This window comes from Streptomyces sp. NPDC056486, from assembly GCF_042795295.1.
Lineage (GTDB): Bacteria > Actinomycetota > Actinomycetes > Streptomycetales > Streptomycetaceae > Streptomyces.
This window is the reverse complement of the sequence record NZ_JBHTSF010000046.1, coordinates 1-55,403: the sequence shown is the minus strand read 5'-3', so window position 1 is coordinate 55,403 and position 55,403 is coordinate 1. Positions and strand designations below refer to the sequence as shown.

At 70.3% G+C, this 55,403-nt stretch carries 51 protein-coding genes and 1 riboswitch (1 of these 52 running past the window's edge); of the genes, 26 read left to right on the top strand and 25 right to left on the bottom strand.

What is annotated here, in order from left to right:
• The 3 genes from ACFQ7F_RS20085 to ACFQ7F_RS20075 all read left to right on the top strand — a co-directional run.
• A protein-coding gene (locus ACFQ7F_RS20085) for a phosphatase PAP2 family protein (protein ID WP_383272149.1) crosses the window boundary here: on the top strand, positions 1 to 893 show its 3' portion. 424 nt of this gene lie to the left of the window's left edge; the window shows 893 of its 1,317 coding nt (coding positions 425-1,317); its start codon lies beyond the left edge, outside the window; its stop codon occupies positions 891 to 893.
• Positions 894 to 1,292: 399 nt separating this feature from the next.
• On the top strand, positions 1,293 to 2,636 hold the full coding sequence (locus ACFQ7F_RS20080; RefSeq protein ID WP_383272147.1) for a hypothetical protein: 1,344 nt from the start codon (positions 1,293 to 1,295) through the stop codon (positions 2,634 to 2,636).
• A 105-nt stretch (positions 2,637 to 2,741) separates the two neighbouring features.
• Positions 2,742 to 3,563 (top strand): restriction endonuclease, encoded by an 822-nt coding sequence (locus ACFQ7F_RS20075; RefSeq protein WP_383272145.1) that lies wholly within the window; start codon positions 2,742 to 2,744, stop codon positions 3,561 to 3,563.
• Positions 3,564 to 3,581: 18 nt separating this feature from the next.
• Here ACFQ7F_RS20075 and ACFQ7F_RS20070 read toward each other — a convergent pair whose 3' ends face one another.
• From ACFQ7F_RS20070 to ACFQ7F_RS20060, 3 genes are all read right to left on the bottom strand, one after another.
• Positions 3,582 to 3,845 (bottom strand): GlsB/YeaQ/YmgE family stress response membrane protein, encoded by a 264-nt coding sequence (locus ACFQ7F_RS20070; RefSeq protein WP_383272143.1) that lies wholly within the window; start codon positions 3,843 to 3,845, stop codon positions 3,582 to 3,584.
• Positions 3,846 to 3,926: 81 nt separating this feature from the next.
• Positions 3,927 to 5,180, bottom strand: coding sequence for a cation:proton antiporter (locus ACFQ7F_RS20065; protein WP_383272141.1), 1,254 nt, complete (start codon positions 5,178 to 5,180; stop codon positions 3,927 to 3,929).
• 73 nt (positions 5,181 to 5,253) lie between these two features.
• Entirely contained in the window at positions 5,254 to 6,465 is a 1,212-nt protein-coding gene (locus tag ACFQ7F_RS20060; RefSeq protein WP_383272139.1) for an aromatic acid exporter family protein, read from the bottom strand.
• Positions 6,466 to 6,718: 253 nt separating this feature from the next.
• On the opposite strand from ACFQ7F_RS20060, the gene ACFQ7F_RS20055 reads away from it, so the two are divergent.
• Complete coding sequence (locus tag ACFQ7F_RS20055; RefSeq protein ID WP_383272137.1) at positions 6,719 to 7,372, top strand: YceI family protein; 654 nt, start codon at positions 6,719 to 6,721, stop codon at positions 7,370 to 7,372.
• 85 nt (positions 7,373 to 7,457) lie between these two features.
• Here ACFQ7F_RS20055 and cobN read toward each other — a convergent pair whose 3' ends face one another.
• Complete coding sequence (gene cobN / locus ACFQ7F_RS20050; RefSeq protein WP_383272167.1) at positions 7,458 to 11,054, bottom strand: cobaltochelatase subunit CobN; 3,597 nt, start codon at positions 11,052 to 11,054, stop codon at positions 7,458 to 7,460.
• An 88-nt stretch (positions 11,055 to 11,142) separates the two neighbouring features.
• A riboswitch (cobalamin riboswitch) is annotated at positions 11,143 to 11,217 on the bottom strand.
• 106 nt (positions 11,218 to 11,323) lie between these two features.
• On the opposite strand from cobN, the gene ACFQ7F_RS20045 reads away from it, so the two are divergent.
• From ACFQ7F_RS20045 to ACFQ7F_RS20035, 3 genes are all read left to right on the top strand, one after another.
• Entirely contained in the window at positions 11,324 to 12,649 is a 1,326-nt protein-coding gene (locus ACFQ7F_RS20045; RefSeq protein WP_383272134.1) for a precorrin-3B synthase, read from the top strand.
• Between the two features lie 63 nt (positions 12,650 to 12,712).
• The gene (locus tag ACFQ7F_RS20040; protein ID WP_383272165.1) at positions 12,713 to 13,339 is read left to right on the top strand and encodes a precorrin-8X methylmutase; all 627 of its coding nucleotides are present in this window, start codon (positions 12,713 to 12,715) and stop codon (positions 13,337 to 13,339) included.
• Positions 13,336 to 14,847, top strand: a complete 1,512-nt coding sequence (locus ACFQ7F_RS20035) for a precorrin-2 C(20)-methyltransferase (protein WP_383272132.1) — start codon at positions 13,336 to 13,338, stop codon at positions 14,845 to 14,847. The genes ACFQ7F_RS20040 and ACFQ7F_RS20035 overlap by 4 nt, the downstream gene beginning before the upstream one ends.
• 13 nt (positions 14,848 to 14,860) lie before the next feature.
• Here ACFQ7F_RS20035 and ACFQ7F_RS20030 read toward each other — a convergent pair whose 3' ends face one another.
• Positions 14,861 to 15,616 carry a cobalt-precorrin-6A reductase gene (locus ACFQ7F_RS20030; protein WP_383272130.1) on the bottom strand — a complete coding sequence of 252 codons (756 nt, stop codon included), beginning with the start codon at positions 15,614 to 15,616 and terminating at the stop codon, positions 14,861 to 14,863.
• 11 nt (positions 15,617 to 15,627) lie between these two features.
• On the opposite strand from ACFQ7F_RS20030, the gene ACFQ7F_RS20025 reads away from it, so the two are divergent.
• Positions 15,628 to 16,743, top strand: a complete 1,116-nt coding sequence (locus tag ACFQ7F_RS20025; RefSeq protein ID WP_383272128.1) for a cobalt-precorrin-5B (C(1))-methyltransferase — start codon at positions 15,628 to 15,630, stop codon at positions 16,741 to 16,743.
• Between the two features lie 47 nt (positions 16,744 to 16,790).
• Here the strand turns inward: ACFQ7F_RS20025 and ACFQ7F_RS20020 are convergent, their stop codons facing one another.
• Positions 16,791 to 17,699, bottom strand: coding sequence for an SDR family oxidoreductase (locus ACFQ7F_RS20020; protein ID WP_383272126.1), 909 nt, complete (start codon positions 17,697 to 17,699; stop codon positions 16,791 to 16,793).
• Between the two features lie 120 nt (positions 17,700 to 17,819).
• Between ACFQ7F_RS20020 and ACFQ7F_RS20015 the strand changes: the two genes are divergently transcribed.
• A complete protein-coding gene (locus ACFQ7F_RS20015) occupies positions 17,820 to 18,410 on the top strand; it encodes a TetR family transcriptional regulator (protein ID WP_383272124.1) in 591 nt (196 codons plus the stop codon).
• A 114-nt stretch (positions 18,411 to 18,524) separates the two neighbouring features.
• On the opposite strand, the gene ACFQ7F_RS20010 is transcribed toward ACFQ7F_RS20015, so the two are convergent.
• From ACFQ7F_RS20010 to cbiE, 3 genes are all read right to left on the bottom strand, one after another.
• On the bottom strand, positions 18,525 to 19,403 hold the full coding sequence (locus ACFQ7F_RS20010) for a menaquinone biosynthetic enzyme MqnA/MqnD family protein (protein WP_383272122.1): 879 nt from the start codon (positions 19,401 to 19,403) through the stop codon (positions 18,525 to 18,527).
• A gap of 92 nt (positions 19,404 to 19,495) precedes the next feature.
• Positions 19,496 to 20,245, bottom strand: coding sequence for a precorrin-4 C(11)-methyltransferase (cobM, locus tag ACFQ7F_RS20005; protein ID WP_383272120.1), 750 nt, complete (start codon positions 20,243 to 20,245; stop codon positions 19,496 to 19,498).
• The gene (cbiE, locus tag ACFQ7F_RS20000) at positions 20,242 to 21,555 is read right to left on the bottom strand and encodes a precorrin-6y C5,15-methyltransferase (decarboxylating) subunit CbiE (protein ID WP_383272118.1); all 1,314 of its coding nucleotides are present in this window, start codon (positions 21,553 to 21,555) and stop codon (positions 20,242 to 20,244) included. The genes cobM and cbiE overlap by 4 nt, the downstream gene beginning before the upstream one ends.
• A 117-nt stretch (positions 21,556 to 21,672) precedes the next feature.
• Between cbiE and ACFQ7F_RS19995 the strand changes: the two genes are divergently transcribed.
• Both ACFQ7F_RS19995 and ACFQ7F_RS19990 read left to right on the top strand, forming a co-directional pair.
• Complete coding sequence (locus tag ACFQ7F_RS19995) at positions 21,673 to 22,365, top strand: hypothetical protein (RefSeq protein ID WP_383272116.1); 693 nt, start codon at positions 21,673 to 21,675, stop codon at positions 22,363 to 22,365.
• A gap of 56 nt (positions 22,366 to 22,421) precedes the next feature.
• Complete coding sequence (locus ACFQ7F_RS19990; protein WP_383272114.1) at positions 22,422 to 23,087, top strand: maleylpyruvate isomerase N-terminal domain-containing protein; 666 nt, start codon at positions 22,422 to 22,424, stop codon at positions 23,085 to 23,087.
• A gap of 31 nt (positions 23,088 to 23,118) precedes the next feature.
• On the opposite strand, the gene ACFQ7F_RS19985 is transcribed toward ACFQ7F_RS19990, so the two are convergent.
• Positions 23,119 to 24,885: an alpha-L-fucosidase gene (locus ACFQ7F_RS19985; RefSeq protein ID WP_383272112.1), complete on the bottom strand. Its 1,767-nt coding sequence runs from the start codon at positions 24,883 to 24,885 to the stop codon at positions 23,119 to 23,121.
• 308 nt (positions 24,886 to 25,193) lie between these two features.
• Here ACFQ7F_RS19985 and ACFQ7F_RS19980 point away from each other — a divergent pair, with 308 nt between their 5' ends.
• Positions 25,194 to 25,904, top strand: coding sequence for a hypothetical protein (locus ACFQ7F_RS19980; protein ID WP_383272110.1), 711 nt, complete (start codon positions 25,194 to 25,196; stop codon positions 25,902 to 25,904).
• Here ACFQ7F_RS19980 and ACFQ7F_RS19975 read toward each other — a convergent pair.
• The 9 genes from ACFQ7F_RS19975 to ACFQ7F_RS19935 form a co-directional block, all read right to left on the bottom strand.
• A complete protein-coding gene (locus ACFQ7F_RS19975; protein ID WP_383272108.1) occupies positions 25,901 to 27,595 on the bottom strand; it encodes an ABC-F family ATP-binding cassette domain-containing protein in 1,695 nt (564 codons plus the stop codon). The genes ACFQ7F_RS19980 and ACFQ7F_RS19975 overlap by 4 nt on opposite strands.
• A 105-nt stretch (positions 27,596 to 27,700) precedes the next feature.
• Positions 27,701 to 28,195, bottom strand: a complete 495-nt coding sequence (locus ACFQ7F_RS19970; RefSeq protein WP_383272106.1) for a cupin domain-containing protein — start codon at positions 28,193 to 28,195, stop codon at positions 27,701 to 27,703.
• A 286-nt stretch (positions 28,196 to 28,481) separates the two neighbouring features.
• The gene (locus tag ACFQ7F_RS19965; RefSeq protein ID WP_383272104.1) at positions 28,482 to 28,931 is read right to left on the bottom strand and encodes a response regulator; all 450 of its coding nucleotides are present in this window, start codon (positions 28,929 to 28,931) and stop codon (positions 28,482 to 28,484) included.
• Positions 28,928 to 30,517: a CHASE3 domain-containing protein gene (locus ACFQ7F_RS19960; RefSeq protein ID WP_383272163.1), complete on the bottom strand. Its 1,590-nt coding sequence runs from the start codon at positions 30,515 to 30,517 to the stop codon at positions 28,928 to 28,930. The genes ACFQ7F_RS19965 and ACFQ7F_RS19960 overlap by 4 nt, the downstream gene beginning before the upstream one ends.
• Positions 30,518 to 30,587: 70 nt before the next feature.
• Positions 30,588 to 31,892, bottom strand: a complete 1,305-nt coding sequence (locus ACFQ7F_RS19955; RefSeq protein ID WP_383272102.1) for a PP2C family protein-serine/threonine phosphatase — start codon at positions 31,890 to 31,892, stop codon at positions 30,588 to 30,590.
• A 219-nt stretch (positions 31,893 to 32,111) separates the two neighbouring features.
• The gene (locus tag ACFQ7F_RS19950) at positions 32,112 to 32,681 is read right to left on the bottom strand and encodes a DinB family protein (RefSeq protein ID WP_383272100.1); all 570 of its coding nucleotides are present in this window, start codon (positions 32,679 to 32,681) and stop codon (positions 32,112 to 32,114) included.
• A 58-nt stretch (positions 32,682 to 32,739) separates the two neighbouring features.
• Positions 32,740 to 33,135 carry a VOC family protein gene (locus tag ACFQ7F_RS19945; RefSeq protein ID WP_383272098.1) on the bottom strand — a complete coding sequence of 132 codons (396 nt, stop codon included), beginning with the start codon at positions 33,133 to 33,135 and terminating at the stop codon, positions 32,740 to 32,742.
• Positions 33,132 to 33,425, bottom strand: coding sequence for an ArsR/SmtB family transcription factor (locus ACFQ7F_RS19940; RefSeq protein ID WP_383272096.1), 294 nt, complete (start codon positions 33,423 to 33,425; stop codon positions 33,132 to 33,134). Before ACFQ7F_RS19940 ends, ACFQ7F_RS19945 begins: the two co-directional genes overlap by 4 nt.
• 97 nt (positions 33,426 to 33,522) lie before the next feature.
• Entirely contained in the window at positions 33,523 to 34,332 is an 810-nt protein-coding gene (locus ACFQ7F_RS19935; RefSeq protein WP_383272094.1) for an IclR family transcriptional regulator, read from the bottom strand.
• 203 nt (positions 34,333 to 34,535) lie between these two features.
• Here ACFQ7F_RS19935 and ACFQ7F_RS19930 point away from each other — a divergent pair, with 203 nt between their 5' ends.
• From ACFQ7F_RS19930 to ACFQ7F_RS19920, 3 genes are all read left to right on the top strand, one after another.
• Positions 34,536 to 35,453, top strand: coding sequence for a 5-dehydro-4-deoxyglucarate dehydratase (locus ACFQ7F_RS19930; RefSeq protein WP_383272161.1), 918 nt, complete (start codon positions 34,536 to 34,538; stop codon positions 35,451 to 35,453).
• 109 nt (positions 35,454 to 35,562) lie between these two features.
• Positions 35,563 to 36,900, top strand: coding sequence for a gluconate:H+ symporter (locus tag ACFQ7F_RS19925; RefSeq protein WP_383272092.1), 1,338 nt, complete (start codon positions 35,563 to 35,565; stop codon positions 36,898 to 36,900).
• 58 nt (positions 36,901 to 36,958) lie between these two features.
• Positions 36,959 to 38,290 carry an enolase C-terminal domain-like protein gene (locus tag ACFQ7F_RS19920; RefSeq protein WP_383272090.1) on the top strand — a complete coding sequence of 444 codons (1,332 nt, stop codon included), beginning with the start codon at positions 36,959 to 36,961 and terminating at the stop codon, positions 38,288 to 38,290.
• Between the two features lie 35 nt (positions 38,291 to 38,325).
• Here ACFQ7F_RS19920 and ACFQ7F_RS19915 read toward each other — a convergent pair whose 3' ends face one another.
• Positions 38,326 to 39,240, bottom strand: a complete 915-nt coding sequence (locus ACFQ7F_RS19915) for a TetR/AcrR family transcriptional regulator C-terminal domain-containing protein (protein WP_383272088.1) — start codon at positions 39,238 to 39,240, stop codon at positions 38,326 to 38,328.
• A 115-nt stretch (positions 39,241 to 39,355) separates the two neighbouring features.
• On the opposite strand from ACFQ7F_RS19915, the gene ACFQ7F_RS19910 reads away from it, so the two are divergent.
• The 5 genes from ACFQ7F_RS19910 (at position 39,356) to ACFQ7F_RS19890 (ending at position 44,481) form a co-directional block, all read left to right on the top strand.
• Positions 39,356 to 40,933 carry an MFS transporter gene (locus ACFQ7F_RS19910; protein ID WP_383272086.1) on the top strand — a complete coding sequence of 526 codons (1,578 nt, stop codon included), beginning with the start codon at positions 39,356 to 39,358 and terminating at the stop codon, positions 40,931 to 40,933.
• A gap of 267 nt (positions 40,934 to 41,200) precedes the next feature.
• Complete coding sequence (locus tag ACFQ7F_RS19905) at positions 41,201 to 41,773, top strand: HPP family protein (protein WP_383272084.1); 573 nt, start codon at positions 41,201 to 41,203, stop codon at positions 41,771 to 41,773.
• A 63-nt stretch (positions 41,774 to 41,836) separates the two neighbouring features.
• On the top strand, positions 41,837 to 42,670 hold the full coding sequence (locus ACFQ7F_RS19900) for an aldo/keto reductase (protein WP_383272082.1): 834 nt from the start codon (positions 41,837 to 41,839) through the stop codon (positions 42,668 to 42,670).
• A 189-nt stretch (positions 42,671 to 42,859) separates the two neighbouring features.
• Positions 42,860 to 43,048, top strand: a complete 189-nt coding sequence (locus ACFQ7F_RS19895; RefSeq protein WP_383272079.1) for a DUF6479 family protein — start codon at positions 42,860 to 42,862, stop codon at positions 43,046 to 43,048.
• 20 nt (positions 43,049 to 43,068) lie between these two features.
• On the top strand, positions 43,069 to 44,481 hold the full coding sequence (locus ACFQ7F_RS19890) for an NADP-dependent succinic semialdehyde dehydrogenase (RefSeq protein WP_383272077.1): 1,413 nt from the start codon (positions 43,069 to 43,071) through the stop codon (positions 44,479 to 44,481).
• A 61-nt stretch (positions 44,482 to 44,542) separates the two neighbouring features.
• Here the strand turns inward: ACFQ7F_RS19890 and ACFQ7F_RS19885 are convergent, their stop codons facing one another.
• The 3 genes from ACFQ7F_RS19885 to ACFQ7F_RS19875 all read right to left on the bottom strand — a co-directional run bounded on the left by ACFQ7F_RS19885 (position 44,543) and on the right by ACFQ7F_RS19875 (position 47,028).
• On the bottom strand, positions 44,543 to 44,965 hold the full coding sequence (locus tag ACFQ7F_RS19885; RefSeq protein ID WP_383272075.1) for a hypothetical protein: 423 nt from the start codon (positions 44,963 to 44,965) through the stop codon (positions 44,543 to 44,545).
• Between the two features lie 75 nt (positions 44,966 to 45,040).
• Complete coding sequence (locus tag ACFQ7F_RS19880; RefSeq protein WP_383272073.1) at positions 45,041 to 46,006, bottom strand: LLM class F420-dependent oxidoreductase; 966 nt, start codon at positions 46,004 to 46,006, stop codon at positions 45,041 to 45,043.
• A gap of 116 nt (positions 46,007 to 46,122) precedes the next feature.
• On the bottom strand, positions 46,123 to 47,028 hold the full coding sequence (locus tag ACFQ7F_RS19875) for a glycoside hydrolase family 16 protein (protein ID WP_383272071.1): 906 nt from the start codon (positions 47,026 to 47,028) through the stop codon (positions 46,123 to 46,125).
• Positions 47,029 to 47,275: 247 nt separating this feature from the next.
• On the opposite strand from ACFQ7F_RS19875, the gene ACFQ7F_RS19870 reads away from it, so the two are divergent.
• From ACFQ7F_RS19870 to ACFQ7F_RS19855, 4 genes are all read left to right on the top strand, one after another.
• Entirely contained in the window at positions 47,276 to 48,091 is an 816-nt protein-coding gene (locus ACFQ7F_RS19870) for an SAM-dependent methyltransferase (RefSeq protein WP_383272069.1), read from the top strand.
• A gap of 127 nt (positions 48,092 to 48,218) precedes the next feature.
• Positions 48,219 to 48,752 carry a 2Fe-2S iron-sulfur cluster-binding protein gene (locus ACFQ7F_RS19865; protein ID WP_383272067.1) on the top strand — a complete coding sequence of 178 codons (534 nt, stop codon included), beginning with the start codon at positions 48,219 to 48,221 and terminating at the stop codon, positions 48,750 to 48,752.
• Positions 48,749 to 49,744, top strand: coding sequence for an FAD binding domain-containing protein (locus ACFQ7F_RS19860; protein WP_383272065.1), 996 nt, complete (start codon positions 48,749 to 48,751; stop codon positions 49,742 to 49,744). Before ACFQ7F_RS19865 ends, ACFQ7F_RS19860 begins: the two co-directional genes overlap by 4 nt.
• A 32-nt stretch (positions 49,745 to 49,776) precedes the next feature.
• Positions 49,777 to 51,873, top strand: coding sequence for a xanthine dehydrogenase family protein molybdopterin-binding subunit (locus ACFQ7F_RS19855; protein ID WP_383272063.1), 2,097 nt, complete (start codon positions 49,777 to 49,779; stop codon positions 51,871 to 51,873).
• 32 nt (positions 51,874 to 51,905) lie between these two features.
• Here the strand turns inward: ACFQ7F_RS19855 and ACFQ7F_RS19850 are convergent, their stop codons facing one another.
• Positions 51,906 to 52,928 carry a PHP domain-containing protein gene (locus ACFQ7F_RS19850; RefSeq protein WP_383272061.1) on the bottom strand — a complete coding sequence of 341 codons (1,023 nt, stop codon included), beginning with the start codon at positions 52,926 to 52,928 and terminating at the stop codon, positions 51,906 to 51,908.
• 104 nt (positions 52,929 to 53,032) lie between these two features.
• Positions 53,033 to 53,212 carry a hypothetical protein gene (locus ACFQ7F_RS19845; RefSeq protein WP_383272059.1) on the bottom strand — a complete coding sequence of 60 codons (180 nt, stop codon included), beginning with the start codon at positions 53,210 to 53,212 and terminating at the stop codon, positions 53,033 to 53,035.
• A 403-nt stretch (positions 53,213 to 53,615) separates the two neighbouring features.
• Between ACFQ7F_RS19845 and ACFQ7F_RS19840 the strand changes: the two genes are divergently transcribed.
• Both ACFQ7F_RS19840 and ACFQ7F_RS19835 read left to right on the top strand, forming a co-directional pair.
• Positions 53,616 to 54,734: a PP2C family protein-serine/threonine phosphatase gene (locus ACFQ7F_RS19840; RefSeq protein ID WP_383272057.1), complete on the top strand. Its 1,119-nt coding sequence runs from the start codon at positions 53,616 to 53,618 to the stop codon at positions 54,732 to 54,734.
• A gap of 134 nt (positions 54,735 to 54,868) precedes the next feature.
• Positions 54,869 to 55,366 carry a DUF5709 domain-containing protein gene (locus tag ACFQ7F_RS19835; protein ID WP_383272159.1) on the top strand — a complete coding sequence of 166 codons (498 nt, stop codon included), beginning with the start codon at positions 54,869 to 54,871 and terminating at the stop codon, positions 55,364 to 55,366.
• Positions 55,367 to 55,403 lie beyond the last annotated feature (37 nt).

Here is a 55,403-nt window from a genome sequence, read left to right as displayed (position 1 = left end):
AGACCGGTGACACCTGGCTGCTCATCACGTCGAAGACCCGCCCGACCGTGCTCGACCAGTACGTGGCGACCGCCGATCACGCGCTGGGCAACCCGTCATGGCTGGCAGGCCGGGTGGTCTCGTCCACCGGCTCCGTCGGCGCCCACGTCCTGGACTACGTCTACATCCAGCTCGCCGTGGCCGCGGTCATCGTCGCGCTCTACCAGCTGCGCAACGTGGCGAGCGAGCGCCGCTTCCCGGCCCATCATCTGGTGCGCACCTTTCTGGTCATCGGCCTGGTCGGTCCCGCCATCTACATGATCTTCCCGGTGGTCGGACCGATCTTCACCTACGGCACCGGGGCCTTCGGCACCGGCGGCGAGCACTGGGCCCTGGCCAACCTGTGGCCGCACACGCCACCGCCGATCGCGACCCCGCACGCCATACCTTTCGACGAGATCACCCCGCGCAACTGCATGCCCAGCCTGCACACGGCGTGGGCCACCACGATCTTCATCCACTCCCGCAAGGGCCCACGACTTCTGCGGTACGCGGGTGTGTTCTGGCTGATCGCCACGCTCTCCGCGACGCTGGGATTCGGCTATCACTACGGCGTCGACCTCATCGCCGGCGTGGTGTTCGCGTTCACGATCGACGCGGCACTTCGCTCGCTCGCCCGTGGCTGGGACCGGGCAGGAATCCAACTGGTCGCCTATGGCACAACGGTCTTCGCTCTGCTCCTGGTGTCGTATCGCTATCTGCCGATGCAGATGGCCACCTATCCGTGGGTGTTCGGACCACTTCTCATCCTGGCGATGATTTCCGTGATCCACGGCTTCGTGCGGACGACCAAGCTGTGGGAGCCGAAGGCCGCACCGTCACCGAAGCCGGAACCACAACCCGAGATGGTCTGAGGCACGTCGCACCCGCGCCGATGGTTGCCCGTCGTGCGCGAGTACGGCCCAAAAGTCCGCCGTAGCGACCTGCCCCACTGATGCAACCGACGCATCCGCACCGTGGAGGGCACCCGGCACATTGACCCCCGGGGTCTCCCGGTGTTCGCTCGCCTACGGTGCACCTGGTCACGACCGATCGCCGCAGAGGCTGAGGACCGGGGTGTCCGGTGCGAGCCTGCCGCCTTCCCCGGCCGGCCTGCTCGCACCGGCCGGGGCCGAGCCCCCGGGGGACCGCGCACGGGGGACTGCGCACAGCGGGAACTGCGCACGGGGACCGACACGCTCTGCCACGCCCTTCCCCCTTCATGAGCGGGCCCGGACGGCACACGCAGACCGCTGTCGACACAGGAGGAACCGATGACCGTTCATCAGCGCGTGACGGCCGCAAGCGCCGCGCTCGCCGCCCTCTGCGCCGTGACCGTCCTGAGCCCCGCGGGCGCGTCCGCCGATACCGCCGTGCCGAGCACCGAGCGGGTGAGCGTCGGCCCGGGAGGCGTCCAGGGCAACGCCGCCTCCACGAACCCCTCCATCAGTGCCGACGGCCACTACGTCGCGTTCGTGTCGGCGTCCAGAAACCTGGTCGAGAACGACACCAACGGCACGCCCGACGCCTTCGTCCGCGATCTGCGCACCGGGAAGACGGAGCGCGTCAGCGTCAAGAGCAACGGCAGAGCGAGCCACGGTGTCGTACGGAAGGTCTCGCTCAGCCCCGACGGGCGCTATGTGGTCTTCACCTCCACCGCCGACGATCTCGTGAGCGGCGACCCCAACGACCTCGACGACGTCTTCCTGCACGATCGGGACACCGGAAGGACCACACGGATCAGCCCCACGGGCGCGTCCTACGACGGGCTGCGCAGCCACCTGACGTACGACCCCGTGGTCAGCGGCGACGGCCGCTACGTCGCCTACGCGTCGGGCGCCGAGGATCTCGTCGCGGGGGACGCCAACAAGCGGGACGACGTCTTCCTCTACGACCGCAAGAAGAAGACGACGGAGCTGGCGCAGCTCACCAACGAGGGCAAGCAGGGCGAAGGCGACGCGTTCGCCCCCGCGTTCGCCGGGGACTCCGGCGGCCGGTACCTCGCCTTCACCTCCAACACCTTCAACCTGGCCGGGGTGGAAGACCACTCCTCCGCGACGGACATCTTCCTGCGCGACCGGGAGAAGGGCACCACGGAACTCATCAGCATTCCGCACAGCTACAACCGCAAGACCCCGTCCTGGGACGCCGCCCTCAGCGGTGACGCCCGCTATGTGGCGTTCACCTCGGCCTCCAGGGCGCTCAGCCCGGAGGGACCGGCTCCGACCAGCTCACAGAACGTCTTCCTCTACGACCGCGAGTCGAAGCGTATGCGGCTGGTCAGCGCCACCGCTGACGGCACTCCGGCCAATGGGGAGAGCGACGACGTCTCGCTGAGCCGGGACGGGCGCTACGCGGCGTTCACCTCCGCCGCCTCCAACCTCGCCCCCGAGGACGACGGCGACAGCAGCACGGACGTCTTCCTGCGGGACATGGTGACCGGGGACGTACGCCTCATCAGCGGCGAGAGCGAGCCGGTGGGCGAGGACACCGCACCAGGGCCGCGCACCGGCGTCAGTGAAGGAGGCGGCGCGGTGGTGTTCGACTCCCCCGCCGGAAATCTCGTGCCCGACGACACCAACAGCGCGGCCGATGTCTTCCTGCGGCTGCTGCGCTGACGTACTCCTGATCTCGTAGCCATCGCGACGAGAGATCTTGAGCGCGTTGATCTTGGACACACGGAGGCAAGTGATCTTCGTTCTCGACCTCCGTAAGGGAGTGCAATGACCGTACCCTCGCGCCCGGTTCAACGTATGGACCGTGAGCGGCGCTTCGATCTGCGCGCGACTGCCCTGTTCTTCGCTCTGCTCGCGATCATCCTGTGCGTTCTGGTGTTCCTGATCCGCACTGCGGCGAGCGTCGTCGAGAGCCGCCCGCTGTGGGTCGGCTCTCTCCTCGTGGTGGGCCTCGCTGCCGCGCACCTGTGCCGGTCCAAGTGGCGCCGCGTCTCCGCCGCGAGATACGCGCGCCGTGCTGCCGAGGCACTGGAGGAAGCGGCCGAAAGAGCCTCCGACAGCCTCGGCGCCACGACGGCACCGGCGGACCCCGGTTCGGGACCGGCAAGCTCGGGACGGGCAGGCTCGGGACCGGAGGAGGCGACCGGCGTCCTCGGCCCTCCCACCGAGTACACCGAGTACACCGAGCGCCCGGAGTACGCCGAACTCGATCCCGACGGCTTCGAGCACGCCATAGCCGACCTGTGCGTTCGCGACGACTGCCAGGAGGTTGAAGTGGTGGGAGGCGCATGCGACTTGGGTGCGGACGTCATAGCCATCACGTCCGACGGACTCCGCATCGTCATCCAGTGCAAGCGTTACGGTGACGCCAACAAGGTCGGATCTCAGGACCTGCAGCGCTTCGGGGGGACCTGTTTCACCGTCCACGAGGCCGACATCGCGGTGCTCGTCACGACGAGCGACTTCACCGCTCCCGCCCTCGAGTACGCGCAGCAGTGCGGCATCGTGTGTGTGAACGGCGAGGGCCTGGATGCCTGGCTCCACGGCACCGGGCCCAGCCCCTGGGAGGGCGCGGGCGCCGATGCCTGACCGGGGCGAAGCTCTTCATCAGGAGCGCAGTTTCACCCTGCTCAGCGCGGCGACGCCCAGCGCCGCAAGGCCGATCTGGATGAGCCATTCGATCCAGTCGACGCCGTCCGTGTCCGCCACGCCCAGGCCCGCGGCGACGGCCGTGCCGACCAAAGCCGCCGCGATGCCGACGACAAGTGTCCAGAGAATGCCGATGTGCTGCCGCCCCGGAACGACGAGTCGCCCCAGTATCCCGATGACAATTCCGATCACCACAGCACTGATGAGACCCGAAATCTCCACGATTTCCCCTTTGTTGGCGTCCTTGCACCAACCGAGTGCCCGTGGTCCCGGCGGATAGGCACCGTCACCGCCGCCCGCCCGTCAGCGGTAGCCGGATCTGTCCAGGCGCCTGAGCACGGGCGATGCCGCGGCCCCGTGCAGTATCACCGACAACAGGACGATGAACGTCACCACTGCCCACAACTCCTCCTCGAACGCCTGCAGTTCCCCCTCCCCCAGCGCATACGCCAGGTAGAAGACGGACCCGATCCCCCGGACGCCGAAGAAGGAGGTCATCGCGCGTTCCCCCGGAGTGGTCCTCCCTCGCAGCTGGGCGATCCAGCCTGTCAGCGGACGGATCACGAGCAGGACGAGGACGGCTGTCATCGCGCTGCCCAAGGTGAGGGCGGAAAGACCGCCGCAGGCGATGAACCCCCCGATGAGGAACAGCACACCGGCCGTGAGCAGCCGCTCCACCTGCTCCATGAAGGTGTGCATCACCACCTGGTACCCGTGGGCGCGCTCGGCGGACCGGATCGCGCAGGCCGTCGTGAACACGGCGAGGAACCCGTAACCGTGCAGCATTTCCGTGAGGCCGTACGAGATGAAGGTCGCCGCGAGAGCGACGAAACCCTCCCTGTGCTCGGAAAGACGGAGCGCTTCCCAGCCCGCCCGGAAGAACATCCAGCCGAGAAGCCGGCCGACCAGCAGGCCGACCGCCACGCCCACCGTGACACGTACCGCCACGTCGCTCCACAGCCAGTGGCCCACCCACTCGCCGGACCAGCCCGTTTGCGACGCCGCGAACATCGCGAGGGCCGCAAGGACCAACGGGAAGGCGAGGCCGTCGTTGAGGCCCGCTTCCGTGGTGAGGGCGAAGCGCACCTCGTCCTCGTCGTTCTCGGCATCCGTCGGCTCACCGACACGTACCTCCGCGGCGAGCACGGGGTCGGTCGGTGCGAGAACGGCGCCCAGGAGCAGGGCGACGGCCGGCGGCCAGTCCACAAGACCCCAGGCGATGAGGGCGGTGGCCGCGACGGTCAGCGGCATGGTGATGCCAAGCAGGCGCCAGGCGGTGGACCAGGACCTTCTGCCGAACGGTCTGTTGATCGCAAGACCGGCCCCCATCAGGGCCACGATCACGATCACCTCGGTGAGGTGCTCCAGCCACGCCCTGTGCTCGTAGGGGTCCAGATCGGGCAGCCCGGTCGGCAGCAGGTAGACGAGGAACCCCACGGCCAGAAAGACCATCGGCATGGACATCGGCTGCCGCGCCACCAGTCTGGGCAGGACCGCGGCGAGCAGGGCGCCGATCCCCACGCAGGCGTACCCGACGTCTGCGGCTGTCACTTCCATCTGCCGGCACCTGTACCTCTGCTCGTGGTGATCTCCTGCTGGGGGGTGCCCACTTGGATCAGTCCCAACCGAGTCACACGTCCCGATCGACGTGCCGTTGAAGCACATCGCAGACGTGCTGGAACTCCTCCATGAGGCGGCTGGACTCGACGACGAGAACTCCGTACGGGCGATCCGGGTCGGCCAGCGGCAGGCCCGCCCGGCTCGCTCCGTCGGCCACGTCCCGACAGCGCCCCTGGGCCTCCTCGGCCAGGCCGCACATCTGGCGGGCCTGCTCGGTGAGGGAGTCCTCGTCCAGCTCGCCGAGCACCTGGGCGATCTTCGCGAGAGTCTCGAGGAAGTCGGCGTAGCCCCGGAGGAATGCCAGGTCGTCGTGCCGACCGCCCTCCTCCTCGTGCCATTGGTGCAGGCTGCGCGTCAGCGACGACACTTGGTACAGCGAACGTTCGAGGGCTCCGAGCACCGCGCCGTACCCCTCGAAGGAAGTCGGGCCCCGGTACCTGCGCAGCAGTCGGCGCGGGTTGAAGTAGAGACTTTCCTCCGCGGTACGGAAGCCGTCCCTCGCCTGCGTGATCAGCCCTCCGGTCTGCTCGGCCCTCCAGCGCCACTGCCGGCAGTTCTCCTCGTTCAGCTCTCCCTCGCGCAGCACCGGATACATGTCGCTCACCAGCTCGCCCAGAGCGGTGGACAGCGAGCGGATCCCGTACTCGGCGCTGCGGTAGCGCATCGGCGGGGCCACCGTGACGTTGACGACGACGCCGATGGCGCAGCCGATGAGGACCAGCAGGATGATCTGCCCGAGCTGGGTGACCTTTTCGGTCGCGGACGTGGCGGAGGCGTAGGTGGAGAAGGCGAAGAACGCCGCGGTGGCGACCTGCGCCCCCTGCGCGCCGAGCGCGGGCCAGCGCCCGATGGACAGGCCCACCAGTGCGACGAAGACGAACGTCAGCAGGTCGGGGCCGCCCAGGAACCCCAGGGCGGCGACCATGGCCACGCCTGCTGTCACCGCCGCCAGGTAGCGCAGCGACTGCAGCAGGGACTGGTACACCGTCACCTGCATGATCAGCACCGCGGAGAACGGGGCGAACGCCGGGGACGGCGCGTCGAGCATGTAGTAGGAGACCACCCAGGCCAGGGTCGCGGCCAACGTGCTCTTGAGGACCAGGAGCAGCGTGTGGCGCTCGTAGCCCGGAATCCCCCGCGCGCGCTGCCACCATCGCCGCGCACGCTCGAACCGCCCCTGGGCCGCGGCTTCCAGCCCCTGCCCTCCGCCCTCGCCGGCCATGCACCGACTCCATTCCGATCAGCAGGTCATCGAGCCCAGCCTGGTACCCGGCAGGGCCGTCCGCATGCGGACCGGCGCCACTGTGACCCTGAGTGACGTCAGACCATCCACCCGTGCCTCCACATCCGTGCCGATCTTGTGCATCTTTGCAGTCAGTGCCATGGAACCCGGACGAGACCTCTCATCTTGCTGAGCGGCTCCTGCCAACGGCGTGATAACACGTAGTGATCAAATCCAAGGAGACGACGACATCATGGGTATCTTCAGCCGTCGCCAGACCGCGACCCTCGAGCCGACGCCGTCAGTGGGCCCCGGTTCGTCTTTCCCCACGGCAGCCGACGCCGCGCTCGACCCGGCGCTTCGTGCGCTGACCGGGCAGTGGACCATCGACCGCCCGCACAGTCGCATCGGGTTCTCCGTGCGGCACGCGATGGTCACGACGGTGCGAGGTGCCTTCGCCGACTACGACAGCTCGCTCTACTTCGACGGTGCCCGGCCCTCCGAATCGCGGGCCGAGATCGTCATCAAGGTCGCCAGCGTCGACTCCGGTGTGGAACAGCGGGACACCCACCTCATAGGCGCCGACTTCTTCGACGCGCGCCGCCACCCGGAGATGACGTTCCGCAGCACCTCCACGGTCCATGAGGGCGGCGAGACCTTCCGCATGGTCGGGGAACTGACCATCCGGGGCATCACCCGGCCCGTCGAGCTGCAACTCGACTACCTCGGCTCGGTCGTGGACCCCTTCGGCTTCGAGAGGGCCGGTTTCGACGGCACCACCACCATCGACCGCACCGACTGGGGCCTGGTCTACAACCAGCGCCTGGAACAGGGTGGCGCCATGGTGAGCGAGAAGGTCCGGCTGCAGTTCGACATCTCCGCGATCCGGGCCACGCTCCCGGAGTAGTACACGGCAGTGACGACGAGGGGAGGGCCCCATCCCGGTGTCGGGACGGGGGCCCTCCCCTCGTTCGTAGGCCGGAGGCCGGTGCTCAGTCCTCGCCCTCCAGATCGCCTTCCGTCTCCAGGTACGCCTGGCGCAGGGCCTCGATCACGGCAGGATCGGGCTTGGCCCACATACCGCGGGACTCGGCCTCGAGGAGGCGCTCGGCGATGCCGTGCAGAGCCCAGGGGTTGGCCTGCTTGAGGAATTCACGGTTGGTCGGGTCCAGGACGTACGTCTCGGTGAGCTTGTCGTACATCCAGTCGGCGACCACGCCCGTCGTCGCGTCGTACCCGAAGAGGTAGTCGACCGTGGCGGCGAGCTCGAAGGCCCCCTTGTAGCCGTGGCGGCGCATCGCCTCGATCCACTTGGGGTTGACCACGCGGGCGCGGAAGACGCGCGAGGTCTCCTCGACCAGCGTGCGGGTGCGGACCGTCTCGGGGCGGGTGGAGTCGCCGATGTACGCCTCCGGGGCGCTGCCCTTCAGCGCGCGGACCGTGGCCACCATGCCGCCGTGGTACTGGAAGTAGTCGTCCGAGTCGGCGATGTCGTGTTCGCGGGTGTCGGTGTTCTTCGCCGCGACCTCGATGCGCTTGTACGCCGTCTCCATCTCCTCCCGCGCCGGACGCCCGTCGAGTTCACGGCCGTAGGCGTAGCCGCCCCACACCGTGTAGACCTCGGCGAGGTCGGCGTCGGTGCGCCAGTCGCGGGAGTCGATGAGCTGGAGCAGGCCCGCTCCGTAGGTGCCGGGGCGGGAGCCGAAGATGCGGGTGGTGGCGCGGCGCTCGTCGCCGTGGGCCGCCAGGTCGGCCTGCGCGTGGGCGCGGACGAAGTTCGCCTCGTCGGGCTCCTCAAGGGATGCGGCCAGGCGGACGGCGTCGTCCAGGAGACCGATCGTGTGCGGGAAGGCGTCGCGGAAGAAACCGCTGATGCGCAGGGTGACGTCGATGCGCGGGCGGCCGAGCTCGTCCGCGGGGATCGCCTCAAGGCCCGTGACACGGCGCGAGGCGTCGTCCCAGACGGGGCGGATGCCCAGCAGGGCGAGGGCTTCGGCGACGTCGTCACCGGCGGTGCGCATCGCGCTCGTACCCCACAGGGACAGGCCGACCGAGGTCGGCCAGTCGCCGTTGTCGGTGCGGTAGCGCTCCAGGAGCGAGTCGGCCAGGGCCTGGCCGGTCTCCCAGGCGAGGCGCGACGGCACCGCCTTGGGGTCGACGGAGTAGAAGTTGCGGCCGGTCGGCAGGACATTGACCAGGCCGCGCAGCGGGGAGCCCGAGGGTCCTGCGGGGACGAAGCCGCCCTCCAACGCGTGGACGGCGTGGTCCAGTTCGTCGGTCGTGGCGGCGAGGCGCGGTACGACCTCGCTCGCGGCGAAGTCGAGGATGTCGGCGACGGACTGCGGGTGACCCGCCGCGACCGTGGCGACGGCCTCCGGGGCCCAGTCCGCGTCCTCCATCGCCTGGACCAGGGCGCGTGCCTGCTCCTCGACCGCGTCGGCGCTTGTGCGGGTGGCCGCCGACTCATCGAGGCCGAGCGCCTCGCGCAGGCCGGGCAGCGACGCCGTGCCGCCCCAGATCTGGCGGGCGCGCAGGATCGCGAGGACCAGGTTGACGCGGTCGGCGCCGGCCGGGGCGCCGCCCAGGACGTGCAGGCCGTCGCGGATCTGGGCGTCCTTGATCTCACAGAGCCAGCCGTCGAGATGCATGATGAACTCGTCGAAGCCCTCGTCCTCGGGGCGGTTTTCGAGCCCCAGGTCGTGGTCGAGCTTGGCGGCCTGGATCAGGGTCCAGATCTGGGCGCGGATCGCGGGCAGCTTCGCCGGGTCCATCGCGGCGATCTGGGCGTGCTCGTCAAGGAGTTGTTCGAGGCGGGCGATGTCGCCGTAGCTGTCGGCGCGGGCCATCGGCGGTACGAGGTGGTCCACGAGGGTGGCGTGGACGCGCCGCTTGGCCTGCGTGCCCTCCCCCGGGTCGTTGACCAGGAACGGGTAGATCAGGGGGAGATCGCCGAGTGCCGCGTCGGGGCCGCAGGCGGCGGACAGACCCGCGTTCTTGCCGGGCAGCCATTCGAGGTTGCCATGCTTGCCGAGGTGGATCATCGCGTCGGCGCCGAACCCGTTGTCGTCGGCGGAGGCGGCGATCCAGCGGTAGGCGGCCAAGTAGTGGTGCGAGGGCGGCAGATCGGGGTCGTGGTAGATCGCGATCGGGTTCTCGCCGAAGCCGCGCGGCGGCTGGATGAGGATGAGCAGGTTGCCGCGGCGCAGGGCGGCGAGGACGATGTCGCCCTCCGGGTTGCTCGACCGGTCCACGAACATCTCGCCGGGGGCGGGACCCCAGTGCTGCTCCACGGACTCGCGGAGCTCGGCGGGGAGGGTGGCGAACCAGCGCCGGTAGTCGGCCGCCGGGATGCGGACGGGGTTGCGGGCCAGCTGCTCGTCGGTGAGCCACTCCTGGTCGTGGCCGCCCGCCTCGATCAGCGCGTAGATCAGCTCGTCGCCGTCGCCGGAGACAAGTCCTGGCACCTCTTCCGTACCGAAGTCGTATCCCTCGGCCTGGAGTCGGCGCAGCAGGGAGACGGCGCTCGCGGGGGTGTCGAGGCCGACCGCGTTGCCGATCCGGGAGTGCTTGGTCGGGTAGGCGGACAGGACGAGCGCGATGCGCTTGTCGGCGGCCGGGATGTGGCGCAGCCGCGCGTGCCGTACGGCGATGCCTGCGACGCGGGCCGCGCGTTCGGCGTCGGCGACGTACGCGGGGAGTCCGTCCTCGTCGATCTCCTTGAACGAGAAAGGCACCGTGATCAGACGGCCGTCGAACTCGGGGACCGCGATCTGGCTCGCGGCGTCCAGCGGCGATACGCCCTCGTCGTTGTCCTCCCAGTCGCCGCGCGAGCTGGTGAGGCAGAGCGCCTGGAGGATGGGTACGTCGAGGCCGCTGAGGGCTCCGGCGTCCCAGGACTCGTCGTCGCCGCCCGCCGAGGCTTCGGCGGGCCGCGTGCCGCCCGCCGCGAGGACCGTGGTCACGATCGCGTCGGCGGTGCGCAGTTCGTCGATGAGTTCGGGCTCGGGGGTGCGCAGCGAGGCGACGTACAGCGGCAGCGGGCGGGCGCCCGCGTCCTCGACCGCGCGGCACAGGCTGTCGATGAAGGCGGTGTTGCCGCTCATGTGGTGGGCACGGTAGTAGAGCACCGCGACGGTCGGTCCATCGACCTGACGGGCGGTGCGCTCCAGCGGGCCCCACGAGGGTGCCGGGGCGGGCGGTTCGAAGCCGTGGCCGGTCAGCAGGACGGTGTCGGAGAGGAACCGGGCCAGCTGCTCCAGGTTCGCGGGGCCGCCGTGGGCCAGGTAGGCGTGGGCCTCGGCGGCAAGGCCGATGGGGACCGTCGATGCGGCCATCAGCTGGGCGTCGGGGGCCTGTTCGCCGGTGAGGACGACCACGGGGCGTCCGGTGGCGATGACTTGGTCGAGGCCGTCCTGCCAGGCGCGCACACCGCCGAGCAGACGCACGACGACCAGGTCGGCGCCGTCCAGGAGCTGCGGAAGGTCCTCGAGCGGGAGCCGGGAGGGGTTCGCGTAGCGGTAGGCGATCGGTCCGCCTGCGGCGCGGGCGCTGAGCAGGTCGGTGTCGGACGTCGACAGGAGCAGGATCATGCGGCGTCGGGCCTTCCTCGGGGTGTCCACGCCCCGGGTGGTGTCGATGGCGTCTCCCCTGCTCGAGCGGACGAGAGCTCGGGGAAGGGAGTTCCTGACTCGCCCGGCACGGGGGCCGGGCTCACAGTGGCGGGACCGCGCCGGAATCGCACCGGGCTTCCTCCCCTTGTCGCCGTCTGTGGCGACGACGGGCCGGCTGGCCCGTCGCTAGGAATACTAAGGGCCGGGCAACTACCGGGGGGCAGGCGGACCTGCTGCGATAGGTCGGTATGCTCGCCGCCATGCCCCCATCGGTCCCCTCGCCAGCGCTCCCGGGAGACGAGTCTGCCCGCAGCCGCGGTGACTCCTGCCCCGGGACGCTCCGGCTGCACCGGGCGGATGACGGGGCGCTGGCCCGGGTTCGCATCCCGGGCGGCCTGCTGAGCACGGAGCAGGCGGATGTGCTGCGGGATCTGGCGGAGCGTCTTGGAGATGGCGAGTTGCATCTCACATCACGCGGCAATGTGCAGTTGCGCGGGCTGCGTGCGGACCGCGGGAGCGAACTGGCTTGCCTCCTTGGCGAATCGGGGCTTTTGCCCTCCGAACGCCACGAGCGGGTGCGCAACGTGGTGGCCTCCCCGCTCTCGGGAATCGACGGCCTCGGCGAGCGGGACATCCGTCCGTGGCTGTCCGCCCTGGACGGGCTGCTGTGCGCCGGCGACCGGGCCACCGCCCTGTCCGGCCGGTTCCTGTTCGCGCTCGACGACGGCCGCGGCGACGTGGGTGCGCTCGGCGGTGATGTGACCCTGACGGCGCGCGGCGAGGAAGACGCGCTGCTGCGGATCGGCCCGGCGCAGGACGCTGTGCTGATACCTGCCGCGCAGGCACCGCAGGCCGCCCTCATAGCGGCCGAGACCTTCTTGGAGCAGGCACCCGACGCGGGCTCCTGGCGGGTGACGGATCTGCCCGACGGCATCGGCCCTCTCCTCGACGCGGTCGTACGCCGGTTGCGGCAGGCCGGGTTCAGCCTCGCCCGCACCACCGCCCCGCTCCCCCGGGGCCCGGGCGGACCCGCCCTCGGCATCGTGCCCGGCCCACATGACAAGCACGACAAGCACGACAAGGCGGCGTTGTCCCTCGGCCTCCCCCTGGGACGCGTCAGCGCACCCCAGTGGCAGACGCTGACGGAGACCGCCCGCCACCGCGGCAGCGGAGAGCTGCGGCTGACCCCCTGGCGCGGGGTCGTCCTGCCGGGAGTCGAGCGGCAAGAGGCCGCGGAACTCCTGGAGGATCTGCAGGCCGTCGGCCTCATCGTCGGATCCGACTCTCCCTGGACCGGGGTGGGGGCCTGCATCGGGCGGCCCGGCTGCGCCAAGTCTCTGGACGACGTACGCGCGGCGGCGACGGCCGCCTTGGGTCCTGTGGGGGCGCTCCCCGTGTACTGGTCGGGTTGCGAACGACGGTGCGGCCATCCCCACGGGGAGTGGGTCGATGTCGTCGCCACTCCTGACGGCCATGAGATCTCCCGCGTCCACGGCGCGGAACACGAAGCTCCGGCAACCGTCCCCGGCAGCTCCGGCGGGCTCGCCGCCGCCGTGGCCGCGGCCCGCGGCTGACACGACATGAACAACCTCGCGACACCTGACTGTTCCATGCCCTATCAAGAGAGCGAACGCACTGTGCATCAGTACGAGAAGGACGGACCGGCGATCTACCGCCAGTCCTTCGCCACAATCCGCGCGGAGGCGGATCTGACGGGCCTGCCCGCCGACGTGAGCCAGGTCGCGGTCCGCATGATCCACGCCTGCGGCATGGTCGACCTCGTACGCGACCTCGCTTTCACCCCGGACGTGGTGGCCCGTGCCCGCGAGGCCCTGCGCGCCGGCGCCCCCATCCTGTGCGACGTCGCCATGGTCGCAAGCGGCGTCACCCGCAAGCGGCTGCCCGCGGACAACGACGTGGTGTGCACCCTGTCCGACCCCTCGGTGCCCGCTCTGGCCGCCGAGCTCGGCACCACCCGCAGCGCCGCCGCGCTCGAACTGTGGCGCGACCGGATGGAAGGCGCGGTCATAGCCGTCGGCAACGCGCCCACCGCCCTGTTCCGCCTGCTCGAAATGATCGAGGAGGGCGCACCGCGCCCCGCCGCCGTCATCGGTGTGCCCGTCGGCTTCGTCGGCGCCATGGAGTCCAAGGACGCCCTGGCCGCGCACCCGTCCGGCCTGGAACACATGATCGTGCGGGGCCGCCGGGGCGGAAGCGCCATCGCGGCCGCCGCACTCAACGCGATCGCCAGCGAGGAAGAATGAGCGTGAGCGAGCACAAGACAGGCCGCCTCTACGGCGTCGGGCTCGGCCCCGGCGATCCGGCCCTCATGACCCTGCGGGCGGTGGAAGTCATCGCTGAGGCCGATGTCGTCGCCTATCACAGCGCGCGGCACGGACGGTCGATCGCCCGGTCCATCGCGGCCGAGCACCTGCGCGCCGACCACATCGAGGAAGCGCTGGTCTACCCCGTCACGACGGAGACCACCGACCACCCCGGCGGCTACCGGGGCGCGATGGAGGACTTCTACACCGAGGCGGCGGCCCGCCTCGCGGTGCACCTCGACGCGGGACGCACGGTCGCCGTCCTCGCGGAGGGCGACCCGCTCTTCTACGGCTCGTACATGCACATGCACAAGCGGCTCGCCGACCGCTACCCCACCGAGGTGATCCCCGGCGTCACCTCCGTCAGCGCCGCCGCCGCCCGCCTCGGCACTCCGCTCGCCGAGGGCGAGGAGGTGCTCACCATCCTGCCCGGCACCCTGCCGGAGGAGGAGCTGACCGCCCGTCTTGCCGCCACCGACGCCGCGGTGGTGATGAAGCTTGGCCGTACGTTCCCCGCGGTGCGCCGCGCTTTCGAGAACTCCGGGCGGCTGCCCGAGGCCCACTACGTCGAGCGCGCCACGATGGCCGGCGAGCGCACCGACGATCTTGCCGCGGTCGACGCCGACTCGGTGCCGTACTTCGCGGTCGCGGTCCTGCCCAGCAGGATCGACGCGCCCCGACCCGAGCGCGCCCCGGAATCCGGCGAGGTGGCCGTGGTCGGCACCGGTCCCGCCGGGCCGCTGTGGCTCACACCTGAGACCCGTGGAGTGCTTGCCGCCGCCGACGACCTGGTCGGCTACACCACCTATCTGGACCGGGTGCCGGTCCGCCCGGGGCAGGTGCGGCACGGCTCCGACAACAAGGTCGAGTCGGAGCGCGCCGAGTTCGCCCTGGATCTCGCCCGGCGCGGGCGGCGCGTGGCCGTGGTCTCCGGCGGCGATCCGGGCATCTTCGCCATGGCGACGGCTGTCCTTGAGGTGGCCTCGCAGAAGCAGTACGCGGATCTGCCGGTGCGGGTGCTTCCGGGGGTGACCGCGGCCAACGCCGCCGCCGCCCGCGCGGGCGCTCCGCTGGGCCACGACTACGCGACGATATCGCTCTCCGACCGGCTCAAGCCGTGGGAGGTCATCGCCGAGAGGCTGCGGGCGGCGGCCTCCGCCGACCTGGTGCTCGCGCTCTACAACCCCGGCTCCCGCAGCCGGACCTGGCAGGTCGGCAAGGCCCGCGATCTGCTTCTCGAACACCGCTCGCCGGACACTCCCGTGGTCCTCGGCCGCGATGTCGGCGGACCGACGGAGAGCGTACGCACCGTGCGGCTCGCCGATCTCGATCCGGCCGATGTCGACATGCGCACGATCCTGCTCGTCGGGTCATCACAGACCCGCTGGGAGCAGCGGGGCGACGGACAGCAGATTGTGTGGACGCCCCGCCGCTACCCAGAGGACTAGACCTCCGGTTCTGCTAGACCTGGCTGCCGCCGAGTGCGCGCAGCCAGGCCAGGGCCTGCTCCGGGGCGCCGGCCACCGTCACGCCCTCGGGCACCGGCGGCCGGCGCACCACGACCACCGGGATCCCCGCCTCGCGGGCCGCGGCCAGCTTGGGAGCGGTGGCGGCGCCACCGCTGTCCTTCGTGACGACCACGTCGATGCGATGGCGGCGGATCAGCTCGCGCTCCCCCTCCAAGGTGAACGGGCCGCGGTCGAGCAGCACCTCCATCCGCGCGGGGTGCGGTGCGTCCGGGGCGTCCACCGAACGCATCAGGAACCACAGCTGGTCCAGAGCGGCGAAAGCGGCAAGACCCATGCGCCCCGTGGTGAGGAAGACCCGCTTGCCCAGCGCGGGCAGCGCGTCGGCCGCCTCGGCCAGGGAACCGGTCGTGTGCCAGGCGTCGCCGTCGCCCGGCACCCAGCCGGGCCGACGCAGCGCGAGCAGGGGAACATGGGCGGCAGCGGCGGCAGCGGCCGCGTTGAAACTGATCGTCTCGGCGAAAGGATGGGTGGCATCGATGAGCGCGCTCACCTGGTGCGTACGCAGCCATGCGGCCAGTCCTTCGGCTCCGCCGAAGCCGCCCACGCGCACCTCGCCCGGCGGCAGCTTCGGGCTTGCGACGCGTCCGGCCAGTGAGCTGGTGACCCTCGCTCCGGCGGGAAGCGTCTCCACCAGTTTCTCGGCGAGGCGGCGGGCCTCCGTCGTTCCGCCGAGTACCAGTACGTGCATCGGATCCATCCATGAGTGAGGCGAAGGGCGGGCGCAGCGCCCAACTCAAGCACACCGGTCTGCGGCCCGGCTGGACGACCGGTGCCTGCGCGACCGCGGCGGCCACGGCCGCCTACACGGCCCTGCTCAGCGGTGACTTCCCCGACCCGGTCACCATCACCCTGCCCAAGGGGCAGACACCGGCCTTCGCCCTCGCGGTGGAGGAGCTGGCCGAGGGGCGGGCGACAGCGGGAGTGGTGAAGGACGCGGGCGACGACCCCGACGTGACGCACGGAGCGCTTGTGCGGGCCACCGCGCGGCGGCTGCCGCCGGGGTCGGGTGTGGTCTTCAAGGCAGGGCCCGGCGTGGGCACGGTCACCCTGCCGGGCCTGCCGCTCGACGTCGGCGAACCCGCGGTCAATCCCGTGCCGCGCCAGATGATCCGCGACCACATCGCGCGGGTCGCCGCGGAGCACGGGGGTTCTGGCGACGTGGAGATCACGGTCTCCGTGGACCACGGCGAGGAGATCGCCCGCTCCACCTGGAACCCTCGCCTGGGCATCCTGGGCGGCCTGTCGATCCTGGGCACCACCGGCATCGTGGTGCCGTACTCCTGCTCCGCGTGGATCGATTCGATCCGCCGCGGTGTGGACGTGGCACGCGCAGCGGGGCATACGCACGTGGCGGGCTGCACGGGTTCGACCTCGGAGAAGACGGTGGTGGCCGAGTACGGGCTTCCGGAGATCGCCCTGCTCGACATGGGGGACTTCGCGGGCGCGGTGCTCAAGTACGTGCGCCGCCACCCGGTGGACCGCCTCACGGTGTGCGGCGGCTTCGCCAAACTGTCGAAGCTCGCCGCCGGACACCTCGACCTGCACTCGGCCCGCTCCCAGGTCGACAAGCCGTTCCTGGCCGCGCTCGCCCGGCGCGGCGGCGCGGACGAAGCCCTGACGGCCGAGGTGGAAGTCGCCAACACGGGCCTCGCCGCGCTCCAGTTGTGCCAGGCGCGAGGTGTCCCGCTCGGGGACCTGGTGGCCGTGGCGGCACGCGACGAGGCACTGGCGGTCCTTCGGGGAGCGCCGGTCGCCGTGGATGTCATCTGCATCGACCGCGCGGGCACGGTGGTGGGGCGCAGCAGCGTGCGCTGAGAAACTGATTGCTTTCCGAGGCATCCTGGTCGGTGCGGGGGGGGGCGTCAGGAGGCCGGCGTGGCCAAGTAGTCGCCGTGCTCCACGTCTTCGAGCAGTGTCGGGCGGGTGGGCGTCCAGCCGAGCAGCTTCTGGGTGTGAGCGCTGGAGACAGGACCGTCGAAGCCGTACGCGGTGGCCATGAACGGGTTGGCGTAGTGCCCGGCAGCCTCGTGAGGGGTCAGCGACGCCGTGGGCAGATCGAGGCCCCGGGCGATCGTCTCCGCGATGCTCTTGAAGGTGACGTTTTCAGCCGCTCCGTGCAGCACGCTGCCCGCAGGCGCCTTCTCCACCGCAAGACGGAACAGGACCGCCGCGTCGAGGCGGTGCACCGCAGGCCACCGGTTGGCGCCGTCCTTGACGTAGGCCGAGACGCCTGTCTCGCGCGCGGTGGCAATGAGCATGGGGATGAAGCCGTGGTCCCGCGGACCGTGGACGGTGGGGGCGAGGCGGACCACGCTCGCACGCACTCCCCGGTCGGCGAAGTCCAGGCAGGCCCGCTCGCCCGCGATGCGGAACGCGGCGATCCCTGCCGTGTCGGGCTCGTCCTTCTCGGTGGATTCCCGGTCGGCGGGCATGACCAGGGTGCCCGATGTGGTGACGAGCGGCCTGCCCGAGTGCTCCAACGTCCGGCCGAGCGCCTCAATGGCGTTCGTGTCCCGCCGCATCATGTCGTCGAGGTCGGAGAAGTCGCCGCCGTAGGCCATGTGCAGGACACCGTCGGCGGCTTCGGCACCGCTGCGCAGGCCGGCCAGGTCGTCCAGGGAGCCGCGGTGCGGCGTGGCGCCCAGGGACTTGAGCCGGTCGGCGGCGGCGTCCGAGCGCGCCAGACCCGTGACGGTGTGGCCGGCCGCGATGAGTTCGGTGACGACTGCGGGGCCGGTCTGGCCGGAGCCACCGGTGACGAAGACATGCATGAAACTCTCCCGTCCAATGTCAGTGACTGGCACTACGTAGCGCCAGTCGCTGACATTACGTAGCGCCAGTCACTGACGTCAAGAAGCGCCAGTCACTGACACGTGCGGTATCCTCAGGGCGTGCCACGAAGCGGAGCAGAAGCGCGTCGCCGCCTACAGCAGGCGGCCCTGGAGCTGTACGGGGAACGCGGATTCGACCAGACCACCACAGCCGAGATCGCCGCACGGGCGGGCGTCAATGAACGCACGTTCTTCCGGCATTTCCCGGACAAGCGCGAGGTTCTCTTCCATGGCGAGGCCGACCTGCGCGCCGAGCTGGCACAGACAGTGACCGAAGCACCCGATGGCCTCCAGCCGCTCGACATACTGCTGCGCGCTTTTCGCGCCGTCGAACGGATCCTTGAGGACAATCGCGCCTTCGCCGAGCCGCGGCTGCAGGTCATCGCGCAGACACCGGCGCTGCGTGAACGTGAACTGGCCAAGTCCGCGTCGATCATCGACGCGATGGCTCAGGCGCTGCGGCAGCGTGGCGTCGCCGACCGCCTCGCCAAACTTGCCGCTCAGACCGGGTGGGCCACCTTTCACCAGGCGATCCAGGACTGGATCGACGACGGCTCACAGAGCTTGGACGCGCATCTCCTTCAGGCCTTCGAAGACCTTCGCGCCCTCACCGCGACCGCCCTGTCGGCAGAGGCCCGGCCTGCAGGCTGACGCCGTCACATCAGGACGAGTTACCTGCGCGGGCACGCCGCCTGAAACAGTTCCGAACGGTCGCCACTCGCGACCCGGCAGCGCCGTTGACGTGTTGTTCGGCGCCACGAAGGCCTACGGCCGGAGGACCTCGATCTCCAACTCAGGATCGAACCCGGAGTCTGAAGCAACCCTGCGAGCGAACTCGCGAACACCCGCAAGCTGGCGTTCGCCGAAGGAGAAGTCCAGGGCCTCGGTGTAGTAGCGGCGCAACGCCTGCTCGTCGAACGCCTCCCACCGGGCGGCCTGCTCGCACACCTTGTCGACTTCGGCCATCGAGAGGTCCCGGGACTCCAGGAAAGCCCGGTGCACTTCGCGCACGATGCGAGGGTTCTGCTCCAAGTAGTCCTTGCGGACGGCCCAGGCCGCGAAAACGAACGGCAGACCAGTCCAGGCCTTCCACATCTCGCCCAGGTCGTACACCAACAGGCCCAGATCCTCGGCCTGGTGAAGGTAGGCGCGCAGCGCGGCGTCACCGATGACGACCGCGGCCTCTGCGTCCTGCATCATCACCGGCAGGTCCGGCGGACAGGTGAAGTACTCCGGGCGAACCCCTTCCCGCTCCTCCAGCAGAAGCCGGGCCAGGCGCACCGACGAGCGCGAGGTGGAGCCCAAGGCGACCCGGCGCCCGTCCAACTCGCGCAGCGGGACCTGGCTGACGATCAGGCAGGAGGTCACCGCACCATCGCTGCCCACCGCGATGTCCGGGAGCAACACCAGGTCGTCGGCATGCTTGAGGTACTCCATGCACGCGATCGGACCGATATCCAGGGTCCCGTCGACCAGCAGACCACTCAGCCGGTCCGGAGTGTCCCTGGTCAGATCCAGGTCGAGCAAGCTGCCGGTGCGGGCCAGGCCCCAGTAAATCGGCAGACAGTTGAGGAACTGAATGTGCCCGACCCGGGGACGCTTCCCCGGCTCATGCAGGACGCGAGCCACGCGAGAGATCTCCACTCGCACAGGCTAGTACTTCAGAGTCGGCCTCCTGCCCGCACATGAACCAGCGCCGCATGCCCACGTCGCCAGAGTGATCGGCCGGGCAAGGCCTAGCAGGCGTGGCGATCGCGGGCGGGCGAGTAGAGGTGGCTGTCCCGGAACTGTTCGGCGCCCAGCGTGCGGCCCACCATGATGACGGCGGTACGGATCACACCCGCCGCCTTCACCTGCTCCGCGATCTCGTCGAGGGGCCCGCGCAGGATGAGCTCGTCCGGCCGGGAGGCCAGTGCCACGACGGCCGTCGGGCAGTCGGCCCCGTAGTGCGGCAGGAGTTCATCGACCACGCGATCCACGTACTTGGCGGCCAGGTGCAGCACGATCAGGGCCCCGCTGCGGCCCAGCGTGGCCAGGTCCTCACCCTCAGGCATCGCGGTGGCCCGGTTGGCGATCCGGGTGAGGATGACGGTCTGGCCGACGGTCGGCACGGTCAGCTCCCGCTTGAGCGCCGCCGCCGCGGCCGCGAACGCGGGCACACCGGGCACCACTTCATAGGGCACGCCCGCCTCGTCGAGGCGCCGCATCTGCTCGTTGACGGCGCTGAAGACGGAAGGGTCGCCCGAGTGCAGACGGGCCACGTCGTGGCCCTGCTGGTGCGCGGTGACCAGTTCGGCGGTGATCTGGTCGATGTCCAGCTGCGCGGTGTCGATCAGGCGGGCGTCCTGGGGACACTCGGCGAGCAGTTCGCGGGGCACCAGACTGCCCGCGTACAGGCACACCCCGCAGGCGGCGAGCTTGCGGGCGCCGCGCACCGTGATCAGGTCGGCCGCACCGGGCCCCGCGCCGATGAAGTACACGGTCATCTGTTGTCTCCTGAGGGTTCTGCGGGGGCTTCTGCTGAGCGATCCGCGGTGGGGGTCGGGCTCGGGGTCGTCGACGGTTTGCGTACGGACCACTGGGTGACCGGCATCGCCTGGCGCCAGCCGGTGAAGCCGCCGACGGGCACGGCGTGCGCGACGGCGAGGCGGACCAGGTCACCGCCGTGCCTGCGGTACCACTCGGCGAGCAGTGCCTCGGACTCCATCGTGACGGTGTTGGCGACCAGGCGGCCACCTGCGGGCAGCGCCTCCCAGCAGGCGTCGAGAAGGCCGGGTGCGGTAAGGCCGCCGCCGATGAACACGGCGTCGGGCGTGGGCAGTTCGGACAGGCTGTCGGGTGCCCGGCCGGTGACCACGCGCAGGGCGGGCACTCCGAGGTGTGCGGCGTTGCGTTCGATGCGCTGCGCCCGTACCGGATCGCGCTCCACGCTGATCGCCCGGCAGGAGGGGTGCGTGCGCATCCACTCGATCGCCACGGACCCCGATCCGCCGCCGATGTCCCACAGCAGCTCGCCGGGGGCCGGCGCAAGGACACCGAGGGTGGCGGCCCGGATGTGGCGCTTGGTGAGCTGCCCGTCGTTCTCGTACGCCTCGTCCGGCAGTCCGGGGACGGCGCCGAGGCGCAGGGCGTCGGGATCACGTCGGCATTCGATCGCGATGACGTTCAGCGGGTCCCCCGGCGGGTGCGTCCAGGTGTCCGCGGTTCCTTCGACGTACGCCTCGTCCTCGCCGCCCAGCTGCTCAAGGACGCGGACCGGGCTCGGTCCGAAGCCGTGCTCGCGCAGCAGCGCGGCGACCACGGCGGGCGTGGTGGCGTCCGCGCTGAGCACAAGGAGCCGTCGGCCGTCGTGCAGGGCCGCGGCAAGCCGGGCCGCGGGCCGCCCGACCAGGGTGATGACCTCGGTGTCCTCCAGCGGCCAGCCGACGCGGGCGCAGGCATAGGACACGGACGACGGGTGAGGCAGGATGCGCGGCCCGTCGGGGCCAAGAACCTCGGTGAGAGCCCTGCCGATTCCGTAGAACATCGGGTCGCCGCTGGCCAGGACTGCGATCTTGCTCCCCGCGTGTGCGGCGAGCAGGCCTGGTACGGCGGGCCTCAGCGGCGAGGGCCAGGGCACGCGCCGTCCCGTGCACTCCGGAGGGAGCAGGTCCAGTTGGCGCCGACCGCCGATCAGGACCTGAGCCTCGACGAGTTCCGTGCGCGCCGCGTCGGGCAGTCCTGCCCACCCGTCGGCTCCGATGCCCACCACGCTCACTGCAGGCGGGACGGGGTGTGCGGCGGGTGCGGGGGTCACGGACGGTACCTCGGTGTTCGGGGGCTGACGCCCTTGAACTCTACTGTCCGGCCGTGTCCGGACACCGGCCAGGTGGCCCCCTCGGGTCCGGGGACCGTCGGCGTAGGCTCGGCGCGCATGACGGTACTGATCTCGGTGTGCGGGGCATCTCCAGGAGTGGGCAAGTCGACGCTGTGTGGCGGGCTTGCTCAATGGCTGACCGGTACGGGGCTGCGGGTGGACCACTTCCGCGAGGAGGAGATCCTGACCCGGCCGCAATTCGCCGCGGTGGCCGAGAAGTTCACGGCGACCGGCAAGGTCGAGTCGGCGACGCTGCTCACGGCGACCGCGGAGTTCGTCGATGCGGTCGTGACGAGCGGCGACGACGTGGTGATCGCGGACGCACTGGTGCCGTACGTGCCGACGCTGCTTGCCATGGGGCACGGCGAAGAGGCGATCGACGCGTTCCTGACCGACCTCACCGAGGTGCTCGCACCGGTCGGCCCGGTCATGCTCTTCCTCGACGGGAGCGCCGCCTCCGCCCTGCCCCGAGCCGCGCGGCGGGAAGGGGAACAGTGGCTGGACTGGTACGTCGGAAAGCTCTCCGGCTACGAGGTGACTCCTCCCGTGACCGATGTCGCGTCGGCGGTGCGGTACCTGCTGCGTGAGCGTGCGGTGGCACTCGGCGCAGTCCGCCGGAAGGGGTGGGGTCTTGCCGTGATCGATCGGGCCGACGAGCTGTCCCGGGAGGAGGTGCTACGGGTCGCACAGCGCGAGCTGAAGCCGTGGCTGGGCGGGTCCGGCACTGAACTGCTGAGCCCGGCGATGTGAGAGCCACCCCCCTAATACGCTTGTCCGGCTTTGCCGCACCGCACTACCTTTGCGGCGTGGATCTCTTCTCACGCTCATGGACGGCATTGCGCGCGGCCGTCGCCGAACTCCCCGACGAGGACTTCGCGCGGCCCTCCGGCTGCACCGGCTGGCTCGTGCGGGACCTGGCGTGCCATCTCGTCGTCGATGCCGAGGATGTCCTGATCACCCTCGTGACCCCCGCCGACACGGAGCCGACCCGCACCGCGTTGACCTACTGGGATGTCTCCGCGACGCCGCCGACCGGCGAGGACCCGCTCGACGCGCTGACCGTCCGGCTTGCCGCCGCGTACGAGGAGCCCTGGCTGCTCAAGTTCCATCTCGACGACGTCGGCTCCGCCGCGGGCCGCGCCGCCGAACTCGCCGATCCCGGCGCCCGGGTGCGCACCCGCGACGAGGTCCTCACCGCGGGCGACTACCTCATGACGTACGTCATGGAATGGACCCTGCACCACCTCGACCTGATCGCGCACCTCCCCCACGTGGCCGGACCGCCCGCGGAAGGGCTCGCCCGGAGCCGCGAGATGCTGGAAGAGATCGCCGGCGCCGCGTTCCCCGCGTCGTTCTCCGACACGGACGCGCTGCTCATCGGCACCGGACGGCGTGCCCCCACCGACGCGGAGAAGGCCGAACTGGGCAAGCTGGGTGACCTGGCCGCGAAACTCCCGTTCGTCCTCGGATGACCGCCACCCGGCTGAACGGGCAGCACCAGGTCTAGGACACGCGGCTGACGGCAGGTGCGACCAGCAACGAGTCCAGGCGCAGGCCGAGTTCCTCCCCCGCGTGCTCCGGCGTTGCCAGGGTGATGGTCACGGGGATCACCTTCCCTCCTGGTACGGAGAAGGGGCCGACGGCACGTCGGGTCAGGTCGGCGCCCTTCACCAGGCGGGAGTCCTTGCCGACCTGAACCCGGTAGACCGCCTCCGGCCGCGCCTCGCCGCGGACCGCCACCGAAAGCCGCTCGGATCGGGTCGCGCTGATGTGGGCGGTGTGCCGCACCGTGGTCCGGTGGGTGCTGGAGTAGCTGCCGTCGTCGGCGTAGCTGTAGCCGTGCTCGATGTCGGCGGTGTCCAGGACGGCGGCCTTGTCCGGGCCGAGGGCGACCGTGTGCTCCGGGATGATCCGGAGTTTGCCGCCCAGTTCGACCTTCACGACGGGCAGCACCTCGTCGCGCGGGCTCTCGGGCAGCGTCACGACGAGGTCGTCCCCGTCCCGGCGCCAGTCGAGTCCGTCCTTCGAGCCGTCCTCGTGGACGTTGCGTACGGAGGTGGCCAGGCCCGGCAGCCGAAGCTGACCGGACTCGGGCCACTGGGACACGTGCAGGAACAGGTCGCGGCCGTTGACGGTGACCTCACCCCAGGGCCGGCCCCCGAAGCGGGTGGCCGAGGCGCCGAGTACGGCGTCGGGGTGACGATCCAGCCAGTCACCCATGCCGCGCAGGACGTCGGCCTCGAACTCCACGACCGAACCGTCGCCGCGTGGGCCGATGTTGAGCAGGTAGTTGCCGCCGCTGGCGCGCACACCGGTCAGTCCGCCGATGAGATCCTTGATCTTGCCGGGCAGGTCGTCCCGCTTCTGCCAGCTTCGGTAGCCCCAGGTGTCGTGGTAGATCGACGCGGGTGTCTGCCAGGCGCCGTCGAGTGCCACCGCGGGAATCTCGTTGTCGCCGAGTGTGCGGAAGTCGCCCTTGTTGTTCCACACCCGGCTGTTGATCGCCGCCTTCGGCTGGAGTTCACGGACGATCCCGGCGAATTTCCGGCTCTGCGCGGCGGTGGGCGATGACATGTCGAACCACACCTCTGCGATGTCCCCGTACTTCGTCATCAGCTCACGGAGCTGTCCCTCGATGACCGGCTCCATCGATGCGGGGATCGGATTGTTGTTGTTGCCGTCGAACTCGTGGCCTTGGTGCCAGTCGACGAGCGAGAAGTAGAAGCCGAACTTCAGCCCCTGGCTGCGGCATTCGTCCGCGAGCGCCTTCAGTGGGTCCTTGCCGTAGGGGGTCGCGTCGACGACGTCGTAGCCGGTGGTGTCGGTGTCGAACATGGAGAAGCCGTCGTGGTGCTTGCTGGTGATGACCACGTAGCGCATCCCCGCCCGCTTCGCGAGGGAGCAGATCTCCGCGGGGTCGAACCGGTCGGGCCTGAACCGCTCGGCCACTTGGAGGTACTCCTCCTCGGAGATGTCGGCCCACATCTGGATCTGTTCGCTGTAGCCCTTGGTGACCGGTTTGCCCTTCCACACGCCTCCCAGTTCGGAGAACAGGCCCCAGTGGATGAACATCCCGAACTGGAGCTGCTGCCAGGCCGCGAGGTCTTTGTCGTCGCTCGGTTCGATCTCGCCGGGAATGCCTTGCGTACGTGGGCCGCCGGTCCGGTCCGCCTGTGTGGCGACCGCTGTGGCCACCGCTGCGGGAGGGCTTGCCACTGCTGCTCCGACGGCGAGCAGGAGGGCGAGCATGACGCCGAGCATCTTGCGCATCACGAATCTCCTCTACAACTGCCCCAAGGTTGATTCATCGGACGTTAAGAGCTGATCTGAGTGCTCTGTGCGTCACGAGGGAGACATGGGGGCGGGTACATCGGATGTTAGAGGCACGACGGCGCGCCGTCACCACCCCCGACGGACCGGCTTGCGGAAGATACCGGTTTCTATGTTGCGAAGCTCAACTGGCTCATATCTATTGAGTGTTCAGCCACGACCATGCTAGAAACCGTTTACTCTCCACTCGTCGCACGGATGGCACACAGCCACGCGAGCCCCTCCCCCCACTCGCAAGGAGCCCCCACATGCGCAAGCGAAACGGCGCGCTCACCGTCGCCGCCTCTTCCCTGGTCCTGCTCACCGCGGCCCCCGCCGACGCCTCCGTCATCTGGAACGGAGACGCCTCCGGAGGGACCGGGGTGTTCTCCTCCACCCTCTGCGACTCGCCCGGCAGCGTCTCCACGCAGGACAACGGCGACGGCCGCGGCCAGGTCTTCAAGTTCAACAAGCCGCTCGGCCTCGAGCGTTGCGAGGCCCACGGGATCAGCGTCGGCGGTTCGCGGTACACGTTCAAGAACAACTCGACGTACTGGATCGGCTGGGACACCTCCACCAACACCCCGGACGCGGGCACGATCTTCCAGTGGAAGTCGTACGGCACCAACGACCAACACCAGCAGAACTACCCGGTGTTGATGAAGGTCGAGGGCGGCGTCCTCAAGCTGTTCCACATCGAGGTCGGCGAGAAGTGGACCCTCAAGTGGTCGACACCCGTCACGACCAGTACGTACAAGCGCATCGTGCTCGGAATCCACACCTCGTCCGACTCCTCCGACGGGTGGGTGACGGCCTTCTACAACGGCACCAAGGTCGCCGAGTTCTCCGGCCGCACCTGGGACGACCTGGGCAACGACACCCGCTTCGGCTCCTACGGCTCCGAGGTCGAGGACAAGCGCGTCATCAACTGGGTCGACGGGCTCAAGGTCGGCACCGCGTACGGGGACGTGGACAACTAGACCGGCCGGTTCAGCCGTCCGTCGACCAGCTCCAACAGGCTCTCGCAGTGGTGCTCGCGCAGGGCCCGGTCGTGGGTGACCATCACCACCGGACCCGTGAACTGCTGCACGGCTTCCTGCAATTGCTCGACAAGGGCCAGGCTTAGGTGGTTGCTCGGCTCGTCGAGCAGCAGCAGGTCCGGGCGCCGCGAGAACAGCAGCGCGAGTTCGAGCCGTCGCAGCTGGCCCACGGAAAGGCGGTTCACCGGAACGTCGAAGTCCGCGCTTGCGAACAGACCGAACCGGGTCAGCTCTTTCGCGGCGTCGTCGACGTAGGCCGCACGGTGCGCGGCGAAGGTCTCCAGCACGCCGCGCCGCTCCTGGGCGAAGTGGCTCTCCTGCGGCAAGTAGCCGATACGCAGACCTGGTTCGCGTACGACCGTCCCCGCGTCGGGCGCCCTCAGGCCGGCCAGGACGGAGAGAAGTGTGGACTTGCCCGCGCCATTGGGTCCGGTGATCACGTGCAGCGAACCGGGAGCGAGTTCCAGGTCGACGCCACGCACCACATCGCCGACGACCAGGCCTTCGGCCCGGAGCAGCACCCCGTCGGGCCGCTCGGCGCTCTCGCTCTCCGGCGGCTGGAAGGCCAGTGGCTGGGGCGGGCGTTGCACTTCTTCGTCGAGGAGTCGCCCCAGTTGCTGCCGGGCCGCGCGCGTGGCGCGGGCCGCGGCAGCCTGGGCAGCGCCTCCGGCGAGGTTGTAGGACAGCTTGTCGCTGTCCCGCATTCCACCGAAGGTGCGACCGGACCTGCCGGCCCTGTCGAGCCGCCGCCGGGTCTCCGCCAGCTCCTGGCGCCAGTCGCGGTACTGCTGCCACCAGCGCGCTTGCGCCGCTGCGCGTTCGTCGAGGTAGTCGCGGTAGCCGCCGCCGTAGCGCACGGTGGTGCCGCGGGAACCGTCCAGATCGACGATGGCGGTGACGGCGGTGTCGAGGAGTACGCGGTCGTGCGACGCGATCAGGCACGGCCCCTGGTACTGGGCCAGCCACGGGACGAGCCAGTCCACCGCCCGGTCGTCGAGGTGGTTCGTCGGCTCGTCGAGGAGCAGCCCGGCGGGTTCGGCGAGGACCAGCTCGGCGAGCGCCAGGCGGGATCGCTCACCGCCCGACAGTGTCTCGGTGGGCCGTAGCCGGTCCAGGCCTCCGAGACCGAAGACGTCAAGCACCTCGCCGACGCGGGCGTCGAGTTCCCAGCCGCCGCGTCGGGCGAACTCGTCCTGGAGCCGCCCGTACTCACTGAGCACCTCGCTCAGGTCGCCCTTGCCGGACGACATCAACTCCTCGGCTGTGCGCATCCGTTCGGCCATGTCGCCGTACTCGGCGGTCGCCCGCGCGAGCACGGTCTCGATGGTCGCACCGGCCGGGAAACCGGGCTCCTGCGGCAGAAACCCCACCTGGCCCGCGACCGCCCGTACGACCTGGCCGCGCTGCAGGGGCAGTTCACCGGCGATGGCGCGCAGCAACGTCGACTTGCCCCGGCCGTTCTCGCCGATCAGGCCCACCCGCTCGCCCCGGGTCACCTTCAGCGAGACATCGCGCAGCACCGTCCGGTCGCCGAGCACGCAGTGCACGTTCTCGGCGAGGAGGTGCGCGGAGCGGTGGTCACCGGACAGGACGTCCTGCCCGCCGGGGTGACCCGCGTTCGTTTCGGACATCGTGAGGGGCTCCTGTCCTGCGTTGCCGAGATCCGCTTGAGAACCGTGGTGGACGGTTGGAGAGCCACGCCGCTGGTCGGCTTGTCGCCTTCGGCGTGGGCCCTGTCAGTCGGCCAACCGCGTTCCGCAGTGTGCGCAGTAGAGGGCATCGCGTTCGGCGGCGAGACGGCCGCACTCGGGGCAGACCCGGCCGAGCAGACAGACCGGCTCGCCCGCGTCGAATCCACCGCTGGGCCCGGTGGGCCCGGTGCCGAGAGCCGGATGGCGACGGTGGGCGGTCGTGTAGACGAGCCCCTCCTCCCCCGCGTCCACACAGCGGGTGATCCCCGCGGGAAGCCACGCGAGGGCACCGGGCGTGAGCTGCCAGGTCGCGTCCTGGGTGCGGAGTTCACCGGTGCCGGTCAGCACGGTGAACAGGACACCGAAACCCCCCTCCGTCTGCTCGCCGATGCTCGCGCCCGGGGCCAGCCGGACGACGTCGGCGTCCAGATCCCTCGTACGGTCGCCGAGCGACCACAAGACGCTGACCTGCCCCCGCCCGACGGCTGCGGTCTGCTCCGGCCCGACGAACACCGGAGCGGCGGGGGCGGGGGTGCTCATGCGGACTCCAGTCAGCGGAGGCGGGCGGCGGACAGCGGACAGCAGGCTGGAACTTCGGATCGGCTGCGGCGCCGGCGGGATTCGAACCCGCGGACAGGGAAAGGCAAGGCCCGCCCGGCTCCCGTCAGTCGGCATGAGAGGGGCTTCCCCCACGCCGATCGCAATGGGCCGCTCTGCCACGGCTCCGCAACCTACGGGACCGCGCGATCCCGCTCAGATGAGAATAGGTACAGCGCCCGGCGCGGGCGAGTGCATTGTCGCCGCGGACCGAACGCGGTCGGCACCCTCAGCCGTGGCGTCGTGGCAGGCGTACCACCTGGACGAAGAAGTCGTCGATCTGGCGTACCGCGGCGATGAACTGGTCGAGGTCGACCGGCTTGGTGACGTAGGCGTTCGCGTGCAGTTTGTAGCTGCGCAGGATGTCTTCCTCCGCCGCCGACGTGGTGAGTACCACCACCGGGATGTCCTTCAGGTCCGGGTCCGACTTGATCTTCTCCAGAACCTGGCGCCCGTCGTACTTGGGGAGGTTGAGGTCGAGCAGGATGAGATCGGGGCGCGGGACCCCTATGTGCTCGCCGCGCTGGTAGAGAAAGTCGAGCGCTTCCTCTCCGTCCCTGGCCACGTGCAGCTTGTTGCGGATCTTGTTGTCCTCGAACGCCTCGCGCGTCATCAGCTCGTCGCCCGCGTCGTCCTCCACGAGGAGCACGTCGATCGGCGTGGCGGAAGGGGTGGTCATGTCAGGGCCTTTTCCTCGGTGCGGGGTGCGGTGTCACCTGTGGTGTCCTGCGCGGTGTCGGCGTCGGTGTCGGTGTCGGTGTCGGTGTCGGTGTCGGTGTCGGACGGCAGGGTGAAACAGATACGCGTCCCCCCGTCGTAGCCGCCGTCGATCCAGATGTGGCCGCCGTGGTGCTCGACGATCTTCTTGCACAGTGCCAGGCCGATGCCGGTGCCCCCGTAGGCGTCGCGGCCGTGCAGTCGCTGGAAGATCACGAAGACCTTCTCCGCGAACTCCTCCGGGATACCGATGCCGTTGTCGGTGACGCAGAAGTTCCAGGCACCGGAGCTCTCGTCCTCCTCGCAGGTGATCTGGATCCGCGGGGTGCGCTCGGGGTGGTGGAACTTGACGGCGTTGCCGACGAGGTTCTGCCAGAGCATCGTGAGGAGCGTCGGGTCGCCGACGATCTCGGGCAGTTTCCCGGGACGTTCGACGAGCGCGCCGGTGTCCCGGACGGAGGTGTCCAGGTTGGCCAGCGCCTTGGTGAGGGCCTGGTCGAGGTCGACGGGCACCCGGGCGTCGTTGAGGCGCCCGACGCGGGAGAAGGTGAGCAGGTCGTTGATGAGGACCTGCATGCGCTTCGCGCCGTCGACCGCGAAGTCGATGTACTGCTTGGCGCGGTCGTCGAGCGCCTCTCCGTACCGCTTCTCCAGGAGCTGGCAGAAAGAGGCGACCTTGCGCAGGGGCTCCTGCAGGTCGTGGGAGGCGACGTAGGCGAACTGCTCCAGTTCGGCGTTGGAGCGGCGGAGTTCGACGGCCTGGGCGTCCAGCTCGGCCGTCTGCTGTGTCAGCACGTCCCGCTGGCGGCGTGAGGCTTCCAGTTCCTCCACGATCTGCTGCCGCATGCCCTCCACGTCCGCTGCCACCGCCCTGAGGTCCGCAGGACCGTCGACCGTGATGACGTGGTCGAAATCGCCGCGCGCCACCTGACGCGACGAGACACGCAGCGCCTCCAGGGGGCGGGCCACCAGTGTGCGCACCAGGAACGCCAGGGCGACCCCGGCAAGGACGAAGACCGCCACCATGGCTCCGAGGATCACGGTGCGCACCGTGCGGGTGCTGTCCAATTCGTCCTTGCCGTCCTCGACGGCCCGGGACAGGTCGGCGTTCTGCGCGGACCACACCGTGCGGATCCGGTCGAAGACCTCCTTGCCGCGCCCTGCGTTCGTCGCGGCGACCGCGCGTGGCTCACCGGGCGTGACCTCGGACAGCAGCGGTTCGGCGTACGCACGCCGCCAGTCCGCTGCCTGCCGCTGGACCGCCTCGAGGTCCGCCATCAGCCGGGGCCGGTCCCCGATGAGGTCGCGCAGCCGAGCGGCAGCGCGGGCCTCGTCCCGTTTGCCCTGGGTGTAGGGATCAAGGAACTGCCGGTCGGCGGTGATGGCATAGCCCCGAACGCCGGTCTCCTGGTTCACCAGAGCAGCCTGCAGTCGGTACGCCTGCGTCCGGGCCGGCTGGAGGCGATCGACCAGGTGGTCGGTCACGTCCGCGGTCTGCCCCAGCAGGCGGGCGCCGACCACCGTGCCGGCCACCACCAGGAGCACCATCAGAGCAAGGACCAGCTGGAACCAGCCCTTTACCGTCAGACGACGGCCGATCCATGCCCTGCTCGTCGTCTCAGCCACGGCGTTGTTCTCCGATGCTGTTCTTGTGGCGGCTCCCGACCACAGCTTCCGTCCGCCCGTCACCGTCTCTGTTCCCGTCTCCTGCGTTCCCGTCTCCGTTTCCGTGCCAGTGCAGGTGCACCACGGCCACGTCGTCGGCCAGGCCGCCCTGCGCCTCGGCGAGGTCCTCGGCCCGCTGGATCAGCGTGTCGACGAATTCCTCCGGTGCCAGCACGGCCAGCTCCCGCGCGAGGCCGAGCAGTCCCGCTTCGCCAAGCCGCTCGCGGCCGTACCCGACGTGCCCTTCGAAGAGGCCGTCGGTGAACAGCACCAGTGCCGAGCCCTCGGGAAGGGGCAGTTCCTCGACCGGCCAGAGCAGCACGCCGGGCGCGACGCCCAGGGCCGGTCCGCCGGCCACCTCCACCCACTCGACGCCGCCGTCCGCGGTGCGCAGCAGCATCCCGGGATGGCCGGCGCGCGTCACCCGCGCGTGCTGTTCCCCCGCCGGGACGGAGAGACTCGTCAGCGTGGCGAAGACGTACGGCTTCACCCGCTCCGCCAGCATGATCTCCTCGAGCCGACCCACCTGTTCGGGGCCGGTGACGCCGCTGAGCACCAGCGTGCGCCAGGCGATGCGCAACGCCACACCGAGGGCCGCCTCGTCGGGCCCATGGCCGGATACATCCCCTATGAGCGCGTGCACGGTGCCGTCCGTGCTCTGGACGATGTCGTAGAAGTCGCCGCCGAGCAGGGCTCGCGCGCGGCCGGGCCGGTAGCGGGCCACGACGTCGACGCCCGCACTCCTCAGCAGCGGCCTGGGCAGCAGCCCCCGCTCCAGCCTGGCGTTCTCCTGTGCCTGCATCTGGCTGGCCTGCAGGGCGACGGCGGCCTGCTCGGCCTGCTTGCGCTGGACCGCGTAGCGCACGGCCCGGCCGAACAGCTCCGGTTCGACGCGGCCCTTGACGAGGTAGTCCTGGGCCCCCGCGGCCACGGCGGCGAGGCCGGTCTCCTCCTCGGCGAGGCCCGTGAGCACGACCACCGCGACCTGATCGGCCTGGGACTGGATCATGGAGACGGCTTCAAGACCTTGAGCATCCGGCAGATGCAGGTCGAGCAGCACGCAGTCCGGCATCTCGAAGGCCAGCGCCTCACGCGCCTCGGACATGGAGCGCACCCACTGCAGACGCATCTTCAAAGCGCTGTCGGCGACGAGCTCCTCGACCAGGAGCGCATCGCCGGGGTCGTCCTCGACCAGAAGCACCGACGGCTGCGACACCTGCGGGGGCGCTACGGTGTCGCTCTCGGCGGTTGAACGCATGCCTGAAGTCCACGGCTGTGACGCCACCGCCAGCTCCCGCCTTCCCCACCCAGTAAATCCGCCTGGCTGTGCGGCCATTGCCGACGCCAACCACTACGGGTCTCCGGATCTTCGCACAATGCACACACTGCTCGGTAGCGAACCCGCATGCCGCAGGGCGTATCCGGCGGTGGGAATACCCCGGCCATCGTCACTGACGCACCGTCACCGGCCCATCCGTCACTGACCCACCCTGCCGTCGATGCACTCGCGCAACAGGTCGGCCTGCCCGCAGTGACGGGCGTACTCCTCGATCCTGTGCACCATGAGCTCCCGGACGGCGAACCCGTCCTCCCCCAGACGCTCGCCCAGATCCGGATGCTCGGCCAGCGCGGCATCCGTCGCTGCCTGCTCGCGCGCCAGATCGGCGTATGCGGCGTCGACCTGGGCCTGCTCGCCGACGGCTCCGTCGAAGTCCGCGTCGCGCTTGCCGTACAGCTTCGTCAGCGGTTCTCCGTCGCTGATCCAGTTGCGCCAGTCCCGCTCCACCTCGGCGAGGTGCCGGAGCAGGCCGAGCAGCGACATCGTCGACGGCGGAACCGACCGCCGGGCCAGCTGCTCGGCATCCAGGCCGTCGCACTTCATCCGCAGGGTCATGCGGTAGTTCGTCAGGAAGTCTTCCAGCGTGGCCAGCTCACCGTCCGGACTGACTCCGTCGCTGTTGCGGGGGTCGTCGTCCGGGTCGGCCCACATGTCGGGGTAGGTGGTTGCCCGGCTCCACCGTTCAGGTTCGTCGCTCATGCGCGCCATGGTCGCCCGCGAGGAGCGGGCACGCTACTGACTTTCGCGGGCTCGGGGCGCCGGGCCCTTACTTGCCGTACTGCTCGATCTGGATGAGGTTGCCGCAGGTGTCGTCGAGGACCGCGGTGGTGACCGGGCCCATCTCCAGCGGCTCCTGGGTGAAGAACACCCCGAGCTCACGCAGCCGCTCGAACTCCGCCGCGACGTCGTCCACGGCGAAGGCGGTGGCCGGGATGCCGTCCTCGACCAGGGCCGTCTTGTACGGCTGCACAGCGGGGTGGCCGGAGGGCTCGAGGAGCAGCTCGGTCCCGTCGGGATCTTCCGGTGAGACCACGGTCAGCCACCGGTCCCCCTCCTCGCTGACCGCGACGTCGTGCTTCTTCACGAAGCCGAGGATGTCGGTGTAGAAGCGCGCGGCCTTTTCCTGGTCATCGACAAAGACGCTGGTCAGGTGGATTCTCATGGGCTGCTCTCCGGTGCGTCGGGCTTGAGCCATCGGGTCACGATGACCTCAAGAGGTTCGGTGTTCAGGTCGTGGAACTTGTAGCGGCCCTGGCGCCTCGAATGGACCAGGCCCGCGGATTCCAGTACGGCCAGGTGCTGGCTGACCGCCTGACGGGACAGCCCCAGGCCGTACTTGTTCATCAGCCGGGCGCATATCTCGAACAGGGTCTGACCGTCCCGTTCCACCAGCTCATCGAGGATGTGCCGACGGGTGGGATCGGCGAGAGCCTTGAAAACATCCTCCGCCATGACCCCCACCATAGGCAAGTCACGACTTACCTATCAAGTCGGAGCGGCACTGCGCCGAGGTACGCGGCGCCCAGCCCCGCCGTGCCGTACCGCGCCGTCAGCGCCAGTCGGGAGCGCCCGAGACGGGTGCCAGGAGGCTTTCGATCTTCCTCTGGATCTCGCGCATGACGGACACGACGCGACTCTGATGTGCGTCGCTGAGCCGGGCCACGGGCACCGAGCAGCTGATGGCGTCGACGGCGGGCGCGTCGTACCGCAGGGCGAAGCCGAAGCCCGCGATACCGCTCACCGTCTCCTCGCGGTCGATGGCGTAGCCGCGCACGCGCACCCGCCCGAGGTCGGCGAGAAGCGCCGCCCGGTCGGTGTGCGTGCTCCGCGTGAAGGCAGTCAATGGGCCTTCGGGGAGCGGGAGTTCGCCATCCGGGCGCTCGGCGAGCAGCGCCTTTCCGAGGGCGCCGGCGTGCGCGGGGACGCGGCGGCCCACCCGGCTGATGGTGCGCAGGTACTCGTGGGACTCACGGGTCGCCAGATACACGACGTGCGGGCCGTCGAGCCGCGCCAGGTGGATCGTCTCCCCCAGGGCGTCCGAGGCCTCGTCAAGGTACGGGCGGATGGCGCGCACCCGTTCGTCGCCGTCGAGATAACTCGTGCCGGTGAGCAGCGTGCGGATCCCGATGCCGTAGAGCGATCCGGTGGTGTCCGTGCGCACCCAGCCGCAGTCGATCAAGGTCCGCAGCAGTTGGTACATGCTGCTGCGCGGCACGCCCAACTCCTCGGCGAGTTCGTCGAGGCGGGCCGGCCGGTCGGCGCGCTCGGCGAGCAGTTCGAGGAGCGCGACGGTGCGCAGCGCCGACTTCACCCCGCGAACACCCGGGCCGGGCCCGCGCTCCGTTCCGCTCTCCGCCATCCGCCCATCGTAGATCGGCGGCGCCTGCCCATTGACCCCGATCGTTCATGACTCTAGCCTCCATTCTCATACGTGGACGCCATCTGCATATAGAGATGAGTTTCGTGAACAAGCCCAGCACGAACGAGCCCGGCACGAACAAGCCCGGCACGAACAAGCCCGGTACGAAGCCCGATACACAGCCCGAGGATGTTGCCCGGCGACTGCGGGAGGGCATGGCGCGCGGCGTGCTCTCCTTCCCGCTCACGAGCATGGCGAGCGACGGCAGCCTGGACGTGGAGTCCTACCGTTCTTACCTGACCGCCCAGTTGGAGACCCGGCCCGGCGCCGTGTTCCCCGCCTGCGGGACCGGCGAGTTCTTCTCGCTCGACGAGGAGGAGTACCGCGCCGTCATCCGGGTCACGGTCGAGGTCGCCGACGGCCGACTCCCGGTGGTCGCGGGCACCGGATACGGCTGGGCCCAATCGCTGCGGTTCGCCCGGATCGCGGAGGAGGAGGGCGCGGACGCCCTGTTGGTGATGCCCCACTACCTGGTCGAGGCGCCGCAGGACGGTCTGGTGGAGCAACTGCGCCGCATCGCCGCCGGCACCGGGCTGCCCCTCATCGCCTACCAGCGCGGGCAAGTCACCTTCAACGCCGGAGCCGTGCGCCGGATCGCCGGGATACCCACCGTCATCGGTCTCAAGGACGGGCACAGCGACCTCGATCGGCTGCAGCGCCTCACCCTCGCCGCCCCCGACGACTTCCTCTTCTTCAACGGCGCCGCCACCGCGGAGATCCAGGCCCGCGCCTACGCCACCGTAGGCGTCCCGGCCTACTCCTCAGCCGTCCACGCCTTCGCCCCCGAGATCGCCGACGCCTTCTTCACCGCGCTGCGGGAGCAGGACGACACGGCGATGGACCGGCTGCTGCGGGAGTTCTATGTCCCGCTGGTCGAGCTGCGCGACCGGGCGCCGGGGTACGCCGTCTCGCTGGTCAAGGCCGCCGCACGGCTGCGCGGCCTCCCGGTCGGCCCGGTGCGCGCGCCCCTCACCGACCTCAGCCCGGACGACCTCGCCGATCTGGAGAAGGTCCTTGACGCCGGTCTTGATCTGGTCTCGGCCGCGCGGCACAGAGCCTGATCCGCCTCACCGTCCTGCCCATCCGCTCTGACCGTCCCGCCCATTCGCTCTCTACAGCCCCACACCGCCGTCCGAGGCGACTTGATCCACAGTTCAAAGGGGAACTGAAATGCCGCTCGTCGTAGTCGGGGTCAGCGTCTTGATCCTGCTGTTCCTCATGACCCGGCTGAAACTGAACGGTTTTGCCGCCCTCCTGTTCGTGGCGGTCGGCGTCGCGCTGGTGCAGGGAATTCCGGTGGCCACCATCCCGGACGTCCTCTCGGAGGGCATCGGCGGCCAGATCGGCGACACGATGCTGGTCATCGGACTCGGCGCCATGGTCGGCCGCGTCATGGGTGACTCCGGTGCCGCACAACGCATCGCCAACAAGATGCTCGACGCGTTCGGACCGCGGTGGGTCCAAGTGGCCATGGTGGTCACGTCCATGCTCATCGGCGTGACCATGTTCTACGAGGTCGCCTTCATCATCATCGTGCCCATCGCGTTCACCCTCGTACGCGTCACGGGGGCGAAGCTGCTGTGGATCGGGCTTCCGATGTCCATCACGCTCTCCACGATGCACAGCTTCCTGCCGCCGCATCCCGGCCCCACCGCCGTGGCCGCGACGTTCCACGCCTCCGTCGGTCTGACGCTGGTCTACGGCCTGTTCATCGCGGTACCCGCCGGTGCGCTGATCGCCCTCGTGTGGCCGCGGCTTCCGTTCATCAAGGCGATGAACCCCTCGATTCCCAAGGGCCTCGTCAGCGAGCGCGAGTTCACCGACGAGGAGATGCCAGGACTCGGCTGGTCCCTGACCGTGGCGCTCTTCCCCGTCGTACTGATCGCCGGTGCCTCGGTGACCGAGATGGCCGCCTCCGGCGAGAGCCCGTTCCTTCACTTCATCACGTTCATCGGCTCGGCACCGATCGCGCTGCTCCTCACCCTTCTTCTGGCCATCTGGGCGTTCGGGCCACGCATCGGCCGCAGCCTGGCCGACGTCAGCGCTTCCTGTACGTCGGCGGCGCAGGCCATGGCCATGATCCTTCTGGTGATCGGAGCGGGCGGCGCGTTCAAGAACGTCCTGGTCGAAGGAGGCATCTCCGACCACATCAAGGACACCACCCACGGCTGGTCCATCTCGCCGCTCATCCTCGCGTGGCTCATCGCGGTGATCCTCCGCATAGCCCTCGGCTCCGCCACCGTCGCGGTCGTCACCGCCTCCGGCGTGGTGCTGCCGCTCCTGGCGGGCAGCGGCGTACACGCCGAGATGCTCGTGCTCGCCGTCTCCTGCGGATCGATCGCCTTCTCGCACGTCAACGACCCAGGATTCTGGCTGTTCAAGGAGTACTTCAACCTCTCGGTCATCGAAGCGATCAAGGTCCGCACCACCTATACGACGGTGCTCGCGATCCTCGGCCTCGGCGGCGTCCTCGCGGTGGAGTGGGCCCTGGACGTCCTCAGCCTCTGAACCGCCGCCCGGCACCGCCCCGCCCTCCCCGTATCCCACACCTGAGGAACCTTTGATCATGAACAGGCAGCCGACCGTCACCGCGTTCAGCGTCTACCCGGTCGCAGGCCGGGACTGCATGGAGCTGAACCTCTCCGGCGCACACGGCCCCTACTTCACCCGCAACATCGTGGTCCTGAAGGACTCCGAAGGCCGCACGGGCCTGGGCGAAGTGCCGGGCGGCGAGAAGATCACCCAGACCCTGCGCGACGCCGAGTCGCTCGTCGTCGGCGCCCGCGTCGGTGACTACAAGCGCGTCCTGCGCGAGATCGGCGAGCGTTTCGCCGACCGTGACGCCGGTGGGCGGGGCGCGCAGACCTTCGACCTGCGCACCGCGGTCCACGCCGTCACCGCCGTCGAGTCCGCGCTGCTCGACCTCCTGGGCCAGCACCTGGGGGTGCCCGTCGCGGCGCTGCTCGGCGACGGGCAGCAGCGCGACTCCGTCCGCGTCCTCGGCTACCTCTTCTACGTCGGCGACCCCGACCGCACCGACCTGGAGTACGTCCGCGAGCCCGAATCGCCCGTCGACTGGCACCGCATCCGGCACGAGGAGGCCCTGTCCCCCGATGCGATCGTCCGGCAGGCCGAAGCCGCCTACGACCGCTATGGATTCCGGGACTTCAAGCTCAAGGGCGGGGTCCTGGAGGGCGCCGATGAGGTCGCTGCCGTACGCGCCCTGAAGGACCGCTTCCCCCAGGCCCGGATCACCCTCGACCCCAACGGCGCATGGTCGCTGCGCGAGGCGATCGAGCTGTGCGCGCCCCTGACCGGCACCCTCGCCTACGCCGAGGACCCCTGCGGCGCCGAGGGCGGCTACTCGGGTCGCGAGGTCCTGGCCGAGTTCCGCCGCGCCACGGGACTGCCGACCGCCACCAACATGGTCGCCACCGACTGGCGGCAGCTGACCCACGCCCTGGCCCTGCAGTCCGTCTCCATCCCCCTGGCCGACCCGCACTTCTGGACCATGCAGGGCTCCGTGCGCGTGGCGCAGCTGTGCAACGCGATGGGGCTCACCTGGGGATGCCACTCCAACAACCACTTCGACATCTCCCTGGCCATGGTCACCCACTGCGGGGCCGCGGCCCCGGGCGACTACAACGCCCTGGACACCCACTGGATCTGGCAGGAGGGCCTGGAGCGCCTCACCACCGCCCCGCCCCGCATCGTCGACGGGGAGATCGCCGTACCCGACGCTCCCGGCCTCGGCATCGAGCTCGACATGGACCGTCTGCTCGCGGCCCACGACCTCTACCAGCAGAAGGCGTTGGGCGCACGCGACGACGCCACCGGCATGCGCTACCTCATCCCCGACTGGCAGTTCGACAACAAGCGGCCCTGCCTGGTGCGGTGAGACGCGTGCCATCGGTTCCGTCGTCGGTCCCGGCCCTAGGACGCCCCACGAGGCTTCTCGATGAGGGCCTGGACCCCGTCCAGGAACCGCTCGAGCCCGAACTCGAAGAGCGTTCCGAGCTCCAGACCGAAGTCGTCGTCGCCGAAGAGCGTGGAGAGGACCGGATAGGCCCCTGCGGTCTGGATGGCGTCCATACGCGGCTCGTTGGACGCCATCCATTCCTCGGGGGTCATACCGGTGTCCTGCCGCGCCTGGGACTCCAGCTCGATGGCCAGCGCGACGCCCTGGGCATACCCGAGTACGGCGAGGTGGACATGGATCATCTGGTACGGCGTGAGCCCCACTCCGCGCAGGGCGGTCAAGGCCCGCTCCGTGTACCGCATCGCATGGGGTGAGGCCATCGGCCGGGTGAGACCGGCCATGGCCCGCCCCAGCCAAGGGTGACGCTCGTACAGACCCCACAACCACCGCGCCTCCTGCGCGAGTTGGGCACGCCAGCCGCGCGGTCGGGGCCCCGGCGGCTCCTCGCTGAACACCGCCTCCGACATCAGGCGTACGAGTTCGCCCTTGCTCGGAACATGCCGGTACAGGGCCATGGTGGAGGTGCCGAACTCGGCCGCGACGCGGCGCATGGACAGCGCCGCGAGCCCCTCCGCGTCGGCGAACGTGATCGCGGTGCGGATGATGCGCTCACGGGTCAGGCCCTGGCCCGGAGCCGCACGGCGTTCCCGTCCCGGCTCCGCGACCACCGTGCCGACGCCGGGCACGGCGCGCACCAGACCCTCCTGGTTCAGTGCGGCGAGCGCCTTCGTCGCCGTCGCCATCGCGACACCCCACTCCTGGGTGATGTTCCGGGTGGAGGGCACGCGGTCGCCCGGAGCGAGGTCGCCGGAGTCGATCCGGTGACGGATGTCCCCCGCGATACGGAGATAGGGCGGTTCGGCAGCCATGGCCGCACTGTACTAGTGCACTTGGTACGCAGTCTCCCAGCCCAGAAGCGACGGTGGGCGAAGTGCACTAGGTCATTGTTTGCGGCGTACGCGCAGACCCGATTCCGTGGCGGCCATGGAGAACACACCCCACCCCCGCGCGGGCCGCAAGGAATGGTCCGCCCTCATCGTCCTGATGCTGCCCCTGCTGCTTGTCTCGATGGACGTCTCGGTCCTCTACTTCGCGATTCCCTACATCAGCCAGGACCTGGAGCCGAGCGCCACGCAGCAGCTGTGGATCCTCGACATGTACGGCTTCGTCCTCGCGGGTCTGCTCATCACCATGGGCGCCATCGGTGACCGGATCGGCCGACGCGTCCTGGTGCTCGTGGGCGCCACGGTCTTCGGTGCGGCCTCGGTCGCCGCCGCGTACGCGCACTCGGCCGAACTCCTCATCGCCGTAAGGGCGTTGCTGGGCCTCGGCGGCGCCGCCCTGATGCCCTCGACGCTCGCCCTCATCCGCAACCTCTTCCGCGACGAGAAGCAGCGCGGCAAGGCCGTGACCGTATGGACGGCCGTCATGACCGCGGGCATCTCCCTGGGCCCGGTGGTCAGCGGTCTGCTCCTCGAGCACTTCTGGTGGGGTTCCGTCTTCCTGATCAATCTGCCCGCGATGGTGCTGCTGCTCATCCTGGTCCCGTTCCTGGTACCGGAGTTCAAGGTGCCGAAGCAGGGCCGCTTCGACCTGCTGAGCGCCGCGCTCTCCCTCACCTCCCTGCTCCCGGTCATCTACGGCATCAAGGAACTGGCCCAGCACGGCTACGAGCCGCTGCCCGCCCTCGGCATCACCTCGGGTCTTGTGCTCGGCTACGTTTTCGTACGCCGTCAGAAGCAGCTGACGCGCCCCATGATCGACCTCGGCCTCCTTGGCCGGCGCACCTTCGGCGGCCCGGTGGTCACCAATCTCCTCGCGATGTTCGCCACGGTGGGCATGGCCGTCTTCCTCACGCAGTATCTGCAGTCCGTCCTCGGGATGGGCCCGTTCGAGGCCGCTCTGTGGAGCCTGGTGCCGGGAGCAAGTGTGGTCGTCATGGCCCCGGTCGCGGCGGTGCTCGCCCAGCGCGTCGACCGGGCGTACGTCATGGGCGGGGGATTCCTCTTCTCCGCCTGCGGCTTCCTCTGGCTGACCCAGGTGCACACCGACTCGGCCCTCTGGGTCACGCTGGCCGGCGCCTCGGTCTACGCGGGAGGCCTGGTCGCCGCCATGACGCTCGCCAATGAACTCGCCCTCGGAGCCGCCCCGCCGGAGCGTGCGGGCTCGGCGGCGGCCGTCCTTGAGTCGGGCCAGGAACTGGGCGGGGCCCTGGGCATGGCGATCCTCGGCTCCATCGGCGCGGCGGTCTACAGCCGCGACATGGCCGACGCCCTGCCGGCCGGGGTTCCGGACGCCGATGCCGTACGCGAAACCCTGGGCGGCGCGACGACGGTGGCCGCGCGACTGCCCTCCGGCACGGCGGACACCGTGCTGACGGCGGCGCGCGATGCCTTCACCCATGGGATGGGCTTCGCCGCGATCGGCGCGGCCGTCGTCATGACCGCAGCCGGCCTCTTCTCCGTCGTCTTGCTGCGCGGAGCCGGTAAGACCACAAATCCGGCCGAGCCACACCCCGAATCCGGTCCCGCGGAGCTCGTCCGGACCACGCACGTGCGCTAGGGCGGCAGGGAGGAACGGGCTCAGGGGGGGGCGAGGGCAGTGGACTCGGCTCTATCGACGCTGGTCAGCGCGGTAAGCACCGGACCTGGCCGCGGGCCGCGCGACAGGGCTTCGTAAGATCTCGGGTGAGTACGCGGACGCCCCGACCCCGGGCCGCCGACGCTGCCCGCGCCCCCTGCCGACCGCACGGGCGGCCGCGGCGACTCCTGCCCTCTGTCACCCCGCCGTCCGGGTTCCCCGTCGGCTGAAGTCCGGAACGTCCTTCTCTTGAGCACCGACGAAATCATCGAGGCGCCGCCCGCGCCTGCCCGGCCGCGCCCCCATATACGCACGCGTCCCCGCATCCTGCCCCGCCTCGTGGGCCGCGCCCCCGCGCCGCCTCCCGCGGGCACCGCCCTGCACAACATCGCTGCCGTCACCGCCGTGCTCCTCGCGCTGGTCGCTGTCGGATCCGTGGTCCATGAGCCGGTCCTCATACCCCCGCTGGCGGCATCCGCCGCGATCGTGCACAGCGTCCCCCGCCTGCCGCTGGCCCAGCCGCGCAGCGTGATCGCGGGCCATCTGCTCTGCGCCGGCATCGGGTACGCGACCCTCGGCGCCCTGGGCAACGCCCCCTGGGCGGCTGCGCTCGCCGCGGGCATCGGCCTGGCCGTCATGACCGCGGCGCGCACCCCGCACTCACCGGCCTGCGCCACTGCCGTCGTCATCGTCCTGCACCACCCCCGGCCCGCCACCTTCGTGCCTCTGCTCGCCGGCGCGGTCATCGTGATCGTCCTCGCGGGCTGGGTCTCCTCGTACGCCCGTCCCGGCGCGCCCCGCTATCCCGCGTACTGGTGGTGATCAGTTGTGATGTCCTTGGCGTGACGGCATACGAGCCTGACGGCATACGAGAAGGGTCACGGGATGGCAGCGGCGAAGACAGTGACGTTCCCCTCCGGTGTGAGCGTGCCCGCCCTGGGCCAGGGCACCTGGCGCATGGGCGACGATCCCTCGCGCCGCACCGAGGAGCTCGCCTCCCTCCGCAGGGGCCTGGACCTGGGCATGACGCTGATCGACACGGCGGAGATGTACGGGAGCGGCGCTTCGGAGGAACTGGTCGGCGAGGCGATCCGCGGGCACCGCGACGAGGTGTTCCTGGTGAGCAAGGTGTTGCCCTCGAACGCCGACGCCCGCGGCACCGTCGACGCCTGTCAGGCGAGCCTGCGCCGCCTCGGCACCGACCGGATCGACCTGTATCTGCTGCACTGGCGGGGCGGTGTGCCGCTCGCCGAGACCGTCGAGGCTCTCGAAGGTCTGGTGAGCCGCGGCAGCGTCGGCGCCTGGGGTGTGAGCAACCTCGCCGTGGACGACCTGGCGGAACTCCCCCAAGGCGCCCTCCCGCAGACGGACCAGGTGCTCTACAACCTCACCCGCCGCGGCCCCGAGTACGACCTGTTCCCCTGGTGCCGCGAACGCTCGATCCCTCTGATGGCTTACTCCCCGCTGGAACAGGGGCGGCTGCTCGGCCATCAGGCCCTGGAGTCGGTGGCGTCGGCGCACGGATGCACCCCTCTTCAGGTGGCGCTCGCCTGGGTGCTGCGTCACGACGACGTCATCGCCATTCCCAAGGCCTCCACCGCGGCGCACGTGGAGGAGAACCACGCGGCCCTCGACGTCGACCTCACCACCGAGGACCTCGAAGCACTGGATGCCGCGTTCCCCGCGCCGATCCGCAAGGAGCCTCTGGAGATCCTCTGAAGGGCTCCTGACGGGCTCCGCCCGAGAGATCCATCCGAGGGATCCGACCGCGAATGGACGTGTGCGCTCCGCATGTCCGGGCACTCGTACGGTCGCTGCGCATGCTTCCCCGCGCATGTCGCTCTAGGGTGAATCCCGGGGCCCGCAACGCCCGGAGCCATAAGCTTCGGGCCCTACAGGAGGCACTACATGCTCCTCGCCGCAAGCGGAACCTCGTCGCTGATGCTGATCATCGGCGTGGTGATCGTCGCCGTACTGCTCGCCCTCTTCTACTTCGGACGGCGACAGGCCGCCCGACGCCCCGACCCGCCACAGGAGCCCCAGCCGCGCGCGGATTCCTGGGAAGAGCCCGATCAGGAGCCTCCCAAGTCGCGCTAGGCGTTCCGAGGAGGAATGGCATGCCCATCGCCACGGTCGATCCCGCCACAGGTGAGACGCTCAAGACCTTCGAGTCGCTCAAGGACACGGAGGTCGAGCGCCGCCTTGCGGTCGCCCACACCACGTTCGGCCAGTACCGCACCAGCACTTTCACCGAGCGGGCCCGGCTCATGAACCGGGCCGCCGACCTGCTGGAGAAGGACAACGCGACCATCGCCCGGACAATGACCACGGAGATGGGCAAGCCCATCAAGGCGGCCAAGGCCGAAGCGGCCAAGTGCGTCAAGGCCATGCGCTGGTATGCCGGGCGGGCAGAGGAGCTGCTCGCGGACGAGCACCCCGCGCAGGCCGACGTGGAGGATTCCGGGGCGACCCGGGCGATCGTCCGTTACCGCCCGCTGGGCGTCGTGCTCGCCGTGATGCCGTGGAACTTCCCGCTCTGGCAGGTCGTGCGGTTCGCGGCCCCCGCCCTCATGGCGGGCAACGTCGGTCTGCTCAAGCACGCGTCGAACGTGCCCCAGACCGCCCTCTACCTGGAGGACCTCTTCCGTCGCGCCGGGTTCCCCGAGGGCTGCTTCCAGACGCTCCTTGTCGGCTCGGGCGCCGTCGAGGGCATCCTGCGCGACGAGCGGGTGGTCGCGGCGACCCTCACCGGCAGCGAACCCGCGGGGCGCTCGGTGGCATCCACCGCAGGCGACGAGATCAAGAAGACCGTCCTCGAACTGGGCGGCAGCGACCCCTACCTCGTGCTGCCGAGCGCCGACATCGAACGTGCCGCTGCGACCGCGGTGACCGCCCGGGTGCAGAACAACGGGCAGTCCTGCATCGCCGCCAAGCGATTCATCGTGCACGCCGACGTCTATGACGCCTTCCGTGACCGATTCGTCGCGGGTATGCGGGAGTTGACCGTGGGCGATCCGGCGAGCGAGGACACCGACGTCGGCCCGCTCTCCACCGAGCAGGGCCGCAGCGATCTGGAGGAACTCGTCGACGACGCGCTCGCCCGCGGCGCATCCGCGCTGTGCGGCGGGCAGCGCCCCAAGGAGCAGGAGCGGGGCTGGTACTACTCCCCCACCGTCCTGGCCGACGTGACCCCGCAGATGCGCATCCACAAGGAGGAGGCGTTCGGCCCGGTGGCCACGCTCTATCGCGTGGCGGACCTGGACGAGGCCGTCACCCTGGCCAACGACTCGCCGTTCGGGCTCAGCTCGAATGTGTGGACGCGCGACGACGCCGACATCGAACGCTGCGTACGGGACCTGCAGGCGGGCGGCGTCTTCTTCAACGGCATGACCGCATCGCACCCTGGCCTGCCCTTCGGCGGCGTCAAGCGCTCGGGCTACGGACGGGAGCTGGCGGGACACGGCATCCGCGAGTTCTGCAACGCCACGACGGTCTGGTACGGCCCGTCCGACCCGGCCACCAAGGGCTGACAGACACCAAGGGCTGACAGAAAAGGGGGCCACCCCCTCGGTGGCCCCCCTCAGCGCGCCTTCAGCGGCCCGGGAGCGGTGGCTCCCCGTGCTCGGCGCCCGTCAGGCGCAACTGCATCTGCACCTCCTGGTCACCGGATTCCGTGCCGGTGGTCGAGACGACGAAGGCCGATTCGAGCGTGTTGCGCAGCTGGTCCACCGCCACCGGGCTGCCCTGCAGGTCGGCGGTGACCGAACCCGCGAGAAGCACGCCCCGGATGGGCCCCGGGCTGCCCGATGCGAGGAATCCACCGGTCCAGACGACGGGGCCGGGCTGGTCCGTCCGGTGCGGCGCGTCCTCGCCGCGGTCGGAGGGGAAGTGGGTGCGCAGCACGCCGAAGACGGCGTCCGCGTCGGCCGCCGAGCACTCGCCGAGGACCACTTGCACCAGGTCGGGCGAGTCGGACTGCGCGATGGGGGCAGCCGGGTCGGGTGTGTCGTTCACGCTGTTCTCCAGTGGGGTCGCGGGTACCTGACGTGTGATCACGGGTACCCGATGTGAGGGCAGGTATCTACGGGCTCAGAGGTCGCGCAGGGCGGGAAGGAGCTTCTTCTCGGCCCAGTCGATGAAGGGGCGTTGGTGCTCGCCGCCCACCTGGACGAGGGCGACTTCCGTGAAGCCCGCCTCGGCATAGGGACGTACGGCGTCGACGAACGCGTCGACATCGTCGCCGCACGGGATCTGGGCCGCGACGTCCTGCTCGGTGACGAACTGCGTGGCGCCCGCGAAACCGGAAGGTCCGGGCAGCTCGGAATTGACGGGCCAGCCGCCGGCGAACCAGCGGAACTGGTCGTGCGCGCGGGCGACTGCAGCGTCCTTGTCGGTGTCGTAGCAGACGGGCAGCTGGCCGACGCGGGGCTTGCCGCTGCCGCCGTGCCGGTCGAAGGATTCGATCAGGTCGGCCTTGGGCTCGGTCGCGATGACCAGGTCGGCCAGACGCCCGGCAAGGGCGCAGGACCGGCCGCCGGAGACCGCCACTCCAATGGGGGGCAGCTCGTCGGGCAGGTCCCACAGACGGGCGTTCGCCACATCGAAGTGGGTGCCCTGGTGGTTGACGTTGTCGCCCGTGAACAGCGCGCGGATGACCTCGATCGCTTCCTCGAGCATCTCCAGGCGGACCTGCGGTGACGGCCAGCCCGCGCCGACCACGTGCTCGTTGAGGCTCTCGCCCGAGCCGAGGCCGAGCCTGAAGCGCCCCTCGGAGAGCAACTGCATCGTCGCGGCCTTCTGCGCCACCACGGCGGGGTGGTAACGCACCGTCGGGCAGGTCACGTACGTCATGAGCGGGATCCGCGAGGTCGCCTGCGCCGCCGCGCCGAGCACGCTCCACGCGTAGGGCGCGTGCCCCTGCGAGTCGAGCCAGGGGAAGTAGTGGTCGGACGTGACGGAGAAGTCGAACCCGGCCCGCTCCGCCGCGACCAGATCGTCGACGAGGGCACGGGGGCCCGCCTGCTCGGTCATCATCGTGTAGCCGATTTGCACCATATTTGTACGCTTTGCCGATATGCTCCCGCTGAAACATCACCGTCAGCGGCTGTATGAGGCTGCTGCCCACGCCTCACGGGACTACTCGGGTCCCCTCCGCCCCTACTTCTCCGCCCCTACTTCCAGTCGTACGCGTACGCGGCGACCCAAGTGATCTCCAGCTGCGCACTGCTGCCGGGCGCCGCTCCCGGGCCTTCGAGGGCACTCTCGTTCTGCAGGACCCAGGACAGCGGCTGGTCGGGCACGCCACGGGTGTCCTCTCCCGTCTCCCGCCCGTCCACGAAGAAGCGCACGCGCCCGGGGGTCCATTCGGTAGACACCGTGTGCCATTGGGTCCACTCGTCGGCGCCGCGGAACGTGCCCTGTTCGCCGCCGCCGCACGGATGGTGGAAGGCGGTGAGGGATCCGGACCAGTTGCCCTCGGGGTGGTCCATCTCGCAGCCGCCTCCGTAGTGCAGCCAGGCCGACTTGTAACCGGGAGCCGGCTTGGTCACCTTGATACGTGCGCTGTACTTGCCGTACTTCATCTGCATGACGGCACGTGGTACGACCGCCGCGGCGTGGACAGGACCGCCGTCGTCGGGCCGCCACATCCGGATACGCATACGGCCGTCGCCATTTTCCGCAGGGCCGACGCTCACGGTGTCCTCCGGGTGGTAGACACCCACGACATCACGGCCCCGGTCGTTGGCCGTGTCGCGCCACCCGGTGGGGTAGGCCCACCAGTTGTCACGGTAGGAGCCCATGAGTCCGTCGCAGTACGCGGCGGACGTGTCGGTGTGATGGTCGCAGTCGCTGAACGCGCCGAGCGGCACCCGGTCGCCGCTGAAGTCCTCGGCGACGACCTGCCAGAACGGCCCGCAGTCACCGCGCGGCAGGTCAGCACCGACGCTGCCGCAGGCGTCGGCCGACTGCGGCGCTCCCCCGGCGCTCGGGATGGACAGCAGGGCGGCAACCAGCGTGGTGCCGAGCGCCGCGAGCACGACCGGTCTGCGCCGTCTCGCCGCCGCGTGTGATCCCATCGCGAACTTCCTTCCTCCCGGCCGCACACGCCCCGGCCGCACACGCCCCACAGGAGTTGTCGGACGCCTCACGCGAAGGGGGCATCCTCGCGGAGCCCGCGCCGTCCCGCCATACCGTCGGCCCCGGTACTGTCGGCCACCGCCGATTCGACCCGCCGAACAGTGAACTGGTGTACGCGTCCGCACTGTTGAGACGTAGGTTGTGCCGTGAACGGTTCACGCCTCGGTGGAAAGACGGACGCTACCCATGACCGACCCCACGACGACGCCCGGATCCGCGGCGCATCAGAAGATCGACACATCGGTGCCGCACTCGGCCCGGATCTGGAACTACTGGCTCGGCGGGAAGGACAACTATCCCGTCGACGAGGAAGCCGGCGACGCCTACAGCGCCGTCTTCCCCGGCATCGTCACTGTCGCCCGCAGCAGCCGTGCCTTCCTGCGGCGCAACATCACCCACCTGGTCACCGAGGCGGGCATCGGGCAGTTCCTGGACATCGGCACCGGCCTGCCGACCGTGGACAACACCCACGAGGTCGCCCAGCGGCTCGATCCCCGCACCCGGATCGTGTACGTCGACCATGACCCGATGGTCCTCGCGCACGCCCGCGCCCTGCTCACCTCCACCCCCGAGGGAGCGACCGCGTACATCGACGCCGATCTGTCCGACCCCGACCGCATCCTGGCGGCCGCGGCCGAGACGCTCGACCTCACCCGCCCCACCGCCCTGATCCTGAGCAACATCCTGGGCCACGTCGCGGACTACGACCAGGCGCGCGCCATCGTCACCCGCCTGATGGAAGGCCTGCCCTCCGGCAGCTACCTCTCCGTCAACGACGGTTCACGGGGCACCGACGCCGACTACGAACAGGCCCAGGACGCCTACAACGAAACCGGCGCCGTGCCGTACTTCCTGCGCCCCGTCGACCAGATCACCGCGTTCTTCGACGGACTGGAACTCCTGGAGCCCGGAGTCGTCTCGGTTCCCTTCTGGCGCCCGGCCCCCGACTCCCCCGCCCCGGAGCCCATCGGGGAACACGGCGGCCTCGCCCGCAAGCCGTGACACCCTCGCCGCGAGGGTGAGCCGATGCGCCGCCTGCGCGCGCCCGGCATGCCGGAATGTGTGTCCTGACTCAGGCTGGTTACGCGATGACACCGCAGACCACGCTTCGACGAGGGAGCAGAGCGCCATGGGGACCGATGTGTTCCGCTCGGAAGTGCCCTTGACGGTGAACGGCACACCGTGCCGCCCCACCGTCGACCACCGTTCGACGCTCCTTGACGTCCTGCGCGAACAGCTGGGTCTCACCGGCGCCAAGAAGGGCTGTGATCACGGACAGTGCGGTGCCTGCACCGTCCTGGTCGACGGGCGCCGCGCGAACAGCTGTCTGCTGCTTGCCGTCGCCCACGAGGGGTGCGACATCACCACCGTCGAGGGGCTGCACGCCGACGACGGCGAGGACCTGCATCCCGTGCAGCGGGCCTTCCTGGAGCGCGACGCCTTCCAGTGCGGCTACTGCACCCCGGGCCAGATCTGTTCGACCGTCGGCGCCCTGGCGGAGGCCGCCGCGGGCAACGCGTCGCACGTGACGGATCCGGACGCTGCCACCGGCGCCCCCGTGGAGCTGACGAGGGATGAGATCCGTGAGCGGCTCAGCGGCAACCTGTGCCGCTGCGGCGCGTACCCCCACATCGTCGAGGCCGTCGAGGACGTGACCCGGTGAAGCCCTTCCGGTACGTACGTGCCTACAGCGTCGAAGAGGCGACCGCGGCCCACGCGGGCCGCCCGAGCTCCCGCTATCTGGGCGGCGGCACCAACCTCGTCGACCTGATGAAGCTGGGCGTGGAACGCCCCGGAAGGCTGATCGACGTCAGCAGGCTGCCTCTGGACGCGGTGGAGGAGCTGCCCGACGGGTCCGTCCGGGCCGGAGCGACGGTGCGCAACAGCGACCTCGCCGCCCATCCGCTGGTGCGCGACCGCTACCCCGTCCTCGCCCAGGCCCTGCTCGCTGGGGCGTCGGGGCAGCTGCGCAATGTGGCCACGACCGGCGGCAACCTGCTCCAGCGCACCCGCTGCCCCTACTTCCAGGATCTGGCCAAGCCGTGCAACAAGCGTGAGCCGGGCAGCGGGTGCGGCGCACGCGACGGCGTCCACCGCGACCACGCGATCCTTGGCCACTCACGGCTCTGCATCGCCACGCACCCCTCCGACATGGCGGTCGCGCTCGCCGCGCTCGACGCCCAGGTGGAGCTGCACGGTGTGCGGGGCCGGCGCACCCTGCCCGTGGCCGAGTTCCACCGGCTGCCGGGCGACCGTCCTGACCTGGACACCGAGATCACACCCGGGGAGCTCATCACCGGTGTGCTGCTCCCGCCCGAGGCCGCGGGGCTGCCCTCCGTCTACCGCAAGGCCCGCGATCGCGCCTCGTACGCCTTCGCGCTTGCCTCGGTGGCCGTGGTCCTCGACGTCGAGGACTCCGTCGTACGCCAGGTGCGCATCGCGTTCGGCGGCCTGGCCCACCGGCCCTGGCGCGCCCGGGAAGCCGAGCGGGCGCTACTGGGCGAACCTCCGAGCGACGAGGCGTTCCTGCGGGCCGTGGACGCCGAACTCTCCACGGCCGAACCGCTGCGGGACAACGCGTTCAAGGTGCGCCTGGCCCGCAATCTCGCGTGCGACGTGCTGCGGCGCCTCGCCGACTCGCCCTCCGCCTCCTGAAACTTGAAGCCCCCGCCTCCAGGGAGAACCCCATGCCGGACACCGTCAGTCCCCTCGGAGCTCCCGCCGAGCGCAGGGAGGGTCCCCAGAAGGTGACCGGGACCGCCCGCTACGCCGCCGAGCACACCCCCGAGGGGTGCGCTTACGCGTGGCCGGTCCCCGCCACCGTGGCGCGCGGCGCGGTCAGCGCCGTCGACGCCACGGCGGCCCTTGAGCTGCCCGGCGTCGTCGAAGTCCTCACCCACCTGAACGCGCCGCGCCTCGAAGAGCCGGACGACGCGACGCTCGCCGTGCTGCAGAACGCGCGTGTTCCGCACCGGGGCTGGTACGTCGCGCTCGTCGTCGCCGAGACTCTGGAGGCGGCACGCGAAGGCGCCGAGGCCGTCAAGGTCACCTACGCCGGGGAACCGCACGACGTCACCCTGAAGGCCGATCACTCCGACGCCTACGTACCGGAGGACGAGGACGGCACATCGGGCGAGCACGTGCGCGGCGACGCGGAGGGCGCGTACGCCTCTGCTCCTGCCCGCGTCGATGTCGCCTACCGGGTGCCGCCGCTGCACAACCACCCCATGGAGCCGCACGCGGCCACGGCCCACTGGCAGGACGGGCACCTGACCGTGCACGACAGCAGCCAGGGCGCCACCACGGTCCGCAATGTCCTGGCCGGTCTGTTCGCGCTGCCCAAGGATCAGATCACGGTGATCTCGGAGCATGTCGGCGGGGGCTTCGGCGCCAAGGGCACGCCACGGCCACACGTCGTGCTCGCCGCCATGGCCGCCCGCATGACCGAAAGGCCCGTCAAACTCGTCCTGCCGCGCCGCCAGCTGGCGGCCGTGGTGGGCCACCGCGCACCGACGCTGCACCGGGTGCGCCTCGGGGCCAAGGAGGACGGCACGCTGACCTCCGTGATCCATGAGGTGACCGCGCACACCTCGCGCGTCAAGGAGTTCGTCGAGACGGCCGCCGCCGCCACGCGCATCATGTATCCCTCGCCGCACGCCCGCACCACCCACCGTGTGGTCCCGCTCGATGTGCCGAGTCCCTCCTGGATGCGGGCACCCGGTGAGGCGCCCGGCATGTACGCCCTGGAGTCGGCGATGGACGAACTCGCCGTGACCCTCGGCATCGACCCCGTCGAGCTGCGGCTGCGCAACGACACCAGTACGGAGCCCGACAGCTCCAAGCCCTTCAGCAGCCGCCACCTGGCCGAGTGCCTGCGCGAGGGCGCCCAGCGCTTCGGCTGGTCCGAGCGCGACCCACGCCCGCGCTCGCGCTCCGAGGGGCCCGTCCTGATCGGCAGCGGGGTCGCAGCGGCGACGTACCCGGTGGTCGTCGCGCCCTCCCAGGCCGCCGCCCACGCCTACCCGGACGGCAGCTTCGTGGTCCGCGTCAATGCCACCGACATCGGCCAGGGCGCGCGCACCGTACTCGCCCAGGTCGCAGCCGACGCGCTCGGCGTCCCGCTTGACTCCGTGCGCACCGACATCGGCAACAGCGACCTTCCGAACGCCTCACTCGCAGGGGGCTCGTCCGGGACGGCCTCCTGGGGCTGGGCCGTCCACGAGGCCTGTACGCGACTGGCCTCTCGCCTGGCGGGACAGCAGGGGCAGCAGCTGCCCCCGGAAGGCGTCGGCGCCACCGCCGACACGGCGGGCAAGGCCGACGCCGACAGCGACTACTCCCGCCACTCCTTCGGCGCGCACTTCGCCGAGGTCGGCGTCGACACGGTCTCCGGCGAGGTCCGGGTGCGCCGGCTGCTCGGTGTCTACGCGGCCGGGCACATCCTCAACTCCCGCACCGCGCGCTCGCAATTCATCGGCGCGATGACGATGGGCCTGGGTATGGCACTGACCGAGGGCAGCACGATGGACCCGGCCTTCGGCGACTTCACTGAGGCCGACCTCGCCGCCTACCACGTACCGGCGCACGCGGACGTACCCGAGATCGAGGCGCACTGGATCGACGAGGACGACCCGCACCTCAACCCCATGGGCAGCAAGGGCATCGGAGAGATCGGCATCGTCGGGACGGCCGCCGCCATCGGCAACGCGGTGCACCACGCGACCGGACGGCGGCTGCGCCAACTGCCCCTCACGCCGGACCGGGTCCTGATGGGCGGCCTCTGAAATCCCAAGGCTCCCGAACCGCTGCGGCGCCCTCAGGCAGCGGCCCGGCTCTCCCCCGTCCAGGCAAGGAGCTTCTCCGCCGTCCAGGTCGTCACCACACGCTCGGCGGGCACCCCGCACTCCTCGGCCCGCGCGCATCCGAACACCTGCCAGTCCAGCTGCCCCGGCGCGTGCGCGTCGGTGTCCACGGAGAACAGCACTCCGGCGTCCACGGCCCGGCGCAGCAGCCGGCGCGGTGGGTCGAGCCGCTCCGGGCGGCTGTTGATCTCGACCGCCGTGCCCGCGGCCGCGCACGCGGCGAACACCGCGTCCGCGTCGAACTGCGACTGGGGCCTGCCGCGTCCGGTGACGAGCCGGCCGGTGCAGTGCCCGAGGATGTCGGCCCGGGGATCGCTGACGGCGGCGACCATGCGCCGCGTCATCGCGTCGGCGTCCATGCGCAGCTTGGAGTGCACGGAGACGACCACCACGTCGAGCTGGTCGAGCAGCTCGGGCTCCTGGTCGAGCGATCCGTCGTCGAGGATGTCGCACTCGATGCCCGTGAGCAGCCGGAAGGGCGCCCAGCGTTCGTTGAGGTCGGCCACCACCGCCAGCTGCTCGCGCAGCCGCTCCGGCGACAGACCGTGCGCGATGGTCAGGCGTGGCGAGTGGTCGGTGAGCACGGCCCACTCGTGGCCGATCTCCTGGGCCGCCCGGCCCATCTCCTCGATCGGGCTGCCGCCGTCGGACCAGTCGGAGTGCAGGTGGCAGTCGCCGCGCAGCAGCGCCCGCAGCGCGGTGCCGCCTTCGACGAGCGGGGTATCGGCCTCACCCTCAAGGCGCTCCAGATACTCCGGTACGTCGCCGGCCAGCGCCTCGCGGACCACCGCGGCGGTCTTGGGGCCGATCCCCTTGAGCGACTCGAGGGACCCGTCACCGACGCGCCGCGCGGCCTCGCCGTCGGCAAGACCGCCGACCACCTCGGCCGCGGTGCGAAAGGCCCGCACACGGTAGGTCGGGGCGCGGCCGCGCTCCAGCAGAAAGGCGATCCGTTCCAGGGCCCGGACGGGATCCATCGGCACCTCCGGCCGTCGGTACTGCGACGGCGTACGTGTGCTTCCAGCGTCGCCCATCGAGGGCCACGGGGCACGCGAGGGAACCGGAGGACCTCCAGGGCGCCCTACGCGGACTCGACGGCCGGGAAGTCCGGAACGACCGCGATCGGCCCCCTGAAGTCCAGCACGGCCTCGGCTCTCTGCTGGGTCTCCTCGGCGGCCTGGCGGGCTGTCGCGAGGACATCGCCGTGCTCCTGGACGAGGGTGTCGTAGATCGGCGCCTGAGCGGCGTCATTGGCTGGCATGACCAGCGGCTCCTTGTTCGGGTGACGGTATTGGTCGGTTCAGCCGCATGCGGCCGGTCCGCGACCTTACGCTGCGCTTGCGCGTCTCTGCGGACCGGGGTCGACCGCTGAGACGTCCGGCCCGATGCACCGGGGAGAGCTCTTGGACGCCGGAAATCCGGCGGGTGTACGCGAAATGCGCGCCCGCACGGCCGAGCCCGGGCGGGATCCGGGACCCGGTGTGAGACTGCTGATGAGGCGGTGATCACAGATGTCGAGCCAGCCCAGGGAGCCGAGACCCGAGAATGCCGGTCCCGAGAGCCCCGGACCCGGCCCCGGACCCGGGAAGCGCGGCCCACGACAGCCCGGCCCCGGGGAACAGCTGTTTGAGCAACTGCTCGCGTCGGCACACGCGGCGTCTCCGATGGAGCTTCCCGCCCTGGCGCAGCGGTTCGCCGACGCGGTCGGGCTCGACCGGGTCGACGTGTACCTCGTGGACATCCAGCAGCGGTACCTGGTGCCGCTGTCCGAGGGGCCGCCCACCCTCGGTGTGGACACCTCCGTCGCCGGTTCGGCCTACCGGGCGCACGCACTGCGCGTCGAGGAACTCGCCCAGGGCAGGATCGTCGCCTGGCTGCCGCTGATCGACGGCGCCGAGCGACTCGGCGTCATCGGCGCCACGGCGTCGGTCATCGACGTCGCGCTGCTGCGGCGCTGCCGCATGCTGGCCTCCATCCTGGCCATGACGATCACCTCGAAGCGGGCATCGAGCGACAGCTTCGCCCGCCGGACGCGGTCCGAGACCATGCAGCTCCCCGCCGAGATGCTGCGGGCCTTCCTGCCGCCCAGGACGATCGGCAACTCCCATGTGATCTCGACCGCCGTACTCGAACCGGCGTACGAGATCGGCGGCGACGCCTTCGATCACTCCCTGACCCCTTCGACGCTGCACGTGGCGATCCTGGACGCCATGGGCCACAACCTCGCGTCGGGCGTCACGACCGCCGTGGCCATGGCCGGCTGCCGCAACGCCCGCAGGGCAGAGGCCGATCTGCCCGAACTCGTCGACACCGTCCAGCATGCGCTGGCCGGGTGGCTGCCCGAGCAGTTCTGCACGGGGATCCTCGCCCAGCTCGATCTGGCCGAGGGGGTGCTGCGCTGGTGCAACTGCGGCCATCCGCCGCCCCTGCTGATCCGGGACCACCGTGTGCTCGACCGTGCCCTCGAGCGACCGGCCCAGCCGCCCATGGGCACGCCCGCCCTGCTGGCCGACGTGGCGTGGCAGGTCCACGAGGAAGCACTCGAGCCGGGTGACCGGGTGCTGATGTACACCGACGGCGTCACCGAGCTGCGGACCGGGGGCGGCGCCGAGTTCGGCCTTGAGCGGTTCACGGACAGCATCATCCGCGCGACCGCCGCGGGCGAACCGGCGCCCGAGGCACTGCGCCAGCTCATTCACTCCATCCTCGACCGGCAGGACAACCAACTGCGCGACGACGCGACACTGTTGCTCCTGGAGTGGCGCCCGCCGGGAACGCGGTGACCGCAGGCCCTTCGCATCGCGTGCCCTGCCCCGGCATGCCGGAACGTGTGTTCTGGATCAGGGTGGATACACGGCAGGACACCAGCATCAGTCGTGCATGAAGGAGGACGAGCACCGTGGGAAACGACGAGGTCATGGGCGACGAGGTCTACCAGCCCGACGCGGAGGAGGTCCGCGAGGACGAGGGCATCCTCGACGCGGAGGACACGCTCAGCGACCGCGGGGCGGATCCCTACGACGAGGGCTGGTCGCCTCCCGAACGGCCCCTCGGGGTGGCCCACACCGGCACCACCGCTCAGGAGCAGCAGGACGGCGAGAGCCTGACGGAACGCCTCTCCGAGGAACGGCCCGACCCCACGCTCGAAGTCCCCGGGCCGACCGAGGACGACGACGGCATCGGGGACACGACCGACACGGACGGCGAGCCGATCGACGAGGCGGAGGTGGGAGATGCCCGCGCCGGGCGCCTGTTCGCCCCGGACGACGGGGCGAGCCGGGACGCGGAGGACGACGCCGAGCAGGACATGATCGGCGAGGACATGGGCATCGACGGCGGGGCGGCCTCCGCCGAGGAGGCCGCGGTGCACGTCATTGATCCCGACGCCGACGACGCTACGGGCTCTTCGGGCTGACTTCCTCGGCCACGGCCACGGCGGCTCGGACCAGGGC

What these genes read in the sequence shown, in the direction of transcription:
- ACFQ7F_RS19960 (WP_383272163.1), bottom strand. Translation starts at nt 30,517, where the DNA reads ATGGTGCTCCTGGTGGTGGCCGGCACGGTGGTCGGCGCCCGCCTGCTG.
- ACFQ7F_RS19955 (WP_383272102.1), bottom strand. Translation starts at nt 31,892, where the DNA reads ATGCGTTCAACCGCCGAGAGCGACACCGTAGCGCCCCCGCAGGTGTCG.
- ACFQ7F_RS19850 (WP_383272061.1), bottom strand. Translation starts at nt 52,928, where the DNA reads ATGGATCCCGTCCGGGCCCTGGAACGGATCGCCTTTCTGCTGGAGCGC.
- ACFQ7F_RS19855 (WP_383272063.1), top strand. Translation starts at nt 49,777, where the DNA reads ATGCCGGACACCGTCAGTCCCCTCGGAGCTCCCGCCGAGCGCAGGGAG.
- ACFQ7F_RS19985 (WP_383272112.1), bottom strand. Translation starts at nt 24,885, where the DNA reads ATGCGCAAGATGCTCGGCGTCATGCTCGCCCTCCTGCTCGCCGTCGGA.
- ACFQ7F_RS20045 (WP_383272134.1), top strand. Translation starts at nt 11,324, where the DNA reads ATGCTCGCCGCCATGCCCCCATCGGTCCCCTCGCCAGCGCTCCCGGGA.
- ACFQ7F_RS19915 (WP_383272088.1), bottom strand. Translation starts at nt 39,240, where the DNA reads ATGGCTGCCGAACCGCCCTATCTCCGTATCGCGGGGGACATCCGTCAC.
- ACFQ7F_RS19870 (WP_383272069.1), top strand. Translation starts at nt 47,276, where the DNA reads ATGACCGACCCCACGACGACGCCCGGATCCGCGGCGCATCAGAAGATC.
- ACFQ7F_RS19965 (WP_383272104.1), bottom strand. Translation starts at nt 28,931, where the DNA reads ATGACCACCCCTTCCGCCACGCCGATCGACGTGCTCCTCGTGGAGGAC.
- ACFQ7F_RS19950 (WP_383272100.1), bottom strand. Translation starts at nt 32,681, where the DNA reads ATGGCGCGCATGAGCGACGAACCTGAACGGTGGAGCCGGGCAACCACC.
- ACFQ7F_RS20075 (WP_383272145.1), top strand. Translation starts at nt 2,742, where the DNA reads ATGACCGTACCCTCGCGCCCGGTTCAACGTATGGACCGTGAGCGGCGC.
- cobN (WP_383272167.1), bottom strand. Translation starts at nt 11,054, where the DNA reads ATGATCCTGCTCCTGTCGACGTCCGACACCGACCTGCTCAGCGCCCGC.
- ACFQ7F_RS19925 (WP_383272092.1), top strand. Translation starts at nt 35,563, where the DNA reads ATGCCGCTCGTCGTAGTCGGGGTCAGCGTCTTGATCCTGCTGTTCCTC.
- ACFQ7F_RS19835 (WP_383272159.1), top strand. Translation starts at nt 54,869, where the DNA reads ATGGGCGACGAGGTCTACCAGCCCGACGCGGAGGAGGTCCGCGAGGAC.
- cobM (WP_383272120.1), bottom strand. Translation starts at nt 20,245, where the DNA reads ATGACCGTGTACTTCATCGGCGCGGGGCCCGGTGCGGCCGACCTGATC.
- ACFQ7F_RS20020 (WP_383272126.1), bottom strand. Translation starts at nt 17,699, where the DNA reads ATGCATGTCTTCGTCACCGGTGGCTCCGGCCAGACCGGCCCCGCAGTC.
- ACFQ7F_RS20035 (WP_383272132.1), top strand. Translation starts at nt 13,336, where the DNA reads ATGAGCGTGAGCGAGCACAAGACAGGCCGCCTCTACGGCGTCGGGCTC.
- ACFQ7F_RS19900 (WP_383272082.1), top strand. Translation starts at nt 41,837, where the DNA reads ATGGCAGCGGCGAAGACAGTGACGTTCCCCTCCGGTGTGAGCGTGCCC.
- ACFQ7F_RS19975 (WP_383272108.1), bottom strand. Translation starts at nt 27,595, where the DNA reads ATGTCCGAAACGAACGCGGGTCACCCCGGCGGGCAGGACGTCCTGTCC.
- ACFQ7F_RS19865 (WP_383272067.1), top strand. Translation starts at nt 48,219, where the DNA reads ATGGGGACCGATGTGTTCCGCTCGGAAGTGCCCTTGACGGTGAACGGC.
- ACFQ7F_RS20025 (WP_383272128.1), top strand. Translation starts at nt 15,628, where the DNA reads ATGAGTGAGGCGAAGGGCGGGCGCAGCGCCCAACTCAAGCACACCGGT.
- ACFQ7F_RS19935 (WP_383272094.1), bottom strand. Translation starts at nt 34,332, where the DNA reads ATGGCGGAGAGCGGAACGGAGCGCGGGCCCGGCCCGGGTGTTCGCGGG.
- ACFQ7F_RS19940 (WP_383272096.1), bottom strand. Translation starts at nt 33,425, where the DNA reads ATGGCGGAGGATGTTTTCAAGGCTCTCGCCGATCCCACCCGTCGGCAC.
- ACFQ7F_RS20060 (WP_383272139.1), bottom strand. Translation starts at nt 6,465, where the DNA reads ATGGCCGGCGAGGGCGGAGGGCAGGGGCTGGAAGCCGCGGCCCAGGGG.
- ACFQ7F_RS20080 (WP_383272147.1), top strand. Translation starts at nt 1,293, where the DNA reads ATGACCGTTCATCAGCGCGTGACGGCCGCAAGCGCCGCGCTCGCCGCC.
- ACFQ7F_RS19970 (WP_383272106.1), bottom strand. Translation starts at nt 28,195, where the DNA reads ATGAGCACCCCCGCCCCCGCCGCTCCGGTGTTCGTCGGGCCGGAGCAG.
- ACFQ7F_RS20030 (WP_383272130.1), bottom strand. Translation starts at nt 15,616, where the DNA reads ATGCACGTACTGGTACTCGGCGGAACGACGGAGGCCCGCCGCCTCGCC.
- ACFQ7F_RS19880 (WP_383272073.1), bottom strand. Translation starts at nt 46,006, where the DNA reads ATGGTGCAAATCGGCTACACGATGATGACCGAGCAGGCGGGCCCCCGT.
- ACFQ7F_RS20055 (WP_383272137.1), top strand. Translation starts at nt 6,719, where the DNA reads ATGGGTATCTTCAGCCGTCGCCAGACCGCGACCCTCGAGCCGACGCCG.
- ACFQ7F_RS19920 (WP_383272090.1), top strand. Translation starts at nt 36,959, where the DNA reads ATGAACAGGCAGCCGACCGTCACCGCGTTCAGCGTCTACCCGGTCGCA.
- ACFQ7F_RS19840 (WP_383272057.1), top strand. Translation starts at nt 53,616, where the DNA reads ATGGAGCTTCCCGCCCTGGCGCAGCGGTTCGCCGACGCGGTCGGGCTC.
- ACFQ7F_RS20065 (WP_383272141.1), bottom strand. Translation starts at nt 5,180, where the DNA reads ATGGAAGTGACAGCCGCAGACGTCGGGTACGCCTGCGTGGGGATCGGC.
- ACFQ7F_RS19845 (WP_383272059.1), bottom strand. Translation starts at nt 53,212, where the DNA reads ATGCCAGCCAATGACGCCGCTCAGGCGCCGATCTACGACACCCTCGTC.
- ACFQ7F_RS19945 (WP_383272098.1), bottom strand. Translation starts at nt 33,135, where the DNA reads ATGAGAATCCACCTGACCAGCGTCTTTGTCGATGACCAGGAAAAGGCC.
- ACFQ7F_RS19995 (WP_383272116.1), top strand. Translation starts at nt 21,673, where the DNA reads ATGACGGTACTGATCTCGGTGTGCGGGGCATCTCCAGGAGTGGGCAAG.
- ACFQ7F_RS19980 (WP_383272110.1), top strand. Translation starts at nt 25,194, where the DNA reads ATGCGCAAGCGAAACGGCGCGCTCACCGTCGCCGCCTCTTCCCTGGTC.
- ACFQ7F_RS19875 (WP_383272071.1), bottom strand. Translation starts at nt 47,028, where the DNA reads ATGGGATCACACGCGGCGGCGAGACGGCGCAGACCGGTCGTGCTCGCG.
- ACFQ7F_RS19910 (WP_383272086.1), top strand. Translation starts at nt 39,356, where the DNA reads ATGGAGAACACACCCCACCCCCGCGCGGGCCGCAAGGAATGGTCCGCC.
- ACFQ7F_RS19890 (WP_383272077.1), top strand. Translation starts at nt 43,069, where the DNA reads ATGCCCATCGCCACGGTCGATCCCGCCACAGGTGAGACGCTCAAGACC.
- ACFQ7F_RS19895 (WP_383272079.1), top strand. Translation starts at nt 42,860, where the DNA reads ATGCTCCTCGCCGCAAGCGGAACCTCGTCGCTGATGCTGATCATCGGC.